This window comes from Mesorhizobium cantuariense (genome assembly GCF_042647205.1).
GTDB lineage: Bacteria > Pseudomonadota > Alphaproteobacteria > Rhizobiales > Rhizobiaceae > Mesorhizobium > Mesorhizobium cantuariense.
This window is the reverse complement of record NZ_JBHRVD010000001.1, coordinates 3,343,334-3,396,263: the sequence shown is the minus strand read 5'-3', so window position 1 is coordinate 3,396,263 and position 52,930 is coordinate 3,343,334. Positions and strand designations below refer to the sequence as shown.

65 protein-coding genes, 1 tRNA gene and 2 pseudogenes (2 of these 68 cut by a window edge) are annotated in these 52,930 nt (G+C 62.1%); 33 read left to right on the top strand and 35 right to left on the bottom strand.

Going from position 1 to position 52,930, the window contains the following annotated elements:
* The 5 genes from ACFOJ9_RS16390 to ACFOJ9_RS16370 all read left to right on the top strand — a co-directional run.
* Window positions 1-848, top strand: the 3' portion of a protein-coding gene (locus ACFOJ9_RS16390; RefSeq protein ID WP_292327764.1) for a carbohydrate ABC transporter permease. 76 nt of this gene lie to the left of the window's left edge; only the last 848 of its 924 coding nucleotides appear in the window; its start codon lies beyond the left edge, outside the window; its stop codon occupies window positions 846-848.
* Between the two features lie 67 nt (window positions 849-915).
* Window positions 916-1,197 (top strand): DUF2160 domain-containing protein, encoded by a 282-nt coding sequence (locus ACFOJ9_RS16385; protein WP_378979883.1) that lies wholly within the window; start codon window positions 916-918, stop codon window positions 1,195-1,197.
* 79 nt (window positions 1,198-1,276) lie between these two features.
* Window positions 1,277-3,001: an ABC transporter substrate-binding protein gene (locus ACFOJ9_RS16380; protein WP_378979881.1), complete on the top strand. Its 1,725-nt coding sequence runs from the start codon at window positions 1,277-1,279 to the stop codon at window positions 2,999-3,001.
* 96 nt (window positions 3,002-3,097) lie between these two features.
* A complete protein-coding gene (gene glpK / locus ACFOJ9_RS16375) occupies window positions 3,098-4,588 on the top strand; it encodes a glycerol kinase GlpK (RefSeq protein WP_378979879.1) in 1,491 nt (496 codons plus the stop codon).
* A gap of 29 nt (window positions 4,589-4,617) precedes the next feature.
* On the top strand, window positions 4,618-5,094 hold the full coding sequence (locus ACFOJ9_RS16370) for a DUF6882 domain-containing protein (RefSeq protein ID WP_378979877.1): 477 nt from the start codon (window positions 4,618-4,620) through the stop codon (window positions 5,092-5,094).
* 85 nt (window positions 5,095-5,179) lie between these two features.
* Here ACFOJ9_RS16370 and ACFOJ9_RS16365 read toward each other — a convergent pair whose 3' ends face one another.
* Window positions 5,180-5,677 carry a BA14K family protein gene (locus ACFOJ9_RS16365; protein WP_378979875.1) on the bottom strand — a complete coding sequence of 166 codons (498 nt, stop codon included), beginning with the start codon at window positions 5,675-5,677 and terminating at the stop codon, window positions 5,180-5,182.
* 304 nt (window positions 5,678-5,981) lie between these two features.
* On the opposite strand from ACFOJ9_RS16365, the gene ACFOJ9_RS16360 reads away from it, so the two are divergent.
* Window positions 5,982-6,057: transfer RNA gene (locus ACFOJ9_RS16360), tRNA-Lys, on the top strand.
* 50 nt (window positions 6,058-6,107) lie between these two features.
* Window positions 6,108-6,674 (top strand): hypothetical protein, encoded by a 567-nt coding sequence (locus tag ACFOJ9_RS16355; RefSeq protein WP_378979873.1) that lies wholly within the window; start codon window positions 6,108-6,110, stop codon window positions 6,672-6,674.
* 243 nt (window positions 6,675-6,917) lie between these two features.
* Here the strand turns inward: ACFOJ9_RS16355 and ACFOJ9_RS16350 are convergent, their stop codons facing one another.
* Entirely contained in the window at window positions 6,918-7,688 is a 771-nt protein-coding gene (locus tag ACFOJ9_RS16350) for a hypothetical protein (RefSeq protein WP_378979872.1), read from the bottom strand.
* 87 nt (window positions 7,689-7,775) lie between these two features.
* On the opposite strand from ACFOJ9_RS16350, the gene ACFOJ9_RS16345 reads away from it, so the two are divergent.
* From ACFOJ9_RS16345 to ACFOJ9_RS16325, 5 genes are all read left to right on the top strand, one after another.
* The gene (locus ACFOJ9_RS16345) at window positions 7,776-7,988 is read left to right on the top strand and encodes a hypothetical protein (protein WP_378979870.1); all 213 of its coding nucleotides are present in this window, start codon (window positions 7,776-7,778) and stop codon (window positions 7,986-7,988) included.
* A 150-nt stretch (window positions 7,989-8,138) separates the two neighbouring features.
* Window positions 8,139-8,525, top strand: a complete 387-nt coding sequence (locus ACFOJ9_RS16340) for a hypothetical protein (protein WP_378979869.1) — start codon at window positions 8,139-8,141, stop codon at window positions 8,523-8,525.
* A 157-nt stretch (window positions 8,526-8,682) separates the two neighbouring features.
* Window positions 8,683-8,952: a hypothetical protein gene (locus ACFOJ9_RS16335; protein ID WP_378979867.1), complete on the top strand. Its 270-nt coding sequence runs from the start codon at window positions 8,683-8,685 to the stop codon at window positions 8,950-8,952.
* On the top strand, window positions 8,949-9,245 hold the full coding sequence (locus ACFOJ9_RS16330; RefSeq protein ID WP_378979865.1) for a hypothetical protein: 297 nt from the start codon (window positions 8,949-8,951) through the stop codon (window positions 9,243-9,245). Before ACFOJ9_RS16335 ends, ACFOJ9_RS16330 begins: the two co-directional genes overlap by 4 nt.
* A 15-nt stretch (window positions 9,246-9,260) precedes the next feature.
* Window positions 9,261-9,410 carry a hypothetical protein gene (locus tag ACFOJ9_RS16325; protein ID WP_378979863.1) on the top strand — a complete coding sequence of 50 codons (150 nt, stop codon included), beginning with the start codon at window positions 9,261-9,263 and terminating at the stop codon, window positions 9,408-9,410.
* Window positions 9,411-9,439: 29 nt separating this feature from the next.
* Here ACFOJ9_RS16325 and ACFOJ9_RS16320 read toward each other — a convergent pair whose 3' ends face one another.
* A complete protein-coding gene (locus ACFOJ9_RS16320) occupies window positions 9,440-10,117 on the bottom strand; it encodes a DUF3102 domain-containing protein (protein ID WP_378979861.1) in 678 nt (225 codons plus the stop codon).
* A 3-nt stretch (window positions 10,118-10,120) separates the two neighbouring features.
* A complete protein-coding gene (locus ACFOJ9_RS16315) occupies window positions 10,121-10,654 on the bottom strand; it encodes a hypothetical protein (protein ID WP_378979859.1) in 534 nt (177 codons plus the stop codon).
* Between the two features lie 181 nt (window positions 10,655-10,835).
* Here ACFOJ9_RS16315 and ACFOJ9_RS16310 point away from each other — a divergent pair, with 181 nt between their 5' ends.
* Complete coding sequence (locus ACFOJ9_RS16310) at window positions 10,836-11,033, top strand: hypothetical protein (protein ID WP_378979858.1); 198 nt, start codon at window positions 10,836-10,838, stop codon at window positions 11,031-11,033.
* A 32-nt stretch (window positions 11,034-11,065) separates the two neighbouring features.
* On the opposite strand, the gene ACFOJ9_RS16305 is transcribed toward ACFOJ9_RS16310, so the two are convergent.
* The 24 genes from ACFOJ9_RS16305 to ACFOJ9_RS16190 form a co-directional block, all read right to left on the bottom strand.
* Complete coding sequence (locus tag ACFOJ9_RS16305) at window positions 11,066-11,779, bottom strand: hypothetical protein (RefSeq protein WP_378979856.1); 714 nt, start codon at window positions 11,777-11,779, stop codon at window positions 11,066-11,068.
* The gene (locus ACFOJ9_RS16300; RefSeq protein ID WP_378979854.1) at window positions 11,776-12,609 is read right to left on the bottom strand and encodes a hypothetical protein; all 834 of its coding nucleotides are present in this window, start codon (window positions 12,607-12,609) and stop codon (window positions 11,776-11,778) included. The genes ACFOJ9_RS16305 and ACFOJ9_RS16300 overlap by 4 nt, the downstream gene beginning before the upstream one ends.
* Window positions 12,609-12,863 (bottom strand): hypothetical protein, encoded by a 255-nt coding sequence (locus tag ACFOJ9_RS16295; RefSeq protein ID WP_378979853.1) that lies wholly within the window; start codon window positions 12,861-12,863, stop codon window positions 12,609-12,611. Before ACFOJ9_RS16295 ends, ACFOJ9_RS16300 begins: the two co-directional genes overlap by 1 nt.
* The gene (locus ACFOJ9_RS16290; RefSeq protein WP_378979851.1) at window positions 12,860-13,165 is read right to left on the bottom strand and encodes a hypothetical protein; all 306 of its coding nucleotides are present in this window, start codon (window positions 13,163-13,165) and stop codon (window positions 12,860-12,862) included. The genes ACFOJ9_RS16295 and ACFOJ9_RS16290 overlap by 4 nt, the downstream gene beginning before the upstream one ends.
* Window positions 13,162-15,390 carry a hypothetical protein gene (locus ACFOJ9_RS16285; protein ID WP_378979849.1) on the bottom strand — a complete coding sequence of 743 codons (2,229 nt, stop codon included), beginning with the start codon at window positions 15,388-15,390 and terminating at the stop codon, window positions 13,162-13,164. The genes ACFOJ9_RS16290 and ACFOJ9_RS16285 overlap by 4 nt, the downstream gene beginning before the upstream one ends.
* Before the next feature lies 1 nt (window position 15,391).
* Complete coding sequence (locus tag ACFOJ9_RS16280; protein WP_378979847.1) at window positions 15,392-16,036, bottom strand: DUF6441 family protein; 645 nt, start codon at window positions 16,034-16,036, stop codon at window positions 15,392-15,394.
* Between the two features lie 309 nt (window positions 16,037-16,345).
* Window positions 16,346-17,551 (bottom strand): hypothetical protein, encoded by a 1,206-nt coding sequence (locus ACFOJ9_RS16275; protein ID WP_378979845.1) that lies wholly within the window; start codon window positions 17,549-17,551, stop codon window positions 16,346-16,348.
* The gene (locus tag ACFOJ9_RS16270; protein ID WP_378979844.1) at window positions 17,548-18,513 is read right to left on the bottom strand and encodes a hypothetical protein; all 966 of its coding nucleotides are present in this window, start codon (window positions 18,511-18,513) and stop codon (window positions 17,548-17,550) included. The genes ACFOJ9_RS16275 and ACFOJ9_RS16270 overlap by 4 nt, the downstream gene beginning before the upstream one ends.
* Before the next feature lie 131 nt (window positions 18,514-18,644).
* Complete coding sequence (locus tag ACFOJ9_RS16265) at window positions 18,645-18,950, bottom strand: hypothetical protein (RefSeq protein WP_378979842.1); 306 nt, start codon at window positions 18,948-18,950, stop codon at window positions 18,645-18,647.
* Window positions 18,950-19,153 (bottom strand): hypothetical protein, encoded by a 204-nt coding sequence (locus tag ACFOJ9_RS16260; RefSeq protein ID WP_378979840.1) that lies wholly within the window; start codon window positions 19,151-19,153, stop codon window positions 18,950-18,952. Before ACFOJ9_RS16260 ends, ACFOJ9_RS16265 begins: the two co-directional genes overlap by 1 nt.
* Window positions 19,150-19,506 (bottom strand): DUF6074 family protein, encoded by a 357-nt coding sequence (locus ACFOJ9_RS16255; RefSeq protein WP_378987815.1) that lies wholly within the window; start codon window positions 19,504-19,506, stop codon window positions 19,150-19,152. Before ACFOJ9_RS16255 ends, ACFOJ9_RS16260 begins: the two co-directional genes overlap by 4 nt.
* Window positions 19,506-20,279 carry a hypothetical protein gene (locus tag ACFOJ9_RS16250; protein ID WP_378979838.1) on the bottom strand — a complete coding sequence of 258 codons (774 nt, stop codon included), beginning with the start codon at window positions 20,277-20,279 and terminating at the stop codon, window positions 19,506-19,508. Before ACFOJ9_RS16250 ends, ACFOJ9_RS16255 begins: the two co-directional genes overlap by 1 nt.
* On the bottom strand, window positions 20,276-20,602 hold the full coding sequence (locus tag ACFOJ9_RS16245) for a hypothetical protein (RefSeq protein ID WP_378979836.1): 327 nt from the start codon (window positions 20,600-20,602) through the stop codon (window positions 20,276-20,278). The genes ACFOJ9_RS16250 and ACFOJ9_RS16245 overlap by 4 nt, the downstream gene beginning before the upstream one ends.
* Complete coding sequence (locus ACFOJ9_RS16240; protein ID WP_378979835.1) at window positions 20,599-20,781, bottom strand: hypothetical protein; 183 nt, start codon at window positions 20,779-20,781, stop codon at window positions 20,599-20,601. Before ACFOJ9_RS16240 ends, ACFOJ9_RS16245 begins: the two co-directional genes overlap by 4 nt.
* Before the next feature lie 153 nt (window positions 20,782-20,934).
* Window positions 20,935-21,147: a helix-turn-helix transcriptional regulator gene (locus ACFOJ9_RS16235; RefSeq protein WP_378979833.1), complete on the bottom strand. Its 213-nt coding sequence runs from the start codon at window positions 21,145-21,147 to the stop codon at window positions 20,935-20,937.
* 164 nt (window positions 21,148-21,311) lie between these two features.
* Window positions 21,312-22,511, bottom strand: coding sequence for a tyrosine-type recombinase/integrase (locus ACFOJ9_RS16230; protein ID WP_378979832.1), 1,200 nt, complete (start codon window positions 22,509-22,511; stop codon window positions 21,312-21,314).
* 285 nt (window positions 22,512-22,796) lie between these two features.
* Window positions 22,797-23,267, bottom strand: a complete 471-nt coding sequence (locus tag ACFOJ9_RS16225) for a nucleoside deaminase (RefSeq protein ID WP_378979830.1) — start codon at window positions 23,265-23,267, stop codon at window positions 22,797-22,799.
* A 129-nt stretch (window positions 23,268-23,396) separates the two neighbouring features.
* Window positions 23,397-24,458, bottom strand: a complete 1,062-nt coding sequence (locus ACFOJ9_RS16220; protein ID WP_378979828.1) for an ABC transporter ATP-binding protein — start codon at window positions 24,456-24,458, stop codon at window positions 23,397-23,399.
* 40 nt (window positions 24,459-24,498) lie between these two features.
* Window positions 24,499-25,320 carry a carbohydrate ABC transporter permease gene (locus ACFOJ9_RS16215; RefSeq protein ID WP_056587473.1) on the bottom strand — a complete coding sequence of 274 codons (822 nt, stop codon included), beginning with the start codon at window positions 25,318-25,320 and terminating at the stop codon, window positions 24,499-24,501.
* On the bottom strand, window positions 25,321-26,259 hold the full coding sequence (locus ACFOJ9_RS16210) for a carbohydrate ABC transporter permease (protein ID WP_378979826.1): 939 nt from the start codon (window positions 26,257-26,259) through the stop codon (window positions 25,321-25,323). It lies immediately after the preceding gene.
* Window positions 26,259-27,596, bottom strand: a complete 1,338-nt coding sequence (locus ACFOJ9_RS16205) for an ABC transporter substrate-binding protein (protein ID WP_378979824.1) — start codon at window positions 27,594-27,596, stop codon at window positions 26,259-26,261. The genes ACFOJ9_RS16210 and ACFOJ9_RS16205 overlap by 1 nt, the downstream gene beginning before the upstream one ends.
* Before the next feature lie 62 nt (window positions 27,597-27,658).
* Window positions 27,659-28,318: a GntR family transcriptional regulator gene (locus tag ACFOJ9_RS16200; RefSeq protein WP_378979822.1), complete on the bottom strand. Its 660-nt coding sequence runs from the start codon at window positions 28,316-28,318 to the stop codon at window positions 27,659-27,661.
* 23 nt (window positions 28,319-28,341) lie between these two features.
* A complete protein-coding gene (locus ACFOJ9_RS16195) occupies window positions 28,342-29,226 on the bottom strand; it encodes a dihydrodipicolinate synthase family protein (RefSeq protein ID WP_378979821.1) in 885 nt (294 codons plus the stop codon).
* A 318-nt stretch (window positions 29,227-29,544) separates the two neighbouring features.
* The gene (locus tag ACFOJ9_RS16190; RefSeq protein WP_378979819.1) at window positions 29,545-30,327 is read right to left on the bottom strand and encodes a hypothetical protein; all 783 of its coding nucleotides are present in this window, start codon (window positions 30,325-30,327) and stop codon (window positions 29,545-29,547) included.
* A gap of 221 nt (window positions 30,328-30,548) precedes the next feature.
* On the opposite strand from ACFOJ9_RS16190, the gene ACFOJ9_RS16185 reads away from it, so the two are divergent.
* The 4 genes and pseudogenes from ACFOJ9_RS16185 to ACFOJ9_RS16170 all read left to right on the top strand — a co-directional run bounded on the left by ACFOJ9_RS16185 (window position 30,549) and on the right by ACFOJ9_RS16170 (window position 33,732).
* Entirely contained in the window at window positions 30,549-31,628 is a 1,080-nt protein-coding gene (locus ACFOJ9_RS16185; protein ID WP_378977646.1) for an IS630 family transposase, read from the top strand.
* 55 nt (window positions 31,629-31,683) lie between these two features.
* Window positions 31,684-33,030, top strand: a complete 1,347-nt coding sequence (locus tag ACFOJ9_RS16180; protein ID WP_378979817.1) for a glycosyltransferase — start codon at window positions 31,684-31,686, stop codon at window positions 33,028-33,030.
* Between the two features lie 2 nt (window positions 33,031-33,032).
* Window positions 33,033-33,284: pseudogene (locus tag ACFOJ9_RS16175) on the top strand (Stf0 family sulfotransferase); the annotation flags it as partial.
* Between the two features lie 28 nt (window positions 33,285-33,312).
* Entirely contained in the window at window positions 33,313-33,732 is a 420-nt protein-coding gene (locus ACFOJ9_RS16170; protein WP_378987812.1) for a Stf0 family sulfotransferase, read from the top strand.
* A 47-nt stretch (window positions 33,733-33,779) separates the two neighbouring features.
* On the opposite strand, the gene dprA is transcribed toward ACFOJ9_RS16170, so the two are convergent.
* The 4 genes from dprA to ACFOJ9_RS16150 are packed head-to-tail and all read right to left on the bottom strand — an operon-like array spanning window position 33,780 to window position 37,839.
* Window positions 33,780-34,913 (bottom strand): DNA-processing protein DprA, encoded by a 1,134-nt coding sequence (gene dprA / locus ACFOJ9_RS16165; protein ID WP_378987810.1) that lies wholly within the window; start codon window positions 34,911-34,913, stop codon window positions 33,780-33,782.
* Window positions 34,914-34,930: 17 nt separating this feature from the next.
* Window positions 34,931-35,518, bottom strand: coding sequence for a glycerol-3-phosphate 1-O-acyltransferase PlsY (gene plsY, locus ACFOJ9_RS16160; RefSeq protein ID WP_378979816.1), 588 nt, complete (start codon window positions 35,516-35,518; stop codon window positions 34,931-34,933).
* A 57-nt stretch (window positions 35,519-35,575) separates the two neighbouring features.
* Window positions 35,576-36,862: a dihydroorotase gene (locus ACFOJ9_RS16155; RefSeq protein WP_378979814.1), complete on the bottom strand. Its 1,287-nt coding sequence runs from the start codon at window positions 36,860-36,862 to the stop codon at window positions 35,576-35,578.
* Window positions 36,859-37,839 carry an aspartate carbamoyltransferase catalytic subunit gene (locus ACFOJ9_RS16150; RefSeq protein WP_378979812.1) on the bottom strand — a complete coding sequence of 327 codons (981 nt, stop codon included), beginning with the start codon at window positions 37,837-37,839 and terminating at the stop codon, window positions 36,859-36,861. Before ACFOJ9_RS16150 ends, ACFOJ9_RS16155 begins: the two co-directional genes overlap by 4 nt.
* Before the next feature lie 176 nt (window positions 37,840-38,015).
* Between ACFOJ9_RS16150 and ACFOJ9_RS16145 the strand changes: the two genes are divergently transcribed.
* The 3 genes from ACFOJ9_RS16145 (at window position 38,016) to ACFOJ9_RS16135 (ending at window position 40,749) form a co-directional block, all read left to right on the top strand.
* Window positions 38,016-39,644: a DNA alkylation response protein gene (locus ACFOJ9_RS16145; RefSeq protein WP_378979810.1), complete on the top strand. Its 1,629-nt coding sequence runs from the start codon at window positions 38,016-38,018 to the stop codon at window positions 39,642-39,644.
* Window positions 39,645-39,838: 194 nt separating this feature from the next.
* Window positions 39,839-40,408, top strand: a complete 570-nt coding sequence (locus ACFOJ9_RS16140; protein WP_378979808.1) for a hypothetical protein — start codon at window positions 39,839-39,841, stop codon at window positions 40,406-40,408.
* Entirely contained in the window at window positions 40,408-40,749 is a 342-nt protein-coding gene (locus ACFOJ9_RS16135) for a DUF6105 family protein (RefSeq protein ID WP_378979806.1), read from the top strand. The genes ACFOJ9_RS16140 and ACFOJ9_RS16135 overlap by 1 nt, the downstream gene beginning before the upstream one ends.
* Here the strand turns inward: ACFOJ9_RS16135 and ruvX are convergent.
* The gene (gene ruvX / locus ACFOJ9_RS16130) at window positions 40,667-41,173 is read right to left on the bottom strand and encodes a Holliday junction resolvase RuvX (RefSeq protein ID WP_378987807.1); all 507 of its coding nucleotides are present in this window, start codon (window positions 41,171-41,173) and stop codon (window positions 40,667-40,669) included. The two genes, ACFOJ9_RS16135 and ruvX, sit on opposite strands and share 83 nt — an antisense overlap.
* A gap of 123 nt (window positions 41,174-41,296) precedes the next feature.
* Between ruvX and ACFOJ9_RS16125 the strand changes: the two are divergent.
* The 6 genes and pseudogenes from ACFOJ9_RS16125 to ACFOJ9_RS16100 all read left to right on the top strand — a co-directional run bounded on the left by ACFOJ9_RS16125 (window position 41,297) and on the right by ACFOJ9_RS16100 (window position 45,802).
* A pseudogene (locus ACFOJ9_RS16125) lies at window positions 41,297-41,999 on the top strand (metal-dependent hydrolase).
* Between the two features lie 54 nt (window positions 42,000-42,053).
* Window positions 42,054-42,440 carry a hypothetical protein gene (locus ACFOJ9_RS16120; protein ID WP_378987804.1) on the top strand — a complete coding sequence of 129 codons (387 nt, stop codon included), beginning with the start codon at window positions 42,054-42,056 and terminating at the stop codon, window positions 42,438-42,440.
* Between the two features lie 129 nt (window positions 42,441-42,569).
* Complete coding sequence (gene gatC, locus ACFOJ9_RS16115; protein ID WP_378979805.1) at window positions 42,570-42,857, top strand: Asp-tRNA(Asn)/Glu-tRNA(Gln) amidotransferase subunit GatC; 288 nt, start codon at window positions 42,570-42,572, stop codon at window positions 42,855-42,857.
* A 7-nt stretch (window positions 42,858-42,864) separates the two neighbouring features.
* Window positions 42,865-43,320, top strand: a complete 456-nt coding sequence (locus ACFOJ9_RS16110) for a GNAT family N-acetyltransferase (RefSeq protein WP_378979803.1) — start codon at window positions 42,865-42,867, stop codon at window positions 43,318-43,320.
* Window positions 43,320-44,885 carry an amidase gene (locus ACFOJ9_RS16105; protein WP_378979802.1) on the top strand — a complete coding sequence of 522 codons (1,566 nt, stop codon included), beginning with the start codon at window positions 43,320-43,322 and terminating at the stop codon, window positions 44,883-44,885. The genes ACFOJ9_RS16110 and ACFOJ9_RS16105 overlap by 1 nt, the downstream gene beginning before the upstream one ends.
* A gap of 125 nt (window positions 44,886-45,010) precedes the next feature.
* Window positions 45,011-45,802 (top strand): YdcF family protein, encoded by a 792-nt coding sequence (locus ACFOJ9_RS16100; protein ID WP_378979800.1) that lies wholly within the window; start codon window positions 45,011-45,013, stop codon window positions 45,800-45,802.
* On the opposite strand, the gene ACFOJ9_RS16095 is transcribed toward ACFOJ9_RS16100, so the two are convergent.
* Entirely contained in the window at window positions 45,781-46,494 is a 714-nt protein-coding gene (locus ACFOJ9_RS16095; RefSeq protein ID WP_013531782.1) for a DUF599 domain-containing protein, read from the bottom strand. The two genes, ACFOJ9_RS16100 and ACFOJ9_RS16095, sit on opposite strands and share 22 nt — an antisense overlap.
* 179 nt (window positions 46,495-46,673) lie before the next feature.
* On the opposite strand from ACFOJ9_RS16095, the gene ACFOJ9_RS16090 reads away from it, so the two are divergent.
* The 4 genes from ACFOJ9_RS16090 (at window position 46,674) to ACFOJ9_RS16075 (ending at window position 50,104) form a co-directional block, all read left to right on the top strand.
* A complete protein-coding gene (locus ACFOJ9_RS16090) occupies window positions 46,674-48,077 on the top strand; it encodes an L-serine ammonia-lyase (protein ID WP_378979798.1) in 1,404 nt (467 codons plus the stop codon).
* Between the two features lie 76 nt (window positions 48,078-48,153).
* Entirely contained in the window at window positions 48,154-48,591 is a 438-nt protein-coding gene (locus ACFOJ9_RS16085) for a DUF1489 family protein (RefSeq protein WP_378979796.1), read from the top strand.
* Between the two features lie 83 nt (window positions 48,592-48,674).
* Window positions 48,675-49,406: a VWA domain-containing protein gene (locus ACFOJ9_RS16080; RefSeq protein WP_378979794.1), complete on the top strand. Its 732-nt coding sequence runs from the start codon at window positions 48,675-48,677 to the stop codon at window positions 49,404-49,406.
* Window positions 49,406-50,104, top strand: a complete 699-nt coding sequence (locus ACFOJ9_RS16075) for a DnaJ domain-containing protein (protein WP_378979792.1) — start codon at window positions 49,406-49,408, stop codon at window positions 50,102-50,104. The genes ACFOJ9_RS16080 and ACFOJ9_RS16075 overlap by 1 nt, the downstream gene beginning before the upstream one ends.
* A gap of 46 nt (window positions 50,105-50,150) precedes the next feature.
* Here the strand turns inward: ACFOJ9_RS16075 and ACFOJ9_RS16070 are convergent, their stop codons facing one another.
* Window positions 50,151-51,560, bottom strand: coding sequence for an SPOR domain-containing protein (locus tag ACFOJ9_RS16070; protein WP_378979790.1), 1,410 nt, complete (start codon window positions 51,558-51,560; stop codon window positions 50,151-50,153).
* 284 nt (window positions 51,561-51,844) lie between these two features.
* Between ACFOJ9_RS16070 and ACFOJ9_RS16065 the strand changes: the two genes are divergently transcribed.
* From ACFOJ9_RS16065 to clpA, 3 genes are all read left to right on the top strand, one after another.
* Window positions 51,845-52,174 (top strand): phasin family protein, encoded by a 330-nt coding sequence (locus tag ACFOJ9_RS16065; protein WP_378979788.1) that lies wholly within the window; start codon window positions 51,845-51,847, stop codon window positions 52,172-52,174.
* 278 nt (window positions 52,175-52,452) lie between these two features.
* Complete coding sequence (gene clpS / locus ACFOJ9_RS16060) at window positions 52,453-52,782, top strand: ATP-dependent Clp protease adapter ClpS (protein ID WP_056587551.1); 330 nt, start codon at window positions 52,453-52,455, stop codon at window positions 52,780-52,782.
* 6 nt (window positions 52,783-52,788) lie between these two features.
* Window positions 52,789-52,930, top strand: the start of a protein-coding gene (gene clpA / locus ACFOJ9_RS16055; RefSeq protein ID WP_378979786.1) for an ATP-dependent Clp protease ATP-binding subunit ClpA. The gene runs 2,327 nt beyond the window's last position; only the first 142 of its 2,469 coding nucleotides appear in the window; the start codon lies at window positions 52,789-52,791; its stop codon lies beyond the right edge, outside the window.

Here is a 52,930-nt window from a genome sequence, read left to right as displayed (position 1 = left end):
CCTTGTCGCAGGACCAGCTTGCGCGGCTGATGCGCCGGCGCGGCGAAGAATCCCGGTTCTGGTGGTTGGTGCCGACGATCTACATCATCTTTCTGATGCTGCCGATCTACTGGCTGGTCAATATGAGCTTCAAGACCAATCAGGAGATCCTGGGCGCCTTTTCGCTGTGGCCGAAGAGCCCGACCCTAGCCAACTACATGGTGATCTTCACCGACCCGTCCTGGTACAAGGGCTACATCAATTCGATCATCTATGTCGTCATGAACATGGTGATCTCGGTTTCGGTGGCGCTGCCGGCGGCCTACGCCTTCTCGCGCTACCGCTTCCTCGGCGACAAGCACCTCTTCTTCTGGCTGCTGACCAACCGCATGGCGCCGCCGGCGGTGTTCGCTCTGCCGTTCTTCCAGCTCTATTCGGCCTTCGGCCTGATCGACACACACATCGCGGTGGCACTGGCGCACTGCCTGTTCAACGTACCGCTGGCAGTGTGGATCCTCGAAGGGTTCATGTCGGGCGTGCCGAAGGAGATCGACGAGACGGCGTATATCGATGGCTACTCCTTCCCGCGCTTCTTCCTCAGGATATTCATGCCGCTGATCGCGAGCGGCGTCGGCGTGGCCTGCTTCTTCTGCTTCATGTTCTCATGGGTCGAGCTGCTGATCGCGCGCACCTTGACCACGACCGCCGCCAAGCCGATCGCGGCGATCATGACGCGCACGGTCTCGGCCTCCGGGCTCGACTGGGGCGTGCTCGCCGCCGCCGGCGTGCTCACCATCCTTCCAGGCGCGCTCGTGATCTGGTTCGTCCGCAACTACATCGCCAAGGGCTTCGCCCTAGGGAGGGTATGATGAAACGAACACAAGGGTTCGTCTGCAACACCATCGCCAAGGGCTTTGCCCTGGGGAGGGTATGACCATGAACCTCACCTGGATGGCATGGACGCTGCCGACGGCGATCTTTTTCATCACGATCCTGGTGCTGCTCTGCGGCATGGCGGCTTGGGAATACGCCTCGCCTGGCGGCAATCCCCGGGTCGGCGTCCTGCGCTTCGAGACGACGCGCGGCGACCGCCTTTTTGTTTCGCTGCTCGGCAGCGCCTTTATCCATCTCGCTTGGCTGGGTCTTATCGGACCCAGCCTGTGGTGGGCTCTCGCTCTCTCCGTAGTCTACGCCGTCGGCGTGTTCCGCTACGTATAGAGGGGGAAACTGTTGGAGCGGCCGCGTGCCGACGGCCGCTCCAGATCGCACTTGAAACTTGAAAAGTGGAGGAAACGAAATGCGAAGGCAATTTTTAACATCAACGACTGCGCTTGTCCTGCTCTGGGGAGCAGGCCAGGCCTATGCCGGAATGGACGAAGCCAAGACCTTCCTCGATACCGAAATCAAGGACTTGTCGACGCTCGATCGCGGCGCCCAGGAAGCCGAGCTGCAATGGTTCATCGATGCCGCGAAGCCTTTCGCCGGCATGGACATCAAGGTGGTCTCCGAGACCATCGATACGCATAGCTATGAGTCCAAGGTTCTGGCGCCCGCCTTCACCGCGATCACCGGCATCAAGATCACCCACGACCTGATCGGCGAAGGCGATGTCGTCGAAAAGCTGCAGACGCAGATGCAGTCGGGCGAGAATATCTATGACGCCTACGTCAACGACTCCGACCTGATCGGCACGCACTGGCGCTACCAGCAGGCGCGCAGCCTGACCAAGTGGATGGCGAATGAGGGCAAGGATGTCACCAACCCCAACCTCGACCTCGCCGACTTCATCGGCACCAAGTTCACGACCGCTCCGGACGGCGACCTCTACCAGCTGCCCGACCAGCAGTTCGCGAACCTCTACTGGTTCCGCTACGACTGGTTCAACGACGAGAAGAACAAGGCCGACTTCAAGGCGAAGTACGGCTACGACCTCGGCGTTCCCGTCAACTGGTCGGCCTATGAGGACATCGCCGAATTCTTCACCGGCCGCGAGATCGACGGCAAGAAGGTCTATGGCCACATGGACTACGGCAAGAAGGACCCGTCGCTCGGCTGGCGGTTCACCGACGCATGGCTGTCGATGGCCGGCAACGGCGATAAGGGCCTGCCAAACGGTCTTCCCGTCGACGAATGGGGCATCAAGGTCAACGAGAAGTCGCAGCCCGTCGGCTCGTGCGTCGCGCGCGGCGGCGACACCAACGGCCCGGCTTCGGTGTATTCGATCCAGAAGTACCTGGATTGGCTGAAGGCCTATGCGCCGCCGGAAGCCCAGGGCATGACGTTCGGCGAATCCGGCCCCGTCCCGTCGCAGGGCACGGTCGCGCAGCAGATGTTCACCTACACTGCCTTCACCGCCTCCTTCGTCAAGGAAGGGCTGCCGGTCGTGAACGCGGACGGCACCCCGAAATGGCGCTTTGCTCCGTCGCCGCATGGCGTGTACTGGAAGGACGGCATGAAGCTTGGCTACCAGGACGTCGGTTCCTGGACCCTGCTGAAGTCGACGCCCGACGATCGCGCCAAGGCCGCCTGGCTTTATGCGCAGTTCGTCGTGTCGAAGACGGTCGACGTGAAGAAGAGCCATGTCGGCTTGACGCTGATCCGCGAGTCGACGATCCAGGACAAGAGCTTCACGGAACGCGCGCCGAAGCTCGGCGGACTGATCGAGTTCTACCGCTCGCCGGCCCGCGTCCAGTGGTCGCCAACCGGTACGAACGTGCCTGACTATCCGAAGCTGGCACAGCTCTGGTGGCAGGCGATCGGCGATGCGTCGTCGGGCGCCAAGACGGCGCAGGAGGCGATGGACTCGCTCTGCGCCGAGCAGGAAAAGGTCATGGAACGCCTGGAAAAGGCAGGCATCCAGGGCGATATCGGCCCGAAGATGGCCGAAGAGCATGACCTTGCCTATTGGAACGCCGACGCGGTCAAGAACGGCCATCTCGCTCCTCAGCTCAAGATCGAGAACGAGAAGGAAAAGCCGGTCACCATCAATTACGACGAACTGGTGAAGAGCTGGCAGAAGTAACCTTGGTGTTGGCGTTCGCGCCCGCATCATGAGAATAGGGGAGGCGGCATCTTGCCGTCTCCCCTGTTTGTGTAAAAGACTAAGCAGGGGGGCAGAATGACCGGATACATCCTTGCCATCGACCAAGGCACGACTTCGACCAGGGCGATCCTGTTCGACGGCGAGATGAAGCTCGCCGGCAGCGGGCAAAAGGAATTCACCCAGCATTACCCTGCCTCTGGCTGGGTCGAGCATGATCCCGAGGATATCTGGGCGAGCGTGGTGACGACCGTAAAGGCGGCGCTGAAAAAGGCCGGCCGGAATGCATCCGAAGTGGCCGCGCTCGGCATCACCAACCAGCGCGAAACCGTCGTCATCTGGGACAGGGCGACCGGCAAGCCGATCCACAATGCGATCGTCTGGCAGGACCGGCGCACCGCGCCGCTGTGCCAGAAACTCAAGAATCAGGGGCTGGAAAAGACATTCACCAAAAAGACCGGCCTGCTGCTCGATCCGTATTTTTCCGGCACCAAGATCGCCTGGATGCTGGACAAGGTGAAAGGCGCCAGGAAACGCGCCGAGAAGGGCGAATTGCTCGCCGGCACCATCGACAGCTTTTTGATCTGGCGGCTAACCGGCGGCAAGGTGCACGCCACGGACGCCACCAACGCCTCGCGCACGCTGGTCTACAACATCGCTGAGAATGCCTGGGACGACGAGCTGCTGGATATCCTCAACATCCCGGCAAAAATGCTTCCTGAAGTAAAAGACTGTGCCGATGATTTTGGAATTACAGAGAAAAACCTCTTTGGCGCCGAGATAAGAATACTCGGCGTTGCCGGCGACCAGCACGCCGCGACCATCGGCCAAGCCTGCTTCGAGCCAGGCATGATGAAATCGACCTACGGCACCGGTTGTTTTGCGCTGCTGAACACCGGCAGCGACCTGGTGCGCTCGAAGAACCGGCTGCTAACCACCATTGCCTACAGGCTGAACGGCAAGACGACTTACGCGCTGGAAGGCTCGATCTTTATTGCCGGTGCCGCAGTGCAATGGTTGCGTGATGGTATCAAGGTGATCGGCAAGGCCGAGCAGAGCGGCAAACTGGCTAATGAAGCCGATCCGACGCAGAACGTCTATCTGGTGCCGGCCTTCGTCGGGCTCGGCGCGCCGCATTGGGATGCGGAGGCACGCGGCGCCATTTTTGGTCTGACGCGCAATTCCGGGCCAGCGGAATTTGCCCGCGCCGCCCTGGAAGCCGTGGCCTATCAGACGCGCGACCTGCTCGACGCCATGCGCAAGGACTGGAAGGGGGCTTCGGCCAAGACGGTGCTCAGGGTCGATGGCGGCATGGTGGCGTCGGACTGGACCATGCAGCGCCTGGCCGACATCCTCGATGCGCCGGTCGACCGCCCGACCATTCTCGAGACGACCGCGCTCGGTGCAGCGTGGCTCGCGGGCTCGAAAGCTGGCGCTTGGCCGGATGCCAGGAAATTCGCGAAAAGCTGGGCGCTGGAACGACGCTTCCAGCCGGACATGGATGGCTCCGTGCGCGCAGCCAAGCTCGCGGGTTGGCGCGATGCTGTGCGCAGGACGCTGAGCGTGTAATGAGCAGCCATCAGATAGGGTGAGGGGAAATGAAGCCAGACTGGTATCCTGCTTGGCGCGACGAGGCCGTTGAGCAACTGCATGCCAAGAATGACCGCTTGCATACAGATTTTCGCCTTGGGAGTTGGTCACGCTATGACTACGACCTTACGGCCGGAAAACTTCTGTTCTCGGATGACGGAGGCGTCAAGATCGTCACTGAGATCCAGATTGCGGGCTCCACGAGCGCCAAGGCAAGCAATTGGCTGTGGGCTTGGGCAAATTCGAATTTGCCCGGCGAGCTTCTCAGCGACGCCAAGCTGGTTCGCTCCTTCGGCGAGAAGAACAGCATAGATGAGTTGGCCCAGGCCTATGTGCCCAACGCCGGCAATGACCTGGAAGCGCTGGGTTGGGAATTGACGGGAACAATGGTTCGAATTTGTGATGCTCTTGGCGCGTATCGCTCACCGCGTGGTGAGGGCGGAGCGCTCTATTTGATTTTCAAAAGCATCAACTGGGCGAGCTGACCAGCACTCTCCCACCTGGGCACGATGAAAAATGGCCCGCGCTGTTGCCGGCGCTGGCCTTTTTACTCACTACTCACACTTAGGATCAGTAGGGCGAGCGGCACTCCTTGCGGGGGCCGTAGTTCGGCTGGAACGTGTTGTCCGAAGCGCGGTAGCTGCGGTAGTGGTCATAGCACCACTGAACGTGGGCGTTGCCTTCATAGACACGGTTGTTCTCGTTGTTGATGATCGCGCCGGTGATCAGCGCACCGGTGGCAAAGGCGGCCAGCGGGAACCAATAATCGCCGTGACGGCGATAGCCGCGATGATATTCACGATAGCCGCGATGACCGTTCCAATAGGAGCCACGATCATTGTTGCGGGCAAAATTCCGATTGCCGCTGAAATTGCGGCTGAAGTTACGGCGATCGCCGTGGCGCTTCTTCCATTGGTAATCACCGTTGCGGGCTTCGACGTTCAGGATATTTGACGAAGCCTCCGGTGCCTGCGGCGCGAACATCTGGGCGGCGTTGGCCGGACCGGCGGCTGCCGCGAACGAAACTGACAATGTGGTCGCCAGCATACCCGATACGATCTTGTTCATTGTCTTCTCCTGCGAAAGGGTGATTGACGTCCCTTGTGGCGAGGAAACGGGCGGGGTGGACGTATAGTTCCCCGCGAAATGCCAAGTTACTGATTTGTAATGTTTCTCCGGCCTGCTGGCGCCTCAGCAGACCGGCCATGCAATTGCTCTGCCAAGGTGGTCCCTCTCATGATCGAAGCGGTCGGTCGGACCCGGTGGCAGTGCTGGAAAAGCTGGGCTTGCGAATGCTGTTTTTCCGGTTGACCGGTCGCGGCACTCTCCCTATGTTCCGCGCAATTTCGAGGGCAGCCTTTCGCGCCCGCGGGAGCGCGTAGCTCAGCCGGTAGAGCAACTGACTTTTAATCAGTAGGTCATGGGTTCGAATCCCATCGCGCTCACCAAAATATGAAGCAAATTCAATACGTTATTTAGAAAACCTACTGATCTGCAAATGCTTGACACCGTTTCGGGTTCTCTTGGGGTTCCAATCGACGGGAAAAGGATCGTATCAAAAATGGAAGTTTTTTCTCGCGCCCAGTACAAGCGCCTCGAAGAGGCCAATCCAGGCGAGTTGGTGCGATTTGCGGAAGGCGAGGGGTCCACGTTGGCAATAGTGACCAGCAAGTCGCAGAACGAGACGTTTGGCTACCTGTTGCTGTCGTCAACGGCAGACAATTTTGAGGGGCCAGAGTTCACTCTGTTCGAGCCGAACGATCCCTGCCTGAGCTACGGCCTAAATTGGATTATCGAACTCGTCGAAGACGAAAGGTCCGTGCCCCGCTCTCGGGCTGGGGTCGATCAGCTAGGCGTTATCCGGCTGCTGGCCGAGGGGCCTGCCATGATCGTCCGCGGAGCACAGCCAAACGATCGAAAGCGCCTTGGGCTTTTCAATCTTCAGACTGGGAAATTCGTCGGACGAGAACGTCATGAAGGCGCCCCTTGTTTTGCGTGGACAATCTGGGCAGATGCGACCGACATGCACCGCCCAGGTGCTCGACCCATCGCCATATTTCCGTGATGGAGGCCCGCCGCCTCGCGACGGCGGGCCGAACATCAGCGGGCTAACTCCGCCGCACCAGGACGTATCCCGTCAGATGATCTATCTCAGTCTGCCACTCCCCGCCGTGAATCGACTTCATCGCGGTAGCAATTGACGTCGCATCGCGCTGGATGCTGCTTGCCGGTTCACTGGAGCCCGACGCCAGATCCCTTAACCGCTCCAGTTGATTTGAGAGCCGGTGGTTCACAGCCGCACGACGGCTCACGCGAGGCACCGCTGCGTCTGCATCTGGTCGTTAGGCAAAGTGCCGGCCAGTCGCTCGACGTCGCCGGCGAGCGACCGCCAAGCCACCAGGAGGTCGGTGTTCTCGTCGACATCCATCTCATAGCCCATCGCCCGAACCGCCTCGAGCTTCACCTGCATCCCGTCAAGCGTCGCCGCTGGTGTCGCCAAAATCCTCATGCCGACGTCGTGGAGGGCCACGTACAGCCTTTCATACTCCGCCTCGCCGGCGGTGACGCCGGTCTCATCGGCGAGGTCGTCGCAGGCCTTTTGCCATTCCGCGGCCGTTTTCTTCTCCGTGGCTGTGGCCGCCTTGATCTGGCGCCAGGCGCGCGCGGCGCGATGCTCGGAAGGCAAGCTGGCTGCGCAGTCGTCATACGTCTGGCCAGGCTGGACAAGCACCGCGAGACTGGCGGGAACGCCTAGCAGGAACTCCTCCTTCGGGCGACAGGACCCAAGCCCACCGGCGGCGTCATAGACCGCGTTGTAGCGGGCGGTAGCTTCATCGATCCGATCGGAGACTTGGTGCCGCCGCAGGTCCGTTGCGGTGATCTCACGGCCCAGACGCAGCAGTTCGGCGTCAGGGTGCGCCAGGGCGCGTGGTGGTGCTGGGCGGTCTTCCGGTGCCAGCGGAGCGGCGATCGCGCGGTGTAGGCCGGCGCCTGAGGCGAGTGCGGCTATTCCGCTCAGGATGGCGCGGCGGTGGATGGCGGGCATAGCTTCGCCCCCCGGGACAAGCGTCTTCGGCATCGGATCGTCTCCAATTTGTTGTTATGATTTCTAATGGATGTCCGGAACGAATTCCCCCCGAACAAAAATAGTGGTAGCAGAGTTTCCATGGACGATCAAACCCTGATAGTAAAGAAAAAACGCGGGCCGAAGCCGACCGGTATCGGCGCGCCTGTCATGGTGCGCCTGCATCCCGATCTGCTCGAGGTGCTGGACCGGTTCATCGCCGAGTCAGGACCGGAGATCACCCGACCGGAGGCGTTGCGAACAGCGTTCCGAGAATGGGCAAGCGACCGCGGTTACTTCAAACTCGGCGAGTAGGCCTCCTCGCATCGCATCTCAGCTGATGGGTCGTGATAACGCACCAGCAAAAGCGCCGCTCTCCCCGCTTTCCACGGCGGAGCGTTAATAAACCCTATCGCGAACAGTCGCTCTGGGAGTCATGATCGGTGCCCGAATCAGGAGATCATCATGACCAAAGAAGCCTGCCTGCGTTTTGATGGAACCTCTCTTCAGCCGTGCGAGGCGCCGGATTGGTATGCCGCGATCATGCGGGATGCCGACGAGCACGGCGGCGATCTTCCGGATATCTACCGCCGCAACGGCGTCCATCTGAACCACCAATTCGGAGAGGCCCTCGACTCGGTTTACGTGTACGACGCTGGCCAGCGTGGTCACCTCATCGAATATTGGGACTCGAGCCAGTGCTTGACCGTCGTGCTGATCAACAGCATTCCTGCCTATCTCGAATTCCGGGCAAAGTACCTGCATGCTTGGGCTTGGCTGATCGCGGAAATGGAAAGGATCGCCGACGCTGACTACCAGGGGTCATTGGAACAGACCCGAAAGCGCGCGTAGTGGCGAAGCAAGAAGGTGAGAAGCTGTTGCGATGGGGAACCAAGCATCGACCGGCGCAAACGACCCTCTTCTCTCGCTACCGCGAAACGCCACGCTCGCCACTGCGCTGCCTGGGCTAAGCGATGCCGAGGAATATGTCCGACGCATCTTTGCCCGGATGCGAGCAGCGAAATTCGACCAGGTGCGTATCGGCGTCAGGTCGGGTGTTGAGCGGCCTGATTACATTCTCGACGAATTCTTTAAGGTCGACGACGATCCCGGGGAAGGTCAGCCCGTGCCGATGGAGGCATACAGCGGCAAAACACATCGGCCGGTTTCTTATGAGAAATGGGACGATCGCGGCAACTGGTCGACCGTGGGCACCACGATCGCCGAGGTTCAGAAGCTGCTCGGCGATATCCGAGGCTGGACAGGTGGGCGGAAGTGACGACGATCCCAATCCGCGCGATCCGAAAACCTGCCTATCGCGGCACCGACCAGGCGAAGGCGCAACGCGTCGCCGAGCAGAACCTCATCATCGATCGGATCGAGCGTCACGCCAACGAGATCCTGGCCAATTGCCCCGATGAGTGGCAGACGCTGTCATTCGGGCGGATCGCCAACGATCTCAAGATTGACGTCAAACTGGTCTGTCATGCGCTCAGCGACGGCAATCAGAATGGGCGCGGGGTGCGGGTGACGCCGGCGGAGCGCGAGTTGCTCGAACGTTTCAAGCTCTGAGAGAGGCAGCCACGAATGGCGATTTTTCTTTCGCTCGTCGCCGTGCTGATGGCCATATCCTATTTCGCCGGGCTGAAGGTCACGGGATTCTTGGCACTCTTCTCAGCGGTGATGTTCGGCCTACTTATTTTCAGCCTGCTGTTTCCCGATCGCCCGAAGAAATAGGCCGCAATGATCTCCCGCCAGGCGTTAAGTTATGTCGCCACCGCCTGGTCGTCTTCGCCGTCGGCGGCGCGGGCGGCGCGCATGCAGTTGAGTGCGGCGTGTTGGCCGATACCGGATTGCTTAAGCCAGGGTCCGAATGTTCCCCACCGCATCGACGCCTTTGCCTCGATCAGCTGCCGGCCGATCGCGACCTTCTCCGCAACGGTCCGGTGCGCGCCCTTCCGGAACTGCGGCCGGCCTTTCTCGATTTCACTGCCATTCGCCTTTTCGGTCCTGTGCCGGCTGGCGTCGCGGCCCGTGATCGAATCGGCACGAAGGCGCCGAACATGCAGATAGAGCATGCCGACAAGGGCTTCGCGTTGCCGTACCTTACCGAGCAGCTCGTTCACGACGGCGAGGTAGGCGCCCAGGGGCAAATTGTCGAAGATGTCGAGGAACCCGCCGGCGTTCTCGTCGACCACATCGGCGCAAGCCCGGACCAGATCGCTGATCGCCCAGAGCGAGACCTCATCAATCAGCGCGGCGTTGCCGCGGCCCTCGGCTAGGACACACATGACAAGCCTCGCATGGGGCTCCCCGTACCGGTCGATGATGCGCCGGATCGTCGCCGGCGCCCTCGTCTGCCCAGGCTCTGGGTAGGCTCCGCCATCGATGATCTCGACGTCGAACTCGTCGCACAAGGCCCGGACGCGAGGATCGATCGTCACGCGCTATGCCGCCCGCGCGACGCCGGCAGCCTTGATCCGCCGCCGCTTCGCATTCTCTCGCCCCTTGCGGGCGATCGCCGCGCGCTTCTCCTCCGCTGCGATCTCCTCGGCCGAGAGCTTCGGCATGACGCGTTCCGGGCTCGCGAGCCGCCACAGCAGCGCGGTCGCCATCGCCTCGGCCGTCGTGCACCCGGGTTTCACGAACTGGGCCCATGTCCTGACTTGGCCGAGGGCGATCGCATCGAAAAGATCGGCGCGGATCTCGACGAGCCCGGTGAGCACGACCGACGAAACGGCGGTGATGACGTCGCCCTGCAACTCACCGGCGTTGCCTTCGCTCTCGACGATGAGGCGGAGCACAAGGCGAAGATGATCGGCGCCATGCGCCTGGCCGATGCGTTTGAGAGTCTTCGGGCAGAAGCAGATGCGAGGCTTCCCGCCCATCGAGCCATGCAGCGCGGGCTTCAGGATCTTGATGCCGCACTGTTCGGCGATCTTGTGGACGTCGCACGGAAAAGGAGCGGTTCGATCTAGCATGCGGGCAATCTAAGCCATCGAACGTTTCAAAATTCTCAGCACGCCGGAAAACACGATCGGGCTGCAAATCCCGGCCGTGCCCAGCTGCAACGCTGATCAAGTTGCGCCGATGGCGCGCACGAAAAAGTCAGCGCGACCGTGTGAAGCTGATCTTGCGAACTGAGTCGCAGGAGAAAATGACATGACGAAAAAGTCAGGCTTCGAAATTGAAAAGAGCGCGATCCTCGCTCGCTGGCGCGCTTTGCCTGCGGAGGAACAGGCTGGCGAGAAACTAACGATCTTCGCTTTTCGAATGGTGAATGAATACTTCGCAGGGCTTGGCGGCGATCACTATCAGACCATTGCCGCCTGGTTGCGAAGTGATCTTCGCAGTCGCTAAAGCGCGCCGACGACGACGCCCGAGCCGGGCGTTTATGCCGACAGCGTCTGCAGTAGGGTCTCGTCGACCGCCGGCATTAGCTCGATCGAACGAATGTAGCCGTCTGGCCAAGCATCGAAGCGAGCCCCGATTCGGACCACGGCGAGCCCGTTGGTCGCGAAACCTGCCGCAGCGGAATATGGAACATCGGACGTAAGCGCCGTCGATCCGTTGATGGAAACCGCATAGCGCCACATGCCGCCGCCGAGGTCGCGTCCGATCGTCACCGCCAAGCGGTTGATGCCCGATGCCAGAGCCTCGGCTACGTGATTACTGAAATCAAGCGCATCATAGTCGGCGACATAGAAGTCATCGTTCGGCGTGTTGCGGTTGAGATTGACCCGCTCGACCTGCAACGCCCAATCCGGAGCACCTGTCCTGTCCTCGAAGACGATGAGGAAACGGTCGGCGCTGGTGGTCTGCGAGAATTCGAAGACGATGCTCATCCCTGCCGAGAGACCGGCTTGGTATTCGGCGAAAAGTTGACCAACCGCCGTCGGCAGGTTGCCCGACGCAATCTGCATACCGGAACCGGTGATATAGGCCGCATCGAAGCCGCCGCCAAGAAGGCTTCCGATCGGATGTGCTGCGCCGCTGGCATTATAGACGCCATTGACGAAATCAAGCAGGGCCGTGCCATCAGTCGGCCCCGCGCCGCCGGAAGAGCGACGGCGGCCAAGCGGCTGAGCTGCTACACCTGGCATCATGGTAATGATCCTCCTGTCATGGGTGTCATGCTGTCGGATCGTCCGCCTTTGGAGCGCTCGCACAGCACCCACAGCACACCGGGCTGTTGCGGTATCGTTCCAAGCGGCGGCTGCTCCTGCGTCGCCTGCAAGATCTGCCGCGCGATGACGCGATAGGCCTTGTCCTTGTGAACGACGGTGACGCCGGACAGGTCGAGCGCGAACGGAGAAAAATCGACGAGCGTCGAACTGTAGTCGGCGAAGTTGAAATCCAGCTCCGGGCTGCCGCCGGCGTAGCAGACCGGCCCCGCCGTGAACGCCTGGCCGTTGCAGGCGAAGGATGCCGATGTTCCGAGCAGGAAGGGTCTGTCGGCATGGCCCGACACCGTCAAGCCCTGCGGGTCGCCTTCCGGCTGCTGCCACCAGGCGCCGGGAAACCTGTCAGGCTCGATCTCGCCGATGGCCCCGTTGCCCTCAGATCGCCACTGCCACGACCCGTAGGAGACATGCGTCGCCGATCCCAGGTCAGGCATGCCGCTTATCGAAATGTCGGCGGCGTCGACCTCGGTACCCGAACCATCTCTGGCGGATATGAGATAGGCCCGGAGGAAAGTGCGACCCTCCGGGTTGGCGTAGCGATATTCCGTCTCGGACAGGTAAGAGGGCCATTGACTGAATTGGTCCGGCCCTGATGCTGTTGGCGGCGCGCAGTGTTCCGCCAAGTGCGTTCCGTGCAGCTTTTTCAACAGCACGGTGAAGGCGAGCAGGCGCGAGGTCCAATGCACCGCGACGAGCTGCTGGAACGGGTCGAGTGCGACGGGATGAGCGAGGGAACCATATGCTTGCGCCATCACGACACCTTCCCGTCGAGCCGGACCAGTAGCGCCTTGAAGAGGTCAGCCGATCGGCGGTGATATTCCTCGGCGCAAACAAGGCCATGTCGGAGCGCACCAAGCTTTCCGCGCTGCTCGATGGCTTCGATGAGCCTAGCCAACTCGGCGTCGGTGGCGGCAAGCCCATGAACCGCCTGTTCGGTAAGCGTGCCGATTTTGTCTTCATCGAACAGGGCAGCCCGAAGCTCGGCGAGATCAGCGAGGTCAATCATGCTTTGCCCTCCGGTTCCTTGAGCGCGAACTGCCGCTGGCCCATGTATTCCATGGCGCCCGCCAGTTCAGTGAAGAACCCCTCGACGTCCCACCAACGAAGCGCAATCCGCATGATCGAGCCATCTGGCCGATCGAACTGCAGGCCGAGATACTGACCATCCGGCGAGCTGCCCAGCCACATGCCTTCACATGCGACCGCTTCAAAATCGCCGAACTGCTCCATGAAGCCCCGGCGATTGTTGGCGACGCGCTCGGCTGCCTCCGGTGGCGCTTCCCACCACTTTTCGGGTTTCTCGGTCATCTGCGGCCGGGCCTCCCGCCGAGGCTGGCATACGCATGGCTAATCAATTCGCGCTGCAGCCTATTCATCGCAATGTTGCCGATGGTGATATCATCGATCACCTCGCCTGAGTTGAACTGCAGAAGCAGCGGCGTCCTGTTCGAGGAAGATGATGCCGGCGCGAGCTTAGGCACCATGCCGCCGCCAGCGAATCGCGGGATCGTCATCGACTGGTTGATCCCTTCGACGAAGCCGCCGAGGCTGAAGCCGCGAAGACCGGCAAGCGATGGCATAATGCCCTGGTTGAGCATGTTGAAGAAATCAACGCCAAGCCTCCGCACGGCGCGCGCCTGGACGACGAATTCGCCGGCGCTGAGCCGGGCCACGATGGAATCGGTTCTCGGTCCGCCTGGGCCACGGACGAAGCCGCCACCGGCGAATCCAGGCGATGATCCGCCGCCACTGTCGCCACCGCCAAGCCCGGTGAGTTGCTTTGCGAACTCGATCGCCGACTTGATCTTCGAGACAATGCTGTCGACCAGCGACGACACGCGATTGAGCACGCTGCTCGCGATGCTGACCAGGCTGTTGAAGATGGCGGTGATCCGCTGCGGCAAGGTGCCGAACCATGTGGCGATCCGGTCGACGATCGCCTGAGCTATCTGGCCGAGCTTGTCGATCAGTCCGTTCCAGGCGTTGGTGATCGCGTCGACGATGCCCATGAAGGCAGCCACCGCCGTTTGCTGGCCTTGCCCGAAGGCGGCGACGATGCCTTCCCAGAGACCCGTTGCGCCGTCGACGATGCCCTGCCAGGCGCCCGCAGCGCCATCAGTTATGAACTGCCATGCGGTTGCAGCGCCGGCTTTGATATCCTCCCAGAAGACGCCGATGGCGATTCCAGCCCCTACCGCCGCTGCGGCGATCGCGAGCGGGATACCGCCGACAAGGCCGGCCAGGAATCCGATACCCGCCACCACGGCTGCGATGGTGCTGCCGAGCAACGTGAACGCGCCAACGGCCGACAGGACAGCGGCACCAAGCGCGAGCTCGCCGGCCGTGATGTCTGTGCCGAAAACCTTATTGATTTGATCGGCGACGAATTGCGCGCCCTCGCGCAGAGCCTTGAACGCCGGCAGCACGAGCCCGTTGAAGACGCCTGCGACGTCATTACCGAATTGGATGAGTGCCGCCGACCATTCCTTGATCCATGGGTTCTTGATGGCCGCTATGTTGCCGCTCAAGAGGTGCAGCAAATCGCCCAGGACGCCGGCCGTCACACGAGCGGCTTCCGCGCCGAATTGCAGAATCGCATCCTTGTTTTGGACGATGACGTCTCGAAACCCTTCAGCCCCGGCCAGCACGATGGGCGCGAACAACAGCCCGAGCTTCTTTTTGATGCCGAAGACTGCGGCGCCGAGTGAACCCAGCATGTCGCCGAGCGAGTCGCCCAACGCCGCTTCGGCCGGCGTGAATAGAAACCCGAGCTTTTCCGCTTCCTTGCCCAGGTCGCGGATGCCGTCTCGGCCCTGGTTCAGAAACGGGATCAGCTCGGCGAACGATTTGCCGAAAATCTCCATGCCAAGCGCCACCTTGACCGGACCATCTTCCAGTCGAGAGAACGCCTCCGCGAGATCCTGGACGATTGCCTCGGTCGGGCGAAGTTTCCCGTTGGCGTCCTTGATCTTCACGCCCAGCCGATCGAATACCGTGCCAGCGTTCTTGGTTGCGTCTGCCGTCTTGTCGACCTTGCCGCCAAATCGCTGGACGCTCACGCCGGAATCGTCGAGCACGTCGCCCGCCTTGCCGGTCTGCGAGGCCGCCTCGGCAATCGCTTTGTTGAGCCGCGACATGCCGGCAATGAACTGCTCATTCCCCACGTCTGCCTGCTTGGCGGCGAATGCCAGCCGGCCATAAGCGTCGATCTGGAGGCCTGCCTTTTGCGCGCTTTTGCCCGCCGCGTCGGCTGCCTCGGCGCCGGACTTTGCGAGACCGAGAACGGCCGCACCAGCGCCTCCGGCGGCTGCAGCCAGGCCGGTGCCGAGTAGGGCGAGGTTCTTGCCGAGCGCGGCAAGGTCCGTGCGGGCTTTGCTGACGGAGGCCGAGAATTTGGCGAAATTGGCCTTGGCCGCTGCAGCCTGAATATCTTTGAACGCTTTTTCACCGGCAGCACCGAGCGCCTTGAGCTGTTGCTCGATACTGGCGCCACCGTCTAGCGCTACGCGTTGAAGAATCGGTGCCTTGGCCATGTCAGCCCTCCGGGTTCAGATGTTTGAAATAGAGTTCGCCCAAGCGGCCAGCGGCGCGTTCGGTGATCTCTCGAATATGAAGTTTGTCCTTGATCGACACCCGGTCGATACCGACGAACAGCGGCACGAGTGTCGACGGTGCGCCTGCACCGCCGCGCTTGAGCGCGCTCAGGCTGACCTTGCCCGTCTTGGAACCGCGCCGATTGGTTGCGATTTTCCCGGCCAGCAGCGGCGGCTTTCCCTGCCGTTCGATGCTGATCAGCGGCCCGATCGTCTTGACGTACAGCGCGGGCGTCATCTTCTGCCGGCCTGCCCGCGTCGGCGCGGTCGGCAAAGGCAGCCACAATCGCGGCTTGCCGGAGATGGTGCCGCCGGTCTCAAATATATTGCTGTACCGGACCTTGCTGTAGAGCACTGCGGCGGCATCTATGGAATTGCGGCCTGCCGGGTAGACGTTGCCGCGAAAGGTGTTTTGAAACCGCTTGCTGAAGCCGGCAGATGCCATATCCTGCCGGCCTTCTCGCTTCACGATGTCTGCGAGTTCCTTGATGGCGCCAGTTCCGGCGGCGGCGATCGGATCCTTGATCGAGGCCATCGCGGAGGCAAAGTCGCCTTTGCCGTAGCTGTACCGGAAGCGCGCTGACATTGTGGGTCAGGCTCCCTTACCGTTGCGGCGGGCATAGACTGGCATCGCCGATTTCGACGTCACGACGTTGCGGGCGCTGGCCATTTTTCCTTAGCTCCTAGGGAGGTGGAGTCGGAACCGGAAGTCACGATTCAAAAACTGGAAATACGCGCGAGACTCGGGCTCGCCGTCCCCGCATACGTATTGGGCCCTCGGAAGGACCCAAAGGCGGGGGGTGGGGGGCGCTACCTGCCCGCGCCGATCGAGGCCGGCACGGGCAGGAGGGCTGGCGAAAGGATAAAAGCCCAGCCCATTTGTTGAACCAAGACATCACACACATGCAGCCCGCGCCTTCATCGCCATCCGCATCCGCATCGCAGCGGCAGTGCCAATCATTCCGGACCCGCCGAAGTTGACAGGATAGGTCGCGAGCCCGTCCGCCGAACGCACCTGAGCGCCAGCATCGGCGCCGGCCGTGACGAAGCTGATCTCGAACGGCGTCCAACGCTGTACGATATGCTGCTCGACCGTACCCTTTGCGGCGGCCTCGACGATGCGAACCTCATCGACCGAGTAACCGGTTGAGACGTTCTTGATGATCCGGTCGGCGACCAGCCCGAACATGCGATCGGCTTGGGCATCGATCCCTGCTTTGGGGAATCGCACGCTGGCCCGCCCTTCCTTGGCTTCGATCCAGGCGCGCTCGACGACGGCGACCTGGGCACTGGTGGAATAGCCGGCGTGGCTGTCGAGAACGGGGGCACCGGCATTGAGGCGGGTGAGGTCGATCGCCTCACGGCTGACGACAAGCGTTTCATCGAACGGAACGGCGGTGTCCCAACCGGTGTACTTCCGGCGACGCACCGTGGCGCCGGTGGTGAACGTGAGCTGCACCGTCCGCGCCTCGACATCGATCGCGCTGGCGCCGATCGGCTGCAGCCTGGTCTGCATCGGCAGTTGGTCCGGCAAGCGCCGAGTGGCGACACTGCAGAGCATTCGGTCGCCTCGCTGGGCAATGCGCAGGGCTGGATGCATCCTGACCGTCTCGTGTTCGACGATCTGCAGGATCTCATCGGCCCCGAGTTCGCCGCGGGCAACGAGGGCGGCGGCAAGCGCTTCGATGACCGGACCGTCCTGATCGATGATCCTCTGGGCATACTGGTCGACCAGGTCGTGCACGACGGCACGATCGCGTTCTGTGGCGTTGGGCAGTGTGCTGGCGAGATAGGCATTAATGCTGCGAGCGATGTCCCCATCGTCGATGGCCGCACCCGCGGTGACTGTCTCCCTGCAATCGATCGTGAGCTGCGCGAGCGCGCCGCAGCGGCCGATGACGGCGAAACCCATTTCGTTGCCCGTGGCGCCGTCGCCAATCACGACCCGACCAGTGGTGACATGACCGCGATCGCGCCCGAGGCCGATGCTCGCGCGAATGATTGGGACCCCGTGGCGGATCGCGGCGACAGCATGCGCGGCCTCATGGATGGCGGTGCTGCGTTGCTCGCGTGGTGTCAGGGAGGTTGAGGGAAGCCTCATGCCGTCACCTCGCCGGCATGGTCATCGTCGAGGATTGTCTCCTCGATGACGTGTTCGCGGTCCGCCTGCTTGTCGATCGGCTTCTGTGCCGGGGCGGTGCGACGAGCAGCAACGGCCTCGAGGACACGATGGCAATTCTGGCCGAGTAAGGCCACCAGGCCATCAGGTCCGCAAGGCGCCCACAGGTCGGCGGCGCCGGAGGGCAGAGCAGGCAGGTGGATCGCGGCGGCGAGCGGTGTGACCCGGTCGGCGCCTTGCGCCTCCAGGAGCACTGTGCGCAGGACTGTTTTCCTCTCGACCGGGTAGCGCCTCGGCTGGCCCTCGTTCCGGACGTCGACGACGAGTTCGCCGCTGCGGCCGCCGTCGGATTTAATACCGCCGATCTGGTTTTCCTGGACGGCACCCCATGCGGCCGCGGCGCCGGCGTAGTACCACTTCTCGATTTTTTCCTGACTGACAATCTCGCGCGGGGCGCCACCGAGGCCGCGAGCGATATGCTCGGCCGAGCGAAGGAGCGCCTCGCCGACGGGCAGCTGCTTGTTCGTCGCCTCGATCGCGACCTCGGCGGCAGCGACGGTTTCGAGGATGTCGACGATCTGCCTGGCGAGCCCATGGTATTTCGCCATGGCCTTCCCAGCCTCGACCGTTGCGGCCTTTGCGGCTTCAAATCGTTGCCGGCGTTCCGCCTCAATTTCTTCACCATGGATGGCGGCGAGCCGGCGCTCGAGCTCGCTGCGCATCGCGATCGATCGCTCGATCACCCGATTTGCAGCGGCGATCTTCTCCTCAACGGCGGCGAGATCCTTGTCGTCACCGCTGACAAGCAGATTTCGGCGTTCGGCCTCCAGGTCCTCGGCGGCACATTCGGCGGCATCGACGTCGAGTTTCGCAAGAGCTGCCTCGATTTCTTGGCGGCCGGTCTTCGGCTTGCGGATCGTGGCGAGTAGAGTTCGGAGGTCCATGTGGTCGCCTTCGTGGTTGAGGCGAGAAGGGTGCGTCCCGAAACGTGAGTCCGCAACAGGCCGGAAATCCGCCATTCCTGTCCGAAACGTGAGTGAAAATCCAAAACGTGAGTGAAAACGTGAGTCGTTTTTCAGCGTCTATTTCGGGCGTTGATTCGTTCCTGGACGCGCTGGACCGAGACGAGCCATCGGCCGGCGCCGACTGGCTTTTTTCCACAGCCATACGAGCGCGCCCACAGCCGGATCGTGTTTTCATCCATGCCGAACCGCAATGCCGCGGCTGCTACCTCGAGCATGCTCTCGCCGGCGAAATCGTCGACGGGTTGGTCGTCGTGCTCGCGCATCTTGGCAAGCATCGCGCGGAGCCGGGCAACGTTCGTCTCCGCGGTGAAAAGTTCCTGCTCGATGAAATCGATCGCGGCCTGGGCGGCTTTCATCAGTCTTCGCTTTCGGCCGGCCGGCGCCGGCGGAACTCGTGGTCAAGCACGCCGGCGACGAGATCGCCAACGGCCGACCGGCCGGAAGCGGCAAGCGCCTTCAGTTCGCTCGCCAACACCTCGGTCGACATTTTATCAGCGCGCTCGCTGAGCTCGGCGAGCGCGTTGTCGACGAGGCGGAGCGCGAGGCCGGCGGCGGTCATGTGGCGCCACCGTAGCGAGAATCGTCATCGCGAGGGGGATATGCCTCGCGCTCGACCGCATCGCGAAAGGCGATCAACTCGCGTTGGATGCTAGCATGCGGCATCCCGATGCCTTCAAGCTGGCGGCGCATCTCGGCGATGATCTCCTGCCAGAAGGACAGCCGCTTCTTCCCGCGTTTCGATTTGAACCGCAGAGCCACTTTCTGAATCGTAGCGCGCTGCCTGGAAAGCGGGAACGCCGCGATATTGGCGCAGCCCCGGTTGCCACTGCGCTTCGGAGCCGGCCGCTGAAGGTATGGCGAGAGCCGAACGACACCAGGGATTGAATCGAAATCGAGCTCAAGCTGGCGCATCACTGGATCTCCGTGTTCGTGTCGGCAGACGATGCAGGCGACTCGATGGAGGCGGCCCCCTGGGAAGGGGCCGCCGTCCGTTCGCGTCCATCATTGACAGTTTGAGCAGCGGAACCTGGTTTAACGTGGATCGCAACGTCGACGGCCTTGGTGCCTGCATCCATTGCTGTGCCCTGCTTCTTATCAGAACTAGCACTCAGAGATATTTGGGTACGTGTTCCATCAGCCGGGACACGTACCCAACTTGATTCCGCAAATTGATCTTGGGGACGTGCACCAACTTGATTTGAGGTCGAACGCTGGTTTGGAAGCTCGATCGACACACCCGCAGGGAATGGATCGGGCATCGCCAAGCGCACCTTCCGACCCTTCCGAACCTTTCCGTCAGGGCCGGGAAGAAAGCCGATTTCGACCACCAGCAGGCCGACCTTCGCGAAGAACGACACGGCCTTGCTGACGTCGGTCGCGTCCATTCCACCCGTCCAGGCAGCCAGTGTCTCGTTCCCGTCCGCAGTCGTGCCAGTGTCACGCCGGATCGACTTTGAGAGCGCCAGTAGCACGCGAAAATGAGACTTCGTTTGAGCAATCTGCGCAGCGACGATGCCCCACGTGTCAGCGGCTTCATGCCGGCCGCGCCAATCGGTTGGCCAATGCATCGGGACAGCCTTGGCGGAGGGTAGATCGGCGTGCCGGGATCTCCCGCTTGGCTCCCATTTCGGTTTTGGCGGCGCGATCTCGTCATCCGGCATCGGCTTCTTCTCAGCGCCTGTCATTTTCGCGCCCCGTCGGTCTCGTAAATCTCAACCGGAGCGAACTCCCGCTGCCCCGGCGCCGCTGGCGGGACGCGGTCGGCGCGCCTGCGATGTGCTTTGCAGTGGAGAGCCGCTTTGAATACCTGTGCCTCGCGAGACGTCTTGCAGTCGAACTCGGCGCCACAGAAGCGGCAGTTCGATCGCCAGATCGCTAACGTCGTCTGCGATCCGTCCTTCTTGCTGTAAGGCTCCAAGCCGATGCGGCGATAGACCTGCCGGTGCCATGTCACCTCGACGACATCAGTTAACGGTCGGCCGGCGCTGGGTGCGGCGCCGCCGGTCATGTCGTCGCCTCGCGGCGTGCGTGCGGGCTCGCTTCTCGCAAGATCGCGACGGCCTCGATCGGACCGACACCGAAGCGGTCGCGGATCATGGGGATCAGTGGTCGCGCGGCCGTCGACCAGTTGTCACGCAACCAGGCCACTGCGCTGGTGTGGTCGGTCGGCGTGAGCGGCGCGGTCATCGACGCGACTCACCCTTCTGGCCATGAATAAGCCGATTGGCGGCATCGATCATCACGTTGCCAGGCGAGCAGCAACAGCAGAGCCAGCCTCAAATTGGCCCAGGCGCGTCCGCAGCAGCGCAGCGACAAGCAGGAGGCAGATAGCGGCGCCGATCATGCTGCTTTGTCCCGCGCCTCGATGCGCGACTGCATCCAGCGCTCGACCTCGGAAAGGACGAAGGCCTTCCTGACGCCATCGCCGATCAGCAGCGGCTTGGGAAAGCTGCCCTCTTTGATCTTCTTCCAGAGTGCCGTACGAGAGATCGAGGTCATAGCGCAGACCTCGCGGATCGAGACGAACCGCGTTACCAGACTATAGTTTTCCAAGGTTTTGCCTTCTTCGTAGTGCGGTCTAAGCTCACTTCAAAGCCGAACCGCAAATCATGCTAACGAAGAGCAAACAGGAAAAAACACGACTGTAAACAGCCGTGTCGGCCTCAGAACTTCTTGCTCCTGACAGTCAGACGAAATCGTTATTGCCTGAGAGTCATTTAGCGTTCTGAAGTTTTTTTTCCGAAACAAAGCTGGATTAGGTGATCGGCCCATTTTTCGAGGGCATCGCGCTTCTCGACCTCATACGAATGCCTGTTGTAGACACCGGCCACACCGCCTCGAAAGCCGCTGATGTGGTTCAGCACCGCCTCGATGATGTGGGGCGGCACGCCGAGCCCGGCCATGCCTGTCGCCACGGTCCGCCTGATGTCGTGCGGCGTCCATGCTCTGTTGCTTTTCTGGAGCTTCAGCCGAGCTGCCTGGGCAACGGCATTGCTGGCGATCGGCGCGCCGGTCTTGCTGAACAGAGCGGCGTCCGGCTCGCCGGCGTCGGTGCGGCCGACAGCGGCTTCCATGATGGCGAGGGCAGGGGGCGAGAGCGGCACGGTGTGAGCTTGGCCGTTCTTCGTCCTGGCAGCCGGCAACGCCCACGTGGCGACGCCGACGTCGACCTCACTGCGCATTCCCCCCGCAACTTCGCCGCTGCGTTGGCCGGTCAGAAACAGCAGTCGAATGATATCGCGCATTGCTGGGCTCACGGTGGCATCAGGCAACGCGTTCCAGATTGATCGGATCTCGGCGTCGGAGAGGACGCGATCTCGCCTGACGGGCTTGCTGCGCGGCTTGACGCCGGTAACCGGCGACGAGGGGAGCCGATCGGTGTCGACGGCCCAAGCGAACATCTTGCGCACGACGGCGAGGATGTTTGTCGAGGCGGCGCCGTGCCCGGCGTCGGCCTTCGCCTCGATGATGTCGAGAATATCGCGGCGTTTCACCGCCAAAGCCTTCATGCGGCCGATCTTGGGATAGATCTCGCGCTTTAGCAGCCGCTCGTCTTCCGGCCAGGTCTTCTTTTGACGCTTCGCGTATTTTTCGATGAACAGACCACCGAGATCCTCGACGGTCATCGAGGCCTTCGCGGCGCGTTTCGTTTCGGACGGATCCTCGCCCTCGGCCACAGCGCTCATCGTCTTCAGCGCCTTACCACGGGCCCGCTCGAGGTCGATCGCCGGATAGCGACCGAGAGTCACTCGCTGCTTGGTGCTGTCGCTCTCCCGCGTGTAGACAACTGTCCAGGTCTTGATCCCGGCAGGAGTGACGCGGAGCACCAGACCGCGGATTTTGTCGTCCCAGAAATCGGTCCTTACCTTGACGGAGGCGGACCTAACGAAAGCGTCGGTGAGGTTCTTGCGCGGCATCGAAACCTACTGAGAGAATCGGCTGAAAAATCGCCTTGGGTTCTCTCGGGGTTCTATCACGCATAAACACGATGAAACAGCGTCGGACAAAATGAACACCGCACTTGAGCAATTGCACGGGTTGGCGCATGTTTCACGGCGTTCATTCCGGTCATTATGTTCTGTCTGATGCCACTTTTAATCAGTAGGTCATGGGTTCGAATCCCATCGCGCTCACCAGAAATCCACGCAATAAACTGTCACCCATCTCTCGGGAAGGGCACACCATAACCGGCGAGGAAGCCGTCAGCGCTTCCAGAAATCGCGGTGTGGTGCGAGCAACTCGTCCGCGATTTCGGGGAAGGGGCCAAAGACCTCGATCTTTTTCTGGCCGGAGTCGAGTACGGTGCGCGAAGAGAGGCTCATCGTCGGATTCTCCGCGTGATCCCCGGTGAACGCCAGGAGCTTGGCCTCCTCGTAGCCATAGACCAGCCGGCCGATATTCGCCCAGTAGAACGTTCCGGTGCACATCGCGCAGGGCTCACCGGTTGAGACCAGCGTGCATGTCCAGAGAAACTCCGGCTCGTAGGCAGCCGCCGCGCGCCGGGCGAGTTCGGTCTCGGCATGGCGCACCGTGTCGAGATTGCCCTGCCGCATCAGCACGCGATCGTCCGGCCCGACCAGCACGCAACCGAACGGATGATGCCCATGCGCCGCCGCCTCGCGCGCGACAGCGTCGGCGGATCGGAGGTGGGCGAGCATCTGATCGCGGGTCATGGCAAGATCCTATCACGCCGGCATCCACCCGATGAGCGGCTCTTCGAGCCGAGATTGCTGCCAAGGGACGCGAGTGGCAAGAGCCAACCGTCGCTTGAGACCTTTGCGTCGGGATATCAGACCTTTGCCCTACAATCGCCGACCGGTCTTGGCTTCGAACAGATGAGCGCAGGCGCCGTCGATCTCGATTCGCATCTGCGCGCCTTGCTTCAGCGCAAGCCGTTCCCGGAAAAGGCAGGAGATTTCTTCGCCGGCGCAGTCGACCCGGGCGAAGATTTCCGAACCCGTGGCTTCCAGAAGCACGATCGTGCCGACAATGCCCTGGGTGGTCGTTGCTCGGATATGTTCGGGACGGATGCCGTAGATGAGTTCACCCGCGGGAATTTTTGCCAGGTTGATGCCTTCCGGCAGCGGCAAGGTCAGCCCGCCGTTGCTGCGGAAAACGCCTTCCTCGACGTGGCCGGCAATGAAGTTCATGGCGGGCGAGCCGATGAAGCCGGCAACGAACAGATTTGCCGGACGGTCGTAAAGATCGAGCGGCGCGCCGATCTGCTCGACAAGGCCGTCATGCAGCACAACGATCTTGTCGGCCATGGTCATGGCCTCGATCTGGTCATGCGTGACATAGATGGTGGTGGTGCCCAGCCGCTGGTGCAGCGCCTTGATCTCGCCGCGCATCTGGACGCGCAATTTGGCGTCGAGATTGGACAGCGGCTCGTCGAACAGGAAAACCTGCGGGTCGCGCACGATCGCGCGGCCCATGGCGACGCGCTGGCGCTGGCCGCCGGAGAGCTGGCGCGGGTAGCGGTCGAGCAGCTTGTCGAGGCCCAGAATGTTGGCGGCCCTGCCGACGCGGCTGGCGGTATCGGCAGGATCGGCTTTCTTGATCTTGAGGGCAAAGCCCATATTGTCGGCTACCGTCATGTGCGGATAGAGCGCGTAGTTCTGAAACACCATGGCGATGTTGCGGTCGCGCGCGCGCAGATTGTTGACGGTGCGATCGCCAATGGCGATCTTGCCGCCCGAGATCGTCTCAAGCCCGGCAATCATGCGCAGCAGCGTCGATTTTCCGCAGCCCGAGGGGCCGACCAGGATGACGAATTCGCCATCGGCAATATCGACGCTGACGTCATGAATGACCTTGGTGGCTCCGAAAGCCTTCTGCACGTTGTTGATTGTGACCGATGCCATTGGGTTTTCCTCGAAAGATGTGTGATGTCGGACCGCGTCCTCAGCCGCCCTTGACGGCGCCGGCGGTCAGTCCCGCGACGATCTGCCTTTGGGCGAACATGGTCAGAACCAGCACCGGCAGCGTCACCACCAGTGCGGCGGCGGCGAGTGGCCCCCAGCTCACCTGCTCATAAGAGAGCATGTTGTAGACGGCGACCGGCAGCGTGCGCGTTTCGCGGCTGGCGAGCACCACGCCGAAGACGAAATTGTTCCATGAGAAGATGACTGACAGGATGAAGGCCACCACGATGCCGGGCTTGGCGATGGGCAGGGCGACCAGCCGGAACACCTGCCAGGAGCTGGCCCCGTCGATGTTGGCCGCTTCTTCCAGTTCCATCGGCGTGGTCTCGAAATAGCCGATCATCACCCAGACGACGATCGGCACGGTCACCACCAGATGGATGATGATCTGCGGCCACAGCGTGCCGAGAATGCCGACCCATTGGAACAGCAGAAACAGCGGGATGAGATAGGAAAGCCCTGGTGTCATGCGGGCTATCATGATGACGACCGCCGATCGCTCGGCCTTGAGCCGCGCGATGCCATAGCCGGCCGGCACGCCGATCAGCAGCGCCAGCAGTGTCGCCGTGCCGGTCACCAGAACCGAGTTCCAGAGATAGAGCAGGAAGTTGTTTTCCTCGAACACCTTCGCATAGTTCGACCAGGCGAGATGTTCGGGGATCAGGATCGGCGGATAGGCGCCGTTGTCGATCTCGAATTTCAGAGACAGCGAGATCATCCAGAGGAAGAACAGGATCGCCGGGGAGACGAAGACCAGAGCCGCGAAAAACAGCCCGATCTGGTTGAGCAGCCGTGAACTCATCTATTTGCCCTCCACGCCGATCCACTGGGAGCGCTGGCGCAACATCAAGAGGATGAAGGACAGGGCGACGATGACGATGAAGAACACCACGGCCATGGCCGAGCCATAGCCGATGTCGTAGTAGGAGAAGGCGGTGTTGTAGAGATAGATGTTGATGGTTTCCGACGCCGTGCCCGGCCCACCCTGCGTCATCGCATAGATGATGTCGAAGCTCTTCAGCGCGTCGATGGTGCGGATAATCATCGCGATCATCAGGAACGGCGCGATCATCGGCAAGGTCAGGTAGCGGAACTGCTGCCAGGCATTGGCGCCGTCGATTTCGGCGCTCTCGAACGGCTCGCGCGGCATGGATGCCAGGCCGCCCAGCACGATCAGCATCACCAGCGGTGTCCACTGCCAGGTCTCGACCGCAACCAGGGACGGGATGACCGTGTTGGCGTTGAAGATCCATTCCTGCGCCGGGATGCCGACCTGCGACAGAAGATAGTTGAGGACGCCGAGCTGGGGATGGAACATCATCGTCCAGACCAGCGCCACGGCGACGGGCGTTGCCATCATCGGCATCACGAAGACGCCGCGCAAGAGGCCGCGCAGCGGAAACCTGGCATCGAAGATCAGGGCGGCTATTGTGCCGAGGAGCATCGGCGCGGCAACCGAGAGGAAGGTGTAGCTCAACGTATGGAGAAGCGATTCCCAGAAGCGCTGGTCGACAGCCAGCCGCAGATAATTCTCCATCCCGGCAAAGCTTCGCGACCGGCCGAGCGTCCAGCGGTTGACGCTCATCCACAGCGTAAAGGCCCAGGGAAAGACGATGACTGCGCCGACGACGACGAGTGCCGGAATGACGAAAGGCCAGTAGTTGGGAGCCAGCCGGATCGTCTGGCTCCCTTCGATGGCTTGCGTCGTCACCCCGGTGCGTTCTGGGGTGGTGGCGGACATCAGCCCTGCTCGCTCCTGTCGAGGACCGGCTGGAATTGTTCGGTGGCCTTCTTCAACTCCTCCGCCGGATCGGCGCCCGCGATCAGGTTGGTCAGCGCCACGCCATAGATGTCGCGGAACTCGGTGACCGGGATGATGACCGGCAGCGACAGCCGGCTGACATTGCCGGAGCCGACCACCGCATCGAGCCAGCTCGCCGGCATGGTGACGCCTTCGCGCACCTTGGGATCTTCAAGCACCGACTTGCGGAACGGGACGCCGGCGCCTGCCTGCAGCAGGCGTGCGCCCATGACCGGTGACACTGCCCACTGACAGAACAGATAGGCGGCCTCCTTCTTCTCGCTGGTGGCCGTCACGCCGATGCCGTCGCCGAAGGTGCCCGCGGCGTGCGCCTTGGGACCCTTGGGCATGACGCCATAGCCGACCTTGCCGACCACCCGCGATTTTTCCGGATTTTCCATCGGTGGGGCAAAGCCGACGCCGTCGAACCACATGCCGATCTTGCCTTGCAGGAAGGCGGACTGCGCTTCGGCCCAGTTGAAGCCGGTGACGCCTGGAGGCGCGGATTTGGTCATCAGCCTTTGGTAGAGGCTGGCGGCCTCGATCGCCTCGGGCGACGTCGTGCGCAGCTTCCCCTGACCATCGAGTGGCGTCATGTCGTAGCCGAGCATGAGTGATGTCCACACCGGCGTGTTGGCGTTCTTGATGCCACGGGCGACGAAACCGTAAGTGTTGGTCGACGGGTCGGTCAGCGCCTCGGCTGCGGCCACCAGCTGCTCGAAAGTTTCAGGATATTTGAGGCCCTTGGCCTCGAACAGCTCCTTGTTCCAGTAGACGATCCAGTAGTCGACCGAGAATGGCAACGAGCGCAGCACGCCCTTGCCGTCCTTGGCGAACAGCATGCCGGCATCGGCGAAATCGCTTTCGACCAAACCCGGATCGGTAAGGGCTGGGTCGGCGAGATAGCCTGATATGTCGGCGAGCCAGCCGCCCTTTTCGAACTGCCGCTTCTGCACATGGTAGCTCAGATGCACGACGTCGAAGCTCGGCTTGCCGGAGCTCAGTTCGATCACCGTCTTCTGGCGCTGCTGCTGTTCGGGTGTTGCCTCGGCATTGACCTTGATCCCGGTCAGTTCCTCGAACTCGGCGAGATATTTTATGAGGGTGTCGCTGCGCGGGCTTTTCACCAGATTGACGTCGAGCGTCGTGCCGGCGAAGCGCTTCCAGTCGACGGCGGCGGCAAAGCCTGGGCGTATACCAGCGATACCGGCGGCAGCGAGTGCAGCGGTTCCTTGCAAGAGTTGCCTTCTGGTTGGGTTGAACAGATTGGACGACATTTCTTCCTCCCGGTTGCTGTCGTTGTCGATTGCGTCGCGACCGCGGCGCGGCTCATGCTTCCTCAGATTTGCAGCGCCAGCCGGCGCGCCTTGTCGATGTGCAGGCTGATTGCCTCGACCGCCTTTTGCGGGTCGCGGCTCTCCATGGCTTCGATGACCGCGAGGTGCTCGCGCATGACCGGCACGACGCGCCCGTCGATACGGAAACGTTCTTGGTGGATCAGCCGGATCTTCACCGAGTTGACCAGATAGGCCTTGGCGATGATCTCGTTGCCCAGCGCATTGATGAAGGTGTCGTGCATCGCCCAGTCGATGCTCTGGGCTTTGGCTTCCATTTCGGGCGTCGGCGCCTGCGAAAGGGCTTGCGCCAGCATCTCCTCGTGTTCGCGCCGCAGGCGGGCAAGCTCGTCATCGGAAGCGCTGGCGGTGAACAGCGCCACCGCTTCGCGCTCCATGAACAGGCGGAACTGAAAAGCCTCGCGGATCAGGCTGATGTCGATATGGGCGATCTGCATGCCGCGCTGCGGGATTGTCGTCAAAAGCCCTTCAGCCTCGAGACGCGGCACGATTTCGCGAATGGCGCCGAGTGGCAGGCCGGTGAAGGCAACCAACTCGCGCTGCGACACGAACTGGCCAGGCAGCAGGTCGCGGGCCAGCAAATGCCGCGTGAAGCTGGCATAGGCTTTTTCCCTAAGGGTGGTCGGTTCGCTGCCGTCTTCCATTTCAGCGCGTATCCCTTTGCCGGTCAGGCTGATTCCCTGGCAAACAACCTGTCATAGGCGTCGGCAAGCTGTTGCTGCCCCTGCGAAGCGATGGGCTCCAGCGGTGGTCGGACCGCCAGCCAGCGGTCGTCGCCGGTCTTGCGCGCCACCATGACCTTCACCGCCGGCGTCACCGGATATTTGAGCAATTCGAGCACGAAACGCTCGACGCGCGTATCGTCGCGCCCGTCCTCGGCCATGGCTCGGATTTCACCGGTAACGAAATTGGCCATGCCGGAGATTGCGCCTTGAGCGCCAATTCGCACCGCCCGCGCCAGATGCCGCTCGTCACCGATCAGAATCACCAGATCACGGTGGGCGTCGAGCAGCGCCTCGCTGTAGTCCCAGTCCCCACCGGAATCCTTGACCCCCGCGACAACGTCCGGAAAAGCGGTGCGCAACCGGCCGATCAGGCCAAGCGATAGCTGCACCATCGTGACCGACGGGATGTTGTAGAGCAGAACGCCACGGGCGAGGGGACCGAGCGCAGCAAAGACAGCGGAAAACCAGCCGAAAAGACCATCCTCGCCGACATTCTTGAAGTAGCTCGGCGGCGCAAGCAGAATGTTGCGGGCGCCCCGTTGCAAGGCATGCCGCGCCTGTTCTGCAGCGTCTTCGGCTGCATCGACCAGCACGCCGGCAACAAGCTGATGCGGCAAGATGCCGGCAGTCAGCATGGCTTCGGTCACCGACCGCCGCTCCGCCGCGCCCACCGAAGCGCCTTCGCCGGTGGTACCGAAAAGTGTTACGCTGCCGCACCCCTCGGCCAGGCAACGCCTGGCCTGGGCGACCATGAGGGCGATGGCGATCTGCCCGGAGGCATCGAAAGGCGTGGCAAGGGCGGCTGAAAGGCCAAAGCGTGATGTCACCGGGGGTCTCCGAAAAGAAGTTCGCAGGCAGTGATATCTCACTAACATGTCAGTTGTAAATCGGGTTGGCCAAATTTTTGCGATGAGGCGCTCGCACACTGACCTGTAGCGGGATCGAGCCCGCGGGAGCGCGTAGCCAGCCCATAGAGCCGAGCGCGCAAAGTTGATGGCGATGCGATTGCCGAGGCGGGCGGTTTGCAAGGCCGCTAGAACCTCAGAATCCTGTTCGCCGCGAAAGTGGTGAGTAGATGATGAGTTCGAATCCTATCGCGCTCATCATTGTTTCACATCAGCGCAGGTATCGATCGGAACCCGTGGCTAGGCCCTGGAAGGCAGACGCCTGACTTTCCGCGAAACGTTATTTCGGTCGCTTTCCGACATGAGTTTCTGCGCCACCGGCTGCACATTTTCCCTGTAGGTGATGCATCTGTCGTAAAGTTTGTTCGCCACGCGCTCTTTGCCGATCCGCTCCCACTCCGGCGTCCAGGGCGCATCCCAGTCAAAGTGCTGCGAAATGAGAAGTTCTCGGTCGAAGCATTGCGGATCCCGAACCAAAATCTGACGGGCTTCATCCGCCAAGGGCATATAGGCTTTGACCGCAGCCATCTTTCTGGCTCGAGCAGCCGAATCCAGTTGAATTTCTACCTCGGCAACCCCCGACACGTCGGGAACCGCAGCGGAGCAAAGCTGCTTGCACCCCGGTCTTGTGCTTTGCAGCAGCCTGTTGAGGGCGGCGCCGAATGCATAGGCCAGATCGTGCATCGGATTGTAGCCATCGACCGCGTCCGAGACGACTTGCACGTCCCGCATATCAGACACATCGACACTGATTCTCGCCAGCACATCGGCAAAGATGCCGCTGTCCCTGGCCAACAGCGCTTTATACCAGGCAGCGTCCGGAATATCGCCGAAGACCGCCCCAGCGGTTGCGCCAGCAGCGTCCACCACGTCGCGTGAGTATTGGGTTCGTGCAGAGTGGCGACTGCCCGAGCCATCCGTCAAAAGGTAGATTCGCGGTTTCTTGAGCTCGAGCCAGTGATGAATCCTAAGTTCATGCCCTGGATGGGCAAGGATCAGCACATGCTGCAACTTTTCCGACAAGCAACGGCTCCAATCCAGGTTTCGGCATACATTCGCGTTTAGATTGTATCTAGGGCGACCAGGCGTCAAAGGCTTCCCAACATTGGGACAGGCGCCGGTCATTTTTGCACAAATTTGTCTGGTCGATATCTTCAAACTAAGAATGCTGCCTAGTGGATTGATCGGGACAGAAGAGTCCTTTTTGGGATTCCCCGGATCGCTTCGGCATGCGACATTGCGGGATGCGCACTGGTATCAGCATCGACATCACGGCTTCGGACAGAATTCGGCTTGAAGGGATCGTCGCAGCACGGAGTTCGCCTCAGAAGCATGTCTGGCGAGCGCGGATCATTCTGTTGAGCGGTGATGGCCTGGGGACCGCCGCGATCATGACGATGACAGCCAAGTCGAAGACCTGCGTGTGGCGCTGGCAGGAGCGCTTCATGAACGAAGGCGTCGACGGCCTGCTGCGCGACAAGACGCGGCCACCGGGCATTGCACCGCTTCAGTCTGTGCTGGTCGACAGGGTCGTGGCGCTGACACTCGATCCGCCAGACCACGAGGCGACGCACTGGACGGTCCGCGCGATGGCGAAGGCGGTCGGCATCGCGGCGTCTTCGGTGGTGAAGATCTGGCACGACCATGGCCTTGCGCCTCACCGCTGGCGCAGCTTCAAGCTGTCCAACGACAAGGCGTTTGCCGAGAAGCTTCACGATGTGGTCGGGCTCTACGTCTCGCCCCCCGCTCATGCCATCGTGCTGTCGGTCGACGAAAAGAGCCAAATCCAGGCGCTCGACCGCACTCAGCCGGGGTTGCCGCTGAAGCGCGGTCGCGGGGCGACAATGACGCACGACTACAAGCGCAACGGCACGACGACCCTGTTCGCCGCGCTCAACGTCCTCGATGGCTCGGTGATCGGCCGTAATATGCAGCGCCATCGCCATCAGGAGTTCATCCGCTTCCTCAACGCCGTCGAGGCTGAACTTCCGCCCGACAAGGCCGTCCATGTGATCCTCGACAACTATGCCACTCACAAGCAGCCCAAAGTACGCGCTTGGCTGGCCAGGCATTCGCGCTGGACCTTCCATTTTGTGCCGACATCCTGCTCATGGCTCAATGCTGTCGAGGGCTTCTTCGCCAAGCTCACACGCCGCCGGCTGAAGCACGGTGTCTTCTACTCCGTCGTCGATCTCCAGGCCGCCATCAATCGCTTCATCACCGAGCACAATCAGCAATCCCGACCGTTCGTCTGGAGAGCCGACCCACACAAAATCATCGCCGCCGTCAGGCGCGGGCACCAAACGTTGGAATCAATCCACTAGCACCTGTTATCCTCGCCGCCAATGCGGAGATTGCGAAACAGGCAGGAGGCGGCATTTGCGGGTTCTCATTACCAATCTGTTCGTGTCGCACAACAGCGGTACCGAAGCCGTTGTCGAATTGCTGGCCGACGGGCTTCGCGGCGCTGGTCATCAAACCATGGTGTTGGCTCCAACTCTTGGCGATATGGCCGACAGAATGCGCCGCCGCGGACACCATGTGGTCGACCGGATTGCCGAGATCGTCGAAAAGCCCGACATCATCCATGGCCAGCATTTGACGCCTTGCCTGACCGCGCTGGCGCGGTTTCCTGACGTGCCAGCCGTGTTTTCCTGCCACAGCGCTTTCTTCGAGGTCGAAGCTCCCATGCTTCATCCGCAGATACGCCGCTGGATCGCGGTCGACGAAGCGTGCAAGGCCAAATGCCTGTCACGCGGTGTACCGGCGGACAAGTTGGACCTCATCCACAACGCGGTCGACCTTCAACGTTTCAAGCCCCGCATGCCGCTGCCTTCCAGACCCGCCAGAGGGCTGCTGTTGACCAAGAATTTCGAACACCAGCAGGCGGTGCGCGAAGCCTGCTCGAAAAGCAACGTTCATCTGGATGAGTTGGGTCCGGCTACAGGTCGCTTTTCCCATCAACTCGAAAAGGATTTGCTCGATTACGACATCGTGTTTGCAACGGCCCGTATGGCCATTGAAGCTGCCGCCGTGGGGTGCTCGGTCGTCGTCTGCGACGCGCGCGGTTTCGCCGGCTTGCTGGATACGGTAAACATGGAGGCATGGCGGCAAATGAACCTCGGGGTTGGGCTTCTAACCAAGCCGACCACCGTCGAAAATCTGATGGAGGCGATCTCGCGGTTCGATGCCGACGATGCCGTGAAGGTTTCCGCCTATTTTCGTGAAGTGGCTGATATCCCGCACTTAGTTCAAGAGCATCTCAGGGTCTACAATCAGGCTATTGAGGCCGATGCGGACACGACTGCTGACGAACGGTCACTGGCCACAGCGTGCTGGATCGAGGAAATCGGCGTGTCGCTTCCGTCGCGCAGATGGGCCGCCATCGTGAAGGAGATGCACGGATGGCAGATTTCGCCAGACCAGGCCGCGCTTGTGGAACTGTTGCGATCAAACACAAAAACGCTGGAGAGCAATGCCGCGTCGTTGATGGAGCTTGGCGAGCAGGTCAAAGCCATTCGACCCGAAACCGCAAAAATTGGTCCGATCCTTGATGTCTCCGCTTCGCTCGACAGGGTGGCCCATGACAGTCAGGCCAGATTGCATCGGCTTGAAGAGCAGCTATCCAGCCTTTCAAATCTCGTCAACGAAAGCAAACGACTCTACAACGGCATGGTCCCGCTGTTCATAAGAAAAATGTTTCTTCGGGCTCGCGGGCGAGGTTGAAGGTGTCCGACGGCGTACGGGGCTACTCAATTTGCACATCGCCGAGATCTGGCAGCAACTTCCTGTGCCAGCATCTCAGTGGCACCGGGATGCTTGGGCATCCGCTCGAATATTTCAATTGGAGAGGGCGTCGATTTTTCGACGATCCAAACTTCCCTGAAGATGTAGCCGGGCAGGTGGACAAAATTCTCACCATGGGCGCCACACCCAACCACATATATGGTCTGAAAATATTCGCTCACCAGCACGATTGGATTTCAAGCGAAATTGGCTGGTTCGAACGTGCTTCCGAATCTTCGGTTCATCTTGCTTTCGAGGCGAGACCTTCTCGGTCAGGCCATATCCTGGGCGAGGGCATTGCAGACCAGCCAATACCGATCGACTCAAACGGCAAGCCAAGAGCCGGTGTTCCATGCCGAGTTGGTTCAGAAACAACTCGATGCGCTGGTCCGGGAAAGGGCGCGTTGGGAGATGTTTTTTGCCCGAACTGGGATGGATCCTCTCAGACTCGAATACGAGACGATAGTCGCAAATCCACCACATGCCGTCCGCCAAGTCGCGGACATGATGGGAGTGACGCTCCAGCGCAACCCGGAGTCCATCAGCGTCGCGATCCAACAGCAGCGAGATTCAACCAGTTTTGAATGGGCTGTTCGTTTCAGGAGCGAGCGCGGCAATCCAAATACGCTGGATTCTGTATAGAGCTGCTCGTATGCGGCGGCGCGCGGAACGGGATTTAGCACTGCCGTTCAGGAATCTTCAAACACCAGCGAAACATGTCCGCCGGCATGGCGTTCGAGCCGGCCGGCGAGGTCGAGTTCCAGCAGCACCATGAACACCTGGGCCGGGTGCAGGCGGGTGTGGCGGATGATCTCGTCGACCGCGACGGGCGTCGGGCCGAGCGCCTCGACGACGCGGGCGCGGTCGCTTTCGCCGGGCGGTGGCGTGGCCGAGAAATCGGGCGGCTCTTCGAACGGCGGCACCTCAGGCGCCCGCATGCCGGTCAGCGGGGCGATTGCCCGCGAAATGTCCGATGCCTCGGTGACCAGGGTGGCGCCATCCTTGAGCAGGCCGTTGCAGCCTGCGGCGCGTGGATCGAGCGGTGAGCCTGGTACGGCGAAGACCAGCCGGCCCATTTCGCCGGCAAGCCTGGCGCTGATCAGCGATCCAGAGCGTTGCGCCGCTTCGACCACCACCAACCCAAGGGCAGCCCCCGCGACAAGGCGGTTGCGGCGCGGGAAATCCTGGGCGCGCGGCTGCCAGCCGAACGGCATTTCCGAAATGATGGCGCCGCGCTCGGCAATTTCCTCGCACAGGCCGGCATTTTCGGGCGGGTAGGGCAGGTCGAGGCCGCCGGCCAGGACGCCGATCGTGCCGGTCGCCAGACTGCCCTGATGCGCCGCCGTGTCGATGCCGCGCGCCAGACCGGAGACGATTGCGTAGCCGTCGCGGCCAAGGTCCGCCGCCAGCATGCGTGCCATCTTGATGCCGGCCAGCGATGCGTTGCGCGCGCCAACGATGGCGACGCCCGGCAACCGGAAAACAGCTGCATTGCCCTTGACCGCCAGCAGCGGCGGCGGATGGTCCATGGTGCGCAAGAGCTGGGGATAGTCGGGTTCGCCGATGCCGACAAAGCGCGCGCCAGCCTTTCGGGCTGCCTCCAGCTCGGCCTCGGCCTCGGCAATGGAAGGGCTGCGGGCGATCCGGCGGGCGCCACCGGAAATCATCAGTTCCGGCAGTATTTCAAGCGCCGCTTCGGCTGAGCCGAAGCGGTTGATCAGGTCGCGAAAGGAGGCGGGGCCGACATTCTGGGTGCGGATCAGCCGCAACCAGCTCAGCCGCTGCCGGTCGCTGAGGCGCGGCCTGGCGGCGGGCTCGCTCACCGTGGTGGCGCGCTCGCTCACCCCTTGGCTCCGATCTTGCCCTCGGTGCCGGCAAGCAGGCGCGAAATGTTTTCCCGGTGCTTGATGAAAACGATGATGCTCATCACCACGAACAGGGCGGCAATCTGCGGCGTGCTCATGAAATAGAGAGCGATCGGCACGACGACGGCTGCCGTCAGCGCCGCCAGCGAGGAGTAACGGAACAGAAAAGCGATCACCAGCCAGACGACGGCGAAGATCAGCGCCACCTGCCAGGCCAGGCCGATCAGCACGCCGAGATAGGTCGCGACGCCCTTGCCGCCCTTGAAACCGAGCCAGACCGGGAAGAGATGACCGAGAAAGGCGCCGAGACCGGCCCAGATCGCCAGGTCAGGCGCGAAATGGCCTGCTATCAGCACGGCGGCCGTGCCCTTCAGCGCGTCGAGCAGCAGCGTCGCGGCGGCAAGGCCCTTATTGCCGGTGCGCAGAACATTGGTGGCGCCGATATTGCCGGAGCCGATCTTGCGCACATCGCCAAGACCGGCCGCGCGCGTCAGTAGGAGCCCGAACGGAATCGAGCCAAGCAAATAGCCGAATACGAGCGCCGGGATGAGGCTGTAAGTCATTGTTTCCCCCGCATTTCCCTAGTTTGGCCGGATCAGGCGCGGCGCGCGGTGGCCGGCTCAGACGGAAAACACTGTGCGGCCCGCAACCAGCGTTTGCAAGACCTTGCCTTGCAGCCGCGCGCCTTCGAAACAGGTGTTTTTCGAGCGCGAACGAATGCCGCTTTCGCTGACGATCCAGGGTTCGTCGAGATCGACAAGCGCAAGGTCGGCGACAGCACCGGGCTTCAGCGTGCCGCCGGGCAGCCCAAACAGTTTTGCGGGGGCGGTGGACAAGGTCTCGATCAGCCTCAGCAACGGCACGTCGCCATTGTGGTAGAGCCGCAATGCCGCACCCAGCAGGGTTTCAAGCCCGATGGCGCCGGCCGCCGCGTCGGCGAAGGGCAGGCGCTTGGTGTCGACGTCCTGCGGATCGTGCGAGGAGACGATGATGTCGATCGTGCCGTCCCTGACCGCCTCGATCATCGCCAGCCGGTCTTCCTCAGCGCGCAATGGCGGTGTCAGACGGAAGAAGGTGCGGTATTCGCCGACATCGTTTTCATTCAGCGATAAATTGTGGATCGCGACGCCCGACGTCACGGTCGCCCCGTCGGCTTTCGCGCGCGCCACGGCGTTTGCCGCCATCGCCGTTGAGATCTTTGCCGCGTGATAAGAGCCGCGCGTCAACCGCGCCAGCGCAAGGTCGCGCTCCAGGGGGATGGATTCGGCTTCGCGCGGAATGCCGGAGAGGCCGAGCCAGCTGGCGTAGAGGCCCTCATTCATCACGCCGGACGAACCGAGGTCGGCGTCCTGCGTTTCATGCACGATGGTGGCGCCGAAGTCGCGCGAATAGGTCAGCGCGCGGCGCATCACCAGCGCGCTTGATATGGTGTGGCGGCCATCGGTGAAGGCGACGGCGCCGGCCTCGCGCAGCAGGCCGAATTCGGTCATTTCGCGCCCGTCGAGGCCCTTGGTGATCGCCGCAGCCGGAAAGACGTTGACGCTTGCCGTGTCCTTGGCGGTGCGCAGCACGAACTCGACCAGCGCGACATTGTCGATCACCGGGTCGGTATCGGGCATCATGACGATAGATGTGACGCCGCCGGCGGCCGCCGCGACACTCGCCGACGCAATGGTTTCGCGATGTTCGCCGCCCGGTTCGCCGATGAAGACGCGGCCATCGATCAGGCCTGGAATGATCGCCTTGCCGGCGCAGTCGACGATGGTGGCGCCCCCGGGCGCGCCCTGGTTGAGCGCTGCCTTGCCGGCGGCAACGATCTTGAGGCCATCGACGATGACGGAGCCGATTTCGTCGATGCCGCGCGACGGGTCGACGATGCGAGCGCGCTCGAAAACCGTTATGCTCATGCGCCGCGGCCCTCGTGGTTGCGGCCCTCTTGGTTACGACGGGGGTCGAGCAGCGCTTCCATCACCGCCATGCGCACGGCAACGCCCATCTCGACCTGTTCCTGGATGACGCTTTGCGGACCGTCGGCGATTTCCGAGGCGATCTCGACGCCGCGGTTCATCGGCCCGGGATGCATCACCAGCGCGTCGTCCTTGGCGGCCTTCAGTTTCTCCGCATCGAGGCCGAAATAGCGGAAATACTCACGCACCGAAGGCACGAAGGCGCCTTCCATGCGCTCGCGCTGCAGGCGCAGCATCATCACCACGTCGGCACCCTTGAGGCCTTCGGCCATCGAACGGGTGACGATGACGCCCATCTTCTCGATGCCGGTGGGCAGCAGCGTCGACGGTGCGACGACGCGCACCTGCGCGCCGAGCGCGTTGAGCAGCATGATGTTGGAGCGCGCCACGCGCGAGTGCAGTATGTCGCCGCAGATGGCCACGATCAGCTTCGACAGCGGCCCCTTGGCGCGGCGAATGGTCAGCGCGTCGAGCAGCGCCTGTGTCGGGTGTTCATGCGCGCCGTCGCCGGCATTGACCACCGAGCAGCCGACCTTCTGCGCCAACAGCGCCGCCGCGCCCGCCGACTGGTGGCGGATGATCAAGATGTCGGGACGCATGGCGTTCAGCGTCATCGCCGTGTCGATGAGCGTTTCGCCCTTCTTCACGGAAGAGCTTGCCACCGACATGTTCATGACATCGGCGCCGAGCCGCTTTCCGGCAAGCTCGAATGACGACTGCGTGCGCGTCGATGCTTCATAGAAGAGGTTGATCTGGGTGCGGCCGCGCAGCGTCGAGGTTTTTTTCTCGGACTGTCGCGAGATCGCGACCGCTCGATCCGCCCTGTCGAGCAATAACTCGATGTCGGCGGGGGAAAGGTCGCGGATGCCCAGAAGATGGCGGTGAGGATAGAGTGGCAGGGACGAAGCGTCGGTCATCTCAAGGCGCTGCTATAGGGTGGAGATATTGCGGCTGCAAGCGCCAGCTTTGGATTGCAGCCGTTCTCCCCGGTATTTTCATCGCGCGCGCTGCAACGCTTGGCTATATCTAGCCGACGGCCTCGGATTCGTGGCTTTCTGACGACAAGGCCTTTCTACCGATAGAAGGATTGGGCGTGACCGACGACGTGACCAACCAGCCGCCGCCGCTGACGGGCGGCAACGCCTGGCGGGGCGATCCGTTGCTGATCCAGCTCGCGGAGCGTTTTTCCGATCCGGTGCGCCGGGAACTCGACGGGCTCGGCCGTTTCGTGCTGACGCAGGAGGCGCAGGAACTGGCCCGTCTCGCCAATGTCGAGACGCCGAAGCTGAGGACGCATGATCGCCAGGGACGGCGCATCGATGTGGTCGAGTTCCATCCCGCCTATCACGCCTTGATGCGCCGCTCGGTGGCCAACGGGCTGCATTCCTCGGTCTGGGAAAACGGCGATGCCGAGATCGGCCGCCGCCATCAGGCCCGGGCTGCCCGGTTCTATCTGACAGCGGAGCTCGAGACCGGGCATCTGTGCCCCATCACCATGACCAACGCTTCGCTTGCCGCCTTGATGGCCAGCCCGAAACTGTTTCGCGAATGGGCACCGCGCGTGACGACGCGCAAATATGACCAGAGCCAGAAGCCGCCGGTCGAGAAGACCGGGCTGACGCTCGGCATGGGCATGACCGAGAAACAGGGCGGCACCGATGTGCGTGCCAATGTGACAAGGGCGGAACGCGCAGGCAGCGGGTTTTATCGCCTGACCGGACACAAATGGTTCATGTCGGCGCCGATGTCGGACGCGTTCCTGGTGCTGGCGCAGGCGCCGGAGGGACTGTCGTGCTTCCTCGTGCCGCGCGTTCTTGGTGACGGTTCGGGCAACGGCTTCCGTTTCCAGCGGCTGAAGGACAAGCTCGGCAACCGTTCCAACGCGTCCTCCGAGGTGGAATTCGTCAACGCCATCGGCGAAATGGTCGGCGAACCGGGTGCCGGCGTGAAGACGATCATGGACATGGTCACCTTGACCCGGCTCGATTGTGCCATCGCCTCGTCGGCGATCATGCGCGCGGGTCTCGCCGAGGCCGTTCATCATGCGCGCCACCGACAGGTGTTCGGCTCAACCTTGATCGAGCAACCGCTGATGCAGCGCGTGCTGGCCGACATGGCGCTCGATGTCGCCGCCGCCACCGCACTGTCGTTCCGGCTGGCGCGTTCCTTCGACGAGGCGGCGAGCGACCGCGGTGAAGCGGCGTTTGCCCGCGCCATGACGCCGGTCGTCAAATACTGGGTCTGCAAAATCGCGCCGCCGCTGCTCTATGAGGCGATGGAGTGCCTCGGCGGCAACGGCTATGTCGAGGAAGCGCCACTCGCCCGCTACTATCGCGAAGCTCCGGTCAATGCGATCTGGGAAGGCTCGGGCAACGTCATGGCGCTCGACGTGCTGCGCGTGCTCGGCCGCGCGCCCGGCCTGTTCGAGGATGTGCTGGCCGGCATCGACCGTGATCTCGGCGCCGGCGGACGCGGCACGATCGGCGTGCTGAAGGCGGCGATGCAAGTCGCTTCAACCGACGAAGGTTCGGCCCGGCTGCTCACCGAACAGTTGGCGCTGTCGGCCGCGGCGGCGGAATTGCGCCGGCTGGGGGCAGGGCGGATCGCCGACGCTTTTGTCGAGACGCGTTTGGCAGGCCAATGGCGCAACACCTATGGCATGATCGATTCGCGCCACGATGCGCGCATGATCATCGATACGCTCTATCCGCCGGTGAATTGAGCCGCGAGCATCGCAAAAACCGGCGCCATCCACAGTTTTGAGGCGTTGGTCTGTGTCCTCAGGCGTATAGCTAATCGCCGTTAACCTTAACAAATGGTTTCCGTTGCGATGGCGAGCGGCAAGGCCCACTATTCCGGCGAAAGCAGGGAATGGTTCAGATTGGCCGTCCCTTGCTTGGCGAAGCAGGGACACCGATGCGACAGGTACTGACCTCTTTTCTGGCCTTGCACTGGGCGATCGTTTTCGCCCTGCTTGCGCTCATCTGCATCGACGGAAACCGCGGTGTGGCCGCGGCGCTCGGCGTGTTGGGTACCTCAATCGAGGGTGCCCGCTTCGTCGATCTCGACAACGTCGTTGTCGTGGCGCCGCTAGCCACCGCATTGCTTGTCGTCTCCGTGTTGTTCTTCTGGGCCTTCGTCGAAGCCCTGATCAACGACGCGACCAGCCAGGGCGCCGACAGCGTTGCCCGCATCGCCTTCATCTCCGCGTCCGGCGTGTTGTCGCTGATCGTCATCGGAGGTGCTGCGCAAGGCATCAACGGGCTGTTCATGGCTGTCGCCGTGCAGCTGGCAGCACTTCTGGCGTCCTATGTCGCCATGCTTGCCGAGCGGCGGTCCGTGGTTGCGGCAACTGCTTCGGGCGAGGGCGAGGTCCGCGCCGTCGCGCACGGCATGGCAAAGGCCGCGGCCCACAATTCGCTGCTTTCACTCATATCGGGCCGAACGGTTTCCAAGACCGGCTCCGATCCCAGGGGAGGCCGCTGATGCGCTACATCTTCGGATTCTGGGCGGCGCCGATGGCGATTTTCTGGGGCTGGTTCTATCTCTCGGCCAATGACATCAATTTCGGCTACACGATGCTCAGCCGACAGATGCACGACTTCTTCTTCCAGCTCTATGGTCAGATGCTCGGCATCGACCCGGCGATCATCCCCGGCATGGTGGCGAAGACGTGCATCTTTGATGGGTTATTGCTGATGGCGCTTTGGGCATTCCGCCGTCGCCGCGAAATCGCCGCCTGGGTCAAACAACACTGGGCGGATCCGGTTCCGTTCGAGCGGATGCGTGGAGCGACTGAAGCCGGTCCAAAACTCCCTGCAGAATAAACGCGGCGGCCGCCGAATCGATCTTGCCGGCGCGCTTGCGGCGCGAGAAATCCATCTCGATCAGCGTCCTTTCGGCCGCGACCGTCGATAGCCTTTCATCCCAGAGCACGAAGGGCAGGTCGCTTATCTGCGCCATGTTGCGGACGAAGGCGCGCGATTTCTGCGCACGCGGCCCTTCCGAACCGTCCATGTTGATCGGCAGCCCAATCACCACCGCACCGGCATTCTCCTTCTGCAGCATGGCCAGCAGCACGGCTGCATCGAGCGAGAATTTCCTTCGCATGATGACCGGGCGCGGATGGGCGAAGGAAAACCTCTGGTCCGAGACCGCGACGCCGATCGTCTTGTCGCCGAGGTCAAGCCCCGCCAGTGTCTTGCCACCGGTCAGCCGCGCCGGCAATTCCTCTATCGTGATAATGCCCAATGGCCGTCCTTCGCCTTTCACCGCCATGTGTTCTCTCAAACGCATAACGGACACAGTAACCCTTTGATCTCGGGGCCGTCGGCGTTCTATCCTTTGGCAAGCCAAAAATCGAGGAATGCATTCATGAAACTGACCTGGTACGGCCACTCGGCCTTTCGCAAACGGCTGACGCCAAGATCCTTATCGATCCCTATCTGATCGGCAACCCATCCTGGACGGGCGGCTGGGAAGGGCCGGCCGAGGGGATCACGCATGTGCTGCTGACGCATGGCCACAGCGACCACATCAGCGGCGCGCTGGAAGTGCTCGGCAAAAGCGGCGCCCAACTGGTCGCCAATTTCGAAGTCTGCATGTATCTGGTCGGCAAGGGCGTCAGCGACAACAAAATCAACCCGGGCAACATCGGCGGCACCGTCGATTGCGGCGGCTTCACCACCACTTTCGTCCAGGCGCTGCATTCATCCTCGTTCCCGGGCGAGGGCGGCCAGAACACCTATCTCGGCAATCCGGGCGGCCTCGTCCTGCATTTCCCGGAGACAAAACGCTCTATCACATGGGCGACACCGACATCTTTTCCGACATGGCGCTGATCAACGAATTGCATGAACCGAAGATCGGCATCGTGCCGATCGGCGATCGCTTCACCATGGGCGGTGCGGTGGCGGCACTTGCCTGCCGCCGCTTCTTCAAGTTCGATACCGTGGTTCCCTGTCACTTCGGCACCTTTCCGATGATCGATCCGACCGCCGACAAGTTCGAGGCCGGCCTGGAAGGATCCGGCATCAAAGTGACATCGCCTGATATCGGTGAGACGATTACGATTTAGAAGCAGCTAAAGCGGAATGAAACCATGGTGTTGGGGAGATCTCTTTGCGTGTCCATGTTTGTCGCGGCGTCACCCGCGCTCGCCGCGGATGATTTCATCGAAGGCGTCTACCTTCAGTCCGAGGAGCTTTGCAAACAGGCCAAAAAGGACACGCTGCAAACGCTGATCGACGCCGGCAACATCGTGCTTTCGGCGCATGGCCTGCAGAGCGTCGAATACAATTGCGAGTTTCTGCAGATCAGCAAGGCGACGGCTTCGCCGAGCTGGGCGGTGACGGCCATCTGCCAGGAACCGGGCTATGTCTTTCCCGATGTCCTCTCGGTGACGCAAATGAACGCCAAGCAAGTCGATCTCGTGTCGGTCCGGCCGACCGCTGACGAAGGTGAGGCGAGCGGCAATGGCGGCAGCTACTATCTCTGCGAGGGCGTTGCCCTGCCGTAGACAGCATCTTGCGCGTGATCGGTGGCCGAAAAGTAGGCCGCCGCCACAGCCTGGCCTCTCGCACGATGCATGTTGCGCACCGCGCGCGGCGCCGCTATAGCCCGAACTGGTTTTCCCCGAGGCAGAAACATGTCCGTAGATCTTCAGACAGTGAAGCGCGTCGCGCATCTCGCCCGCATCGCGGTGAGCGAAGAAGATGCCGAACGCATGACCGGCGAGCTGAACGCCATTCTGGGCTTCGTCGAACAGCTGAACGAGGTCGATGTTTCCGGCATCGAGCCGATGACTTCGGTGACGCCGATGGACATGAAGAGGCGCCAGGACGTCGTCACCGACGGCGGCGACGCGGCCGACATTGTCGCCAACGCACCGGCGACCGAAGAGAATTTCTTCCTCGTGCCGAAGGTCGTGGAGTAGCCGGCCGATGGCAATCGAGATCGCCATTGAAACGCCGCTGCAGGACGATGTGCGTGGGCTGGTCAAGGAACTCAACGAGACCTTGCTCGAACTGACGCCGCCGGAGCATTGCTACCACCTCACGGTCGAGCAGATGGCCGGTGAGGATACGACCGTTTTCATCGCCCGCGATAATGGCATGGCCATCGGCTGCGGTGCGCTGAAGCGCCATGACGGCGCCATCGGCGAGGTCAAGCGCATGTACACGCGGCCGTCGCACCGCGGCCGCAAGATCGGTGCCAGGATCGTCGAGCGGGTCGAGGCGCTGGCACGCAATGAGGGGCTGCAGCGCCTGGTGCTGGAGACGGGCGATCGTCATCCGGCTGCGTGGGCTGTCTACGAACGCGCCGGGTTCTCGCGCTGCGGCCCGGTGCTGGATTATCCCGATTCCGAGTGGTCGGTGTTTTACGAAAAGAGCCTTTGATGAGTGACTTGACCCAGCTGACGATTTCACAGGCCCGCGCCAAGCTGCGCGGCAAGGAAATCACCGCGACCGAGATCACCGAGGCCTATCTCTCGGCTATCGATCGTGCCAATCCTGCGCTCAATGCCTATGTGGCGGTGACCGGCGACAAGGCGCGCGACATGGCCAAGGCGTCCGAAGCAAGGCTGGTCAAGGGCGAGGGCGGTGCGCTGGAAGGCATCCCGCTCGGCATCAAGGACCTGTTCGGCACCGAAGGCGTCCATACGCAGGCTTGCAGCCATGTGCTCGACGGGTTCAAGCCGCGCTACGAATCGACCGTTACATCAAATCTGTGGGCCGACGGCGCCGTTATGCTGGGCAAGCTCAATATGGACGAGTTCGCCATGGGCTCGTCCAACGAGACGTCCTACTATGGTCCGGTCATCAATCCGTGGCGGCGTTCGCGCCTTGACACGGTGGTGATGCCGACGACGCATCAGGGCGACGGCGGCTTCGTCTCGGCCGGCGGCACCAGGACCGCGCGCAGCCTGGACAATGCGCAGCTGGTGCCGGGCGGTTCTTCCGGCGGTTCGGCCACGGCAGTCTCCGCCTTCCTGTGTGCCGGCGCGACCGCGACGGACACTGGCGGCTCGATCCGCCAGCCGGCTGCCTTCACCGGCACGGTCGGCATCAAGCCGACCTATGGCCGCTGCTCGCGCTGGGGCATCGTCGCGTTCGCCTCGTCGCTTGACCAGGCAGGCCCGATCGCCCGTGATGTGCGCGATGCCGCGATCCTGTTGAAGTCGATGGCGTCCGTCGATCCGAAGGACACGACATCGGTCGACCGGCCGGTGCCGGACTACGAGGCGGTGATCGGCAAGCCGATCAAGGGCATGAAGGTCGGTATTCCCAGGGAATACCGCGTTGACGGCATGCCCGAAGAGATCGAGGCGCTGTGGCAGAAGGGCATTGCCTGGCTGAGGGACGCCGGCGCCGAGATTGTCGACATTTCCCTGCCGCACACCAAATACGCGCTGCCGGCTTATTACATCGTGGCGCCCGCCGAGGCTTCGTCCAACCTCGCCCGCTATGATGGCGTCCGCTACGGATTGCGCGTGCCGGGCAAGGATATCGTCGACATGTATGAGAAGACCCGCGCCGCCGGTTTCGGCCGCGAGGTCAAGCGCCGCATTATGATCGGCACCTATGTGCTGTCGGCCGGCTATTACGACGCCTACTATCTGCAGGCGCAGAAGGTGCGCAATCTGATCAAGCGCGACTTCGAGACTGTCTTCGCCGCCGGCGTCGATGTCATCCTGACCCCGGCAACGCCGTCGGCCGCCTTCGGCATCGCCGACGAGGACATGGCTGCCGATCCGGTTAAGATGTACCTGAACGACATCTTCACGGTCACGGTGAACATGGCCGGCCTGCCGGGCATCAGCGTGCCTGCCGGGCTCGACGCCAAGGGCCTGCCGCTCGGGCTGCAGCTGATCGGCCGGCCGTTCGATGAGGAAACCCTGTTCCAGACCGCTGCCGTCATCGAGCAGGCGGCCGGCACATTTCAGCCGGAAAAATGGTGGTAAGGATGCCGCTCGTCTAGCGCATGACCCCGAAAATCGCGATCGATTTTCGGGGTCATGCGCAAAATCAAAGTGTTACAGCGTCCTTTGCGCGTCCAAGCACGCGCAGCGCTGTAATGGGGTGAGCGATGTTCTTCTATCTTTCCAAGGTCTTCTGGTTCTTCATCCAGCCGCTCAATCTGGCGATCTTCCTGCTGCTGGGAGGACTGATCGCAGCCATAATCGGCCGCTGGGGGCTGGCGGTCATCGGCGGCGTGCTGGCATTTCTGATCCTAGCGCTGTCGGCCTGGACGTCGCTCGGCGCCATGATGCTCAATCCGCTGGAAGAACGCTTTCAACGCCCGTCGCTGCCGGAAAAGGTCGACGGCATCGTTGTGCTCGGCGGCGGCTTCGAGGGCGCCATCAATCTGGCGCGCGGCGGCTATGAGCTGAACAGCGGCGGTGATCGGATGGTCGAGACCGCGATTCTGGCCCGGCGCTTTCCGGCAGCCAAGGTGATCGTCTCCGGCGGCACCGGCGAGTTGTTTCTCGAAGGCGAGGGCGACGCCGCCACGGCCCCCCGCTTGCTCACCGCGCTTGGTGTGACGGCCGATCGCCTGATCCTCGAAAACAAATCCCGCAACACCTATGAGAATGCGGTCTTCACCAAGGAGCTGGTAACGCCGAAGCCCGGCGAGACCTGGCTGCTGGTGACCTCGGCCTTCCATATGCCGCGCGCCAAGGCGCTGTTCGACAAGGCCGGCTTTGCGACTGTTCCCTGGCCGGTCGACTATCGCACCTCGGGACGGGAAGGCATCGGCCTGTTCCGCGACAATCCAGCCGATTCGCTGCAGGCCACCACCATGGCCATCCGCGAATGGATCGGTTTGATCGCCTACTGGCTGTCAGGGCGGATCGATCAGCCTTTTCCTGGCGGCTGACCGATCACCGCCTGCCTGGCGGCCGAGAAGAACTGGCGCCGCACCAGCACCGCCAGCAGCAACAGCGTGGACAACACGAACACCATGGGGTCGACGAACCAGCCGAGATAACCGATCGAGAAGAACACGCCGCGCAGGCCGGAGTTGAAGTGCTTTCCGGCCAGCATGTTCATCTGCGCCGCACGCCAAACCGCCGTTTCGGTGACCGGATTGCGTGAGGCTTCGCCATGCGGGATCGGCACGGCGCCAATCAGGATCGTGCAATAGTTGAACAGCCGGTACGCCCAGCCGAATTTGAAGAACGAAAACGCCAGGATCAGCACCAGACCGAACACCTTTATCTGGAAGGCCGCTCGCGACGGCGCGCCGCCCAGGGGCAGGTCGCTCAGCACTTCAAGAACCCGGTCGGACGCGCCGAGCAAGGCAAAGCAGCCGCCGATCGCGATCAGTGAGCTGGACGCGAAGAAGGCGGTGCCTTGCTGCAGGCCGCTCATGATGGCGGTGTCGACAATGCGGATCTCGCGCTCGGCCATGGTCCGCATCCAGGCTTGCCGCTGTGCATTCATCGCCGTCGTCAGCGACACGCGGCTGACCAGCTTGCCGTCGGAGGCGAACGTGTGCAGCAGCCACGCGACGAGGAAGAAGGCCAGCGCCGCGAGATCGGCTGTCGAAAGATCGAGGGAATCGCCCATGGACTGAATTTATCACATTCAGCGCAATCGCTTCGATGTCCGCGTACAGCGATCGGTACCAATGTCGCTGCCGGAGCAAACAAGGTCGGCGGGTGCAGCGCCGCGATTTCCAAAAGAGCGGAAACATCCTGGGAATTCCTATATGTAGTCCTCGACCTGCCTCCAGGAGACAACGCCGCGTGTTCCTTTCGGTTTTCGACCTGTTCAAGATCGGCATAGGACCATCGAGTTCGCACACGATGGGACCGATGACCGCTGCGGCACGGTTTCTCGACGAGGTCGCAGGAAATGACTGGCCGCGTCCGGCGGGCGTCAAGGTCGACCGGCTCGGCGCCAGCCTGCATGGTTCGCTAGCCTATACCGGCATCGGCCACGGCAGTGATCGTGCCGTCGTGCTCGGCCTTGCCGGTCTGACGCCGCAGACGGTCGATCCCGACCAGGCCGATGGCATTGCCAGCCGCATCACCGCCGAGAAGCGCATTTCGCCGCCCGGTCACCCCTCCTATCGCTTCGATCCGGCCACCGATCTGGTGCTGGACCGCAAGACGCAGCTCACCGGTCACGCCAACGGCATGGCGTTCTACGCCTATGATGCCGGCGACCGCCTGCTGCTCAAACGCATCTATTATTCGATCGGCGGCGGCTTCGTGGTTTCGGAAGAAGAACTGCAGCGGATGAAGGCCAAGGGGTCGGTGACGACAGAAGGCAAGAAAGTGCCTTATCCGTTCAAGAACGCCGTCGAAATGCTGGCGATGGCCGCAAGGAGCGGGCTTTCCATCGCCGATATGAAGCGCGCCAACGAAGAGACGCAGATGTCTCGTGAAAAGCTCGACGAAGGCCTCGACGGCATCTGGAGCGCCATGCTTGGTTGCATCGAGCGTGGCCTGTCGCAGGACGGCATCATGCCGGGCGGGCTGAAGGTGCGCCGCCGGGCGCGCCGGCTGCACGACAAGCTGCAGGAAGAATGGCAGCAGAATCGGCCCAATCCCTTGCTCGCCAACGACTGGCTGTCGATCTACGCCATGGCGGTGAACGAAGAAAATGCCGCCGGTGGCCGCGTCGTGACCGCTCCGACCAATGGTGCGGCCGGCACGCTGCCGGCGGTGCTGCGTTACTGGCTGCATTTCCATCCCGAGGCCGACCAGCCGAGCATCCGCGACTTCCTGCTGACGGCCGCCGCCGTCGGCGGCATCATCAAGACAAATGCCTCCATCTCGGGCGCCGAGGTCGGCTGCCAGGGCGAGGTCGGGTCGGCGTCGGCGATGGCCGCGGCCGGCCTGTGCGCTGTCATGGGCGGCACGCCCGAGCAGGTCGAGAATGCCGCCGAGATCGCGCTCGAACATCATCTCGGCATGACCTGCGATCCGGTCGGCGGGCTGGTGCAAGTGCCGTGCATCGAGCGTAATGCGCTGGGCGCGGTCAAGGCGGTGACGGCCGCGTCGCTGGCCATCAAGGGCGACGGCATCCATTTCGTGCCGCTCGACGCGGCGATCGAGACCATGCGCCAGACCGGTCTCGACATGAACGAGAAGTACAAGGAAACCAGCCTTGGCGGTCTTGCCGTCAACGTTGTGGAGTGCTGAGGGCTGGCCTAAACCGCTACTGTGGAGAAGTCGATCCGGCCGTTGACGCGCCCGCGCTCCGGTCTAACCTCAAGCGATGTCTCTCAATCTCATAAAACTCTGTGTCGGCTGCGACAGTGTCGAAGATCTCGAAGAGTGGATTGCCTTCCGCCTCGACGAGCGGCGGCGCGCCGGTGAGCCGGTCGAGCAATATCACACCACCCGCATGATGCCGACGCGGGGCGCCGAGATCATCGATGGCGGTTCGCTCTACTGGGTGGTCAAGGGCAATGTGCAGTGCCGGCAGTTGATCACAGAAATCCGCCCCTTCACCGACGACGAAGGCATCGGCCGTTGCCATCTGATACTCGACCCCGAGGTTGTGCGAACCGACTGGCAGCCGCGCCGAGCCTTTCAGGGTTGGCGCTATCTGAAGCCGGCGGACGCGCCGCTCGATCTCGGCAAGGGCAAGGCCGGGCTGATCGAGATGCCGCCAAAACTGCGGCGCGAGCTTGCCGATCTCGGCCTGCTCTGATCCCAGGTGGCATCACCGTCTGGCCCCTTGTGCCACCCGATGTGGGGCTTGCAAGCGATGTAACAACGCCACATCTTGTTTTTATGAGCGACAAGAAGCAGCCCGTGCCCGCGAGGGCCAATCCTGCGCCGAGCAAGCCTCAATCCGACGCCGGCGAGATCGACGCCTTCATTCGTCAGGCGAGGACACTTGCCGCGTCGGCGACCGGTTCGGGCAGGCTGATCCTTGCTCTTGACGCAACAATGAGCCGCCAGCCAACCTGGGATCTGGCTTGTGAGCTGCAGGGCCAGATGTTCGACGCTGTCGGCAAGGCCGGAACCCTCAGCGTGCAACTGGTTTATTTTCGCGGTCTCGGCGAGTGCCGTTCGTCCGCTTTCGTGAGCGACACCAATGCCTTGAAGCAGCTGATGACGCGGATCGAATGCCGCAGCGGCCACACCCAGATCGGCAAGGTGCTGGCGCATGCGTTGAAACAGACGGCGGCCGCCAAGGTCAATGCGCTGGTCTATATCGGCGATGCGATGGAAGAGAATATCGACGATCTGGCCGAAAAGGCCGGCAGCCTCGGTCTGCATGGCGTTCCTGTCTTCGTCTTCCAGGAAGGTCATGATTCCGGCGCAGAAAAGGCGTTCAAGGAGGTTGCGCGGCTGTCCAAAGGGGCCTGGTTCCGATTTGATCGGCGGGCTGCCGCGACCCTGGCAGGACTGCTTTCGGCTGTCGCCGTGTTTGCGACCGGCGGGTTGAAGGCGCTCGAAGCCAGGGGCAGGCCCGAAGACCGGCTGATGATCGAGCATCTGCGGGGCGGCGGAAAATAATGGGTGCAATCATCGCTTTTGTAGCGCTGCTTCTGCTGCTTCTCGGCGCGGTGACGATCTTTCTGCGCGCCGAGCCAGCGAAACTGGCGAGCACGCTGCGAACGCTTGGGCCGGCTCTTTTGGCACTTGTCGGCGTCGCCGTGCTTGTGGTCGGCCGTGAAGGCATCGGCGGCATGATCCTCACCGCGGCACTTGCCTGGTATGGTTCCATGCGCATGAAACGCCAGCCGGCCGGGCTGGCACCGGGCAAACGCTCGACAGTGCGCACCGCGGCATTGGAAATGGAGCTTGATCACGATACCGGCCGCCTCGAAGGACTGGTCCTGGCTGGCCGCCACGAAGGCAAGATGCTTGGCGCGATGGAGTTGGCGGAGTTGCAGCATCTCTACCGCGAACTCTCCGGCGATCCGGAGAGCCGGCAGCTGCTAGAGACGTATCTTGACGGCAGATTTCCCGTCTGGCGCAAAAACACTGAGACGAACGGTGGCGAAGGGCTGGGTGTTGCGCCAGGTTCGGGCGCCATGACTAAGGAGGAGGCCTACAAGGTCCTTGGTCTTGAAGCGGGGGCCGCCGCGGCGGATGTCCGCAAGGCGCACCGCCGCCTGATGCAGCGCCTGCACCCCGATATCGGCGGCACGTCTTTCCTGGCGGCGCGGATTAACGAAGCCAAGGACGTCTTGCTCTCCAATCACAACTAGTCTCCTTCGATGCAGAACTTTTCCGGGAGATGACTTCCACGCCGTCCTACTGCTGGACGGCGTAGCACTCGATGTTCTTCTTCTTCAAAGCGGTGCAGGCCTTCCAGGCCGCGGTCTTCGAACCGAAGCCACCGAAGCGGGCGCGGTAGTAGGTGACGCCGCCCTTGTCGAAGGCGACGGTGAAGCCGGACGCGTCGGCCAGCACCTTGGGTGCCTGCCTGGTGGTCTTGTCGAGGAAGGCCTGGGCTTCGGACTGCTTTGGCGACGAGGCGACCTGAATGGCCCAGCCCGACGGCACCGAAGCCGTATTGACCGGATCGACGGCCGCCGGAGTTGGCTCGGCATAGGCAGCGACGACCTGGGCCGTGGCAATTTGAGGGGCCGATACGATGACGGTCTTGACCTTCCTGGTCTTGACGACGGGGGCTGCCTCTTCGGCCTGCGCGGTGTCGTCTTCCGCGACGGTGGCGTCCTCGGCAACGGTGGCATCGTCCTGCGCCACCATCGGCTTGTCATCGGGCGTCGGCGCGTCGTGCTTGGGCAGGAGCACCTTGGCAAGCGCGGTGATCGGGTTATTGCCGCCGGCCTTGGCGACCAGATCGCCGCCGCCGCGGGTCGATGCCCTCGGCAAATAGGTGTTGATCAAGGTGGCCATCTGGTTGTCGCGGCTGCCGCCGGAGGTGCCGCCCATGACCACGCCGACGATGCGGCGATTGCCATCAGAAACCGACGAGACGAGGTTAAAGCCGGAGGCGCGGGTGTAGCCCGTCTTGATGCCGTCGACGCCCTTGATGCGTCCGAGCAGACGGTTGTGGCCGTTGATGCGCTTGCGCCCGTAAAGAAAGGAACGCTGCGAGAAATAGCCGTAATATTGCGGGAAATGCTCCCTCAGCGCGATGCCGAGCGTCGCCATGTCGCGCGCGGTGGTGAACTGGCCCGGGTCAGGCAGGCCATTGGCGTTTCGGAATACGGTGCCGTTCATGCCCAACGCACGCGCCTTGGCCGTCATCATGCGGGCGAAATTGGTTTCATTGCCGCCAATGAATTCGCCGAGCGCGGTCGCTGAGTCGTTCGCCGATTTGGTGACCATCGACAGGATCGCGGTCTCGACAGTGACCGACCCGCCTGCCTTCACGCCGAGTTTCGTCGGCGGCTCGGCCGCTGCATGGGCCGAAAAAACCACTTGCGAGTTCCTGCTGATCTTGCCCTTCGCCAGCGCCTCGAAGGTGAGGTACAGCGTCATCATCTTGGTCAGCGAAGCCGGATAGCGCCTGCCGTTGGCATCCGCGGAGTAGAGCACCTTGCCAGTCTTGGCGTCCACGACAATGGCCGCCTGCCTGGCAGCCAGTGACGAGGCAACGTCGCCACAAACGAAAGCCATCGCCATGGCGATGATCATCATCGTCTTGAGTGGGGAGGTGGATTTGGAAACGATGCCCAACAACGCCTTACGCACTGGTACTTCCCTTGGATTCTTCGTTGCGCTGGAGGCGGCAAAGGGTCCTGCCTCGCTTCCGGCCAAGCTACCGGGGCAGCGTTACCAATCCGTTTATGGTAACCGCCGCGTTCACCATTTTCTTCGGGCTTGAAGCTCTCTTTATTCGATTTTTAGCCATTGGCTGCGCAGGCGGGTCCGCAGGCCAGTGAAATATTGACTTTTGTGCGACGCACAATATATTATTCTGCATTGCACAAGGGCGCCCCGAAGAAGGACGCCTTAACCGTCAAGGGAATCGTGAAATGACCCAGACCTATGAGGACTTCAGCAAATACGGCAAAGAGTTCGCCGACACCGGATTGAAGAGCTTCGCGTCGCTCTCGAAGGGCGCGCAGGCGATCGCGACCGAGGCTGGCGAATACACCAAGAAGAGTTTTGAGGCCGGCAGCGCCACTGTGGAGAAGCTGTTTTCGGCCAAGTCGCTGGAAAAGGCGATCGAGATCCAGTCGGATTACGCCAAGCAGTCCTACGAGGCGTTCGTCGCCGAGGCCACCAAGATCAGCGACCTCTATGCCGAACTCGCCAAGGAAGCTTACAAGCCGTTCGAATCGATCGTTGCCAAGACGAAGTAATTTCGCCTGACGACATGGAAATCCGGCCCTTTGGGTCCGGGACAAAGCCCGGTTGCGGAAACGCGGCCGGGTTTTTTCATGTCGATTTCCGCTCCAGGGCCTCGCGCCCCTTCACGATTGCGAAAATCGTCCAAGTTTGGTCACCTAGCCATATTGTCAGCTAAACAGAAGGGCTTAAAATCGTCCATCGAACACCTACATGTCGAACTCGCATGGGGATTCGAAAGAGGCAGGAATACGTGACGATCGGTTTGACTGCCACGAGACACGTGGCGCGGATGCAAAACGGCGACGGCAACGGCAATGAGGCCGGCCGTGGGACGGCCGTCATTACGCGCACCAAAACCAAAACCAAGAAGCCCAGCCTTTATCGGGTCCTCATCCTCAACGACGACTACACGCCCATGGAGTTCGTGGTTCACGTGCTGGAGCGCTTTTTCCAGAAGGACCGCGAAGCCGCCACACGCATCATGCTTCATGTTCACAATCATGGAGTGGGCGAGTGCGGGGTCTATACATTCGAGGTGGCCGAGACCAAAGTGTCCCAGGTCATGGATTTCGCCCGACAGAATCAGCATCCGCTGCAATGCGTGATGGAGAAGAAGTGAGGTAACATGCCGGCTTTCTCCCAAGGCCTGGAAAAGGCGCTTCACCAGGCGCTGACGCTCGCCAATGAGCGGCACCATGAATATGCAACCCTTGAACATCTGCTGCTCGCGCTCATCGACGATACCGAGGCGGCCGCTGTCATGCGCG

What these genes read in the sequence shown, in the direction of transcription:
- ACFOJ9_RS16385 (WP_378979883.1), top strand. Translation starts at nt 916, where the DNA reads ATGAACCTCACCTGGATGGCATGGACGCTGCCGACGGCGATCTTTTTC.
- ACFOJ9_RS16380 (WP_378979881.1), top strand. Translation starts at nt 1,277, where the DNA reads ATGCGAAGGCAATTTTTAACATCAACGACTGCGCTTGTCCTGCTCTGG.
- glpK (WP_378979879.1), top strand. Translation starts at nt 3,098, where the DNA reads ATGACCGGATACATCCTTGCCATCGACCAAGGCACGACTTCGACCAGG.
- ACFOJ9_RS16370 (WP_378979877.1), top strand. Translation starts at nt 4,618, where the DNA reads ATGAAGCCAGACTGGTATCCTGCTTGGCGCGACGAGGCCGTTGAGCAA.
- ACFOJ9_RS16365 (WP_378979875.1), bottom strand. Translation starts at nt 5,677, where the DNA reads ATGAACAAGATCGTATCGGGTATGCTGGCGACCACATTGTCAGTTTCG.
- ACFOJ9_RS16355 (WP_378979873.1), top strand. Translation starts at nt 6,108, where the DNA reads ATGCTTGACACCGTTTCGGGTTCTCTTGGGGTTCCAATCGACGGGAAA.
- ACFOJ9_RS16350 (WP_378979872.1), bottom strand. Translation starts at nt 7,688, where the DNA reads ATGCCGAAGACGCTTGTCCCGGGGGGCGAAGCTATGCCCGCCATCCAC.
- ACFOJ9_RS16345 (WP_378979870.1), top strand. Translation starts at nt 7,776, where the DNA reads ATGGACGATCAAACCCTGATAGTAAAGAAAAAACGCGGGCCGAAGCCG.
- ACFOJ9_RS16340 (WP_378979869.1), top strand. Translation starts at nt 8,139, where the DNA reads ATGACCAAAGAAGCCTGCCTGCGTTTTGATGGAACCTCTCTTCAGCCG.
- ACFOJ9_RS16335 (WP_378979867.1), top strand. Translation starts at nt 8,683, where the DNA reads ATGCGAGCAGCGAAATTCGACCAGGTGCGTATCGGCGTCAGGTCGGGT.
- ACFOJ9_RS16325 (WP_378979863.1), top strand. Translation starts at nt 9,261, where the DNA reads ATGGCGATTTTTCTTTCGCTCGTCGCCGTGCTGATGGCCATATCCTAT.
- ACFOJ9_RS16315 (WP_378979859.1), bottom strand. Translation starts at nt 10,654, where the DNA reads ATGCTAGATCGAACCGCTCCTTTTCCGTGCGACGTCCACAAGATCGCC.
- ACFOJ9_RS16310 (WP_378979858.1), top strand. Translation starts at nt 10,836, where the DNA reads ATGACGAAAAAGTCAGGCTTCGAAATTGAAAAGAGCGCGATCCTCGCT.
- ACFOJ9_RS16305 (WP_378979856.1), bottom strand. Translation starts at nt 11,779, where the DNA reads ATGATGCCAGGTGTAGCAGCTCAGCCGCTTGGCCGCCGTCGCTCTTCC.
- ACFOJ9_RS16300 (WP_378979854.1), bottom strand. Translation starts at nt 12,609, where the DNA reads ATGGCGCAAGCATATGGTTCCCTCGCTCATCCCGTCGCACTCGACCCG.
- ACFOJ9_RS16295 (WP_378979853.1), bottom strand. Translation starts at nt 12,863, where the DNA reads ATGATTGACCTCGCTGATCTCGCCGAGCTTCGGGCTGCCCTGTTCGAT.
- ACFOJ9_RS16290 (WP_378979851.1), bottom strand. Translation starts at nt 13,165, where the DNA reads ATGACCGAGAAACCCGAAAAGTGGTGGGAAGCGCCACCGGAGGCAGCC.
- ACFOJ9_RS16285 (WP_378979849.1), bottom strand. Translation starts at nt 15,390, where the DNA reads ATGGCCAAGGCACCGATTCTTCAACGCGTAGCGCTAGACGGTGGCGCC.
- ACFOJ9_RS16280 (WP_378979847.1), bottom strand. Translation starts at nt 16,036, where the DNA reads ATGTCAGCGCGCTTCCGGTACAGCTACGGCAAAGGCGACTTTGCCTCC.
- ACFOJ9_RS16275 (WP_378979845.1), bottom strand. Translation starts at nt 17,551, where the DNA reads ATGAGGCTTCCCTCAACCTCCCTGACACCACGCGAGCAACGCAGCACC.
- ACFOJ9_RS16270 (WP_378979844.1), bottom strand. Translation starts at nt 18,513, where the DNA reads ATGGACCTCCGAACTCTACTCGCCACGATCCGCAAGCCGAAGACCGGC.
- ACFOJ9_RS16265 (WP_378979842.1), bottom strand. Translation starts at nt 18,950, where the DNA reads ATGAAAGCCGCCCAGGCCGCGATCGATTTCATCGAGCAGGAACTTTTC.
- ACFOJ9_RS16260 (WP_378979840.1), bottom strand. Translation starts at nt 19,153, where the DNA reads ATGACCGCCGCCGGCCTCGCGCTCCGCCTCGTCGACAACGCGCTCGCC.
- ACFOJ9_RS16255 (WP_378987815.1), bottom strand. Translation starts at nt 19,506, where the DNA reads ATGCGCCAGCTTGAGCTCGATTTCGATTCAATCCCTGGTGTCGTTCGG.
- ACFOJ9_RS16250 (WP_378979838.1), bottom strand. Translation starts at nt 20,279, where the DNA reads ATGACAGGCGCTGAGAAGAAGCCGATGCCGGATGACGAGATCGCGCCG.
- ACFOJ9_RS16245 (WP_378979836.1), bottom strand. Translation starts at nt 20,602, where the DNA reads ATGACCGGCGGCGCCGCACCCAGCGCCGGCCGACCGTTAACTGATGTC.
- ACFOJ9_RS16240 (WP_378979835.1), bottom strand. Translation starts at nt 20,781, where the DNA reads ATGACCGCGCCGCTCACGCCGACCGACCACACCAGCGCAGTGGCCTGG.
- ACFOJ9_RS16230 (WP_378979832.1), bottom strand. Translation starts at nt 22,511, where the DNA reads ATGCCGCGCAAGAACCTCACCGACGCTTTCGTTAGGTCCGCCTCCGTC.
- ACFOJ9_RS16225 (WP_378979830.1), bottom strand. Translation starts at nt 23,267, where the DNA reads ATGACCCGCGATCAGATGCTCGCCCACCTCCGATCCGCCGACGCTGTC.
- ACFOJ9_RS16220 (WP_378979828.1), bottom strand. Translation starts at nt 24,458, where the DNA reads ATGGCATCGGTCACAATCAACAACGTGCAGAAGGCTTTCGGAGCCACC.
- ACFOJ9_RS16215 (WP_056587473.1), bottom strand. Translation starts at nt 25,320, where the DNA reads ATGAGTTCACGGCTGCTCAACCAGATCGGGCTGTTTTTCGCGGCTCTG.
- ACFOJ9_RS16210 (WP_378979826.1), bottom strand. Translation starts at nt 26,259, where the DNA reads ATGTCCGCCACCACCCCAGAACGCACCGGGGTGACGACGCAAGCCATC.
- ACFOJ9_RS16205 (WP_378979824.1), bottom strand. Translation starts at nt 27,596, where the DNA reads ATGTCGTCCAATCTGTTCAACCCAACCAGAAGGCAACTCTTGCAAGGA.
- ACFOJ9_RS16200 (WP_378979822.1), bottom strand. Translation starts at nt 28,318, where the DNA reads ATGGAAGACGGCAGCGAACCGACCACCCTTAGGGAAAAAGCCTATGCC.
- ACFOJ9_RS16185 (WP_378977646.1), top strand. Translation starts at nt 30,549, where the DNA reads ATGCGCACTGGTATCAGCATCGACATCACGGCTTCGGACAGAATTCGG.
- plsY (WP_378979816.1), bottom strand. Translation starts at nt 35,518, where the DNA reads ATGACTTACAGCCTCATCCCGGCGCTCGTATTCGGCTATTTGCTTGGC.
- ACFOJ9_RS16155 (WP_378979814.1), bottom strand. Translation starts at nt 36,862, where the DNA reads ATGAGCATAACGGTTTTCGAGCGCGCTCGCATCGTCGACCCGTCGCGC.
- ACFOJ9_RS16150 (WP_378979812.1), bottom strand. Translation starts at nt 37,839, where the DNA reads ATGACCGACGCTTCGTCCCTGCCACTCTATCCTCACCGCCATCTTCTG.
- ACFOJ9_RS16140 (WP_378979808.1), top strand. Translation starts at nt 39,839, where the DNA reads ATGCGACAGGTACTGACCTCTTTTCTGGCCTTGCACTGGGCGATCGTT.
- ACFOJ9_RS16135 (WP_378979806.1), top strand. Translation starts at nt 40,408, where the DNA reads ATGCGCTACATCTTCGGATTCTGGGCGGCGCCGATGGCGATTTTCTGG.
- ACFOJ9_RS16120 (WP_378987804.1), top strand. Translation starts at nt 42,054, where the DNA reads ATGTTTGTCGCGGCGTCACCCGCGCTCGCCGCGGATGATTTCATCGAA.
- gatC (WP_378979805.1), top strand. Translation starts at nt 42,570, where the DNA reads ATGTCCGTAGATCTTCAGACAGTGAAGCGCGTCGCGCATCTCGCCCGC.
- ACFOJ9_RS16110 (WP_378979803.1), top strand. Translation starts at nt 42,865, where the DNA reads ATGGCAATCGAGATCGCCATTGAAACGCCGCTGCAGGACGATGTGCGT.
- ACFOJ9_RS16105 (WP_378979802.1), top strand. Translation starts at nt 43,320, where the DNA reads ATGAGTGACTTGACCCAGCTGACGATTTCACAGGCCCGCGCCAAGCTG.
- ACFOJ9_RS16100 (WP_378979800.1), top strand. Translation starts at nt 45,011, where the DNA reads ATGTTCTTCTATCTTTCCAAGGTCTTCTGGTTCTTCATCCAGCCGCTC.
- ACFOJ9_RS16095 (WP_013531782.1), bottom strand. Translation starts at nt 46,494, where the DNA reads ATGGGCGATTCCCTCGATCTTTCGACAGCCGATCTCGCGGCGCTGGCC.
- ACFOJ9_RS16085 (WP_378979796.1), top strand. Translation starts at nt 48,154, where the DNA reads ATGTCTCTCAATCTCATAAAACTCTGTGTCGGCTGCGACAGTGTCGAA.
- ACFOJ9_RS16080 (WP_378979794.1), top strand. Translation starts at nt 48,675, where the DNA reads ATGAGCGACAAGAAGCAGCCCGTGCCCGCGAGGGCCAATCCTGCGCCG.
- ACFOJ9_RS16075 (WP_378979792.1), top strand. Translation starts at nt 49,406, where the DNA reads ATGGGTGCAATCATCGCTTTTGTAGCGCTGCTTCTGCTGCTTCTCGGC.
- ACFOJ9_RS16065 (WP_378979788.1), top strand. Translation starts at nt 51,845, where the DNA reads ATGACCCAGACCTATGAGGACTTCAGCAAATACGGCAAAGAGTTCGCC.
- clpS (WP_056587551.1), top strand. Translation starts at nt 52,453, where the DNA reads ATGCAAAACGGCGACGGCAACGGCAATGAGGCCGGCCGTGGGACGGCC.